Origin of the sequence: Alkaliphilus peptidifermentans DSM 18978 (assembly GCF_900101495.1) — a bacterium.
GTDB lineage: Bacteria > Bacillota > Clostridia > Peptostreptococcales > Natronincolaceae > Alkaliphilus_C > Alkaliphilus_C peptidifermentans.
This window is the reverse complement of record NZ_FMUS01000012.1, coordinates 57672-115342: the sequence shown is the minus strand read 5'-3', so window position 1 is coordinate 115342 and position 57671 is coordinate 57672. Positions and strand designations below refer to the sequence as shown.

Sequence of the window (57671 nt, the reverse complement as noted above, 5' to 3'; positions counted from 1 at the left end):
CAGTTGTACAGCCTACTATTGTAGCAATACCTCTAATATTACCATTAGCTATTTGTTCAATTAGAGGGTCGAAGCTGCCACCTAGAGCTTCTCTAATAGATTCAGTACTAAAGCCCACCATACATTCTGATGTATAGGGTGGAATGTAAACCTCTCTATTTTCAGATCTTCTCTTGCTATATGCTTCGATAGCCATATTTAAAACTTTTTCAGCCTGTTCATTCATCTTTTCAGGCACAAAATCAAGGGTTTCGGTACCTTGGAGTTTAATAACTGGGTGGGTACTAACAAGCTTAGTACCAAAACGTTTAGCATAAATAGGAAGAGTAGGCACTGTACAGTTATAATCGAACATAAATAAATCTACTACTCCAGTTGCCAATAGGTATTCCTCTGATAGCCATTCACCCTCTTGACCTCCAAAAGCCCGCATATTTTGTGTACCTGCATAGTTTAAAAGCTGTTGACCTTCGCAGACGTGACCGAAAATTTGAATTCCATTGGCACCAGCCTGCCGAGCTTTTTCCTGCCATTCATCTGAAGATGCCATTTCAATAGCTACATGAGCAAGTAGAGGCATATGACCATTGGTAATAATATTAACCATGTCTGGACTTAACAATCCCATGTTTTGTTTTTGGAAGCTAATTTTTTGAGTTCCCATTAGTATTTCCTGTAAAATATCTAATGCAAATAAACCTTGATATTCATTGGCAACCCCTAGCCGAACCGAATTTAAAAGAAAGTCAATTGGATCGGAGGTGAAATTAGTCATACATTTTGTTTGACTAAAGGCAACCTCACTATAGCCTCCGCCTGGGAATAGGCCTAGCTCTCTCCATAACTTCTTGCGTTTTGTTGGAGCGAAGGCTTCCACCAACTTTGAATCATCATGGGCAGGTCGATGGATGTCATCTATAACAAATTGACCGAAATCTATCGCTAGCTTTTCAATAGACTTGTTAGTATCAAGTCCCAGCATTTCTGCATACTGCTTTAACTTTTCAGAATCTCTTATTTTTAAACCACTTTCGGGATGTTCACCGGCTGCCTTTAAGGTTCTAGCTGCTTGATGGGCATGAAAAATATTAGCTGATGTACCAATGGTTACATGTCTATAGACAAAGTTCCGGGCCACCATTGTGTGGGCATCTACACCACAAACTCCTCTAGGAGCCTTGGGGTGGATTCTACATGGGCCGTTGGCACATAATTGACATGAAAGTCCTTCAACGCAATGGCGGCATTGGGGCTGTTGTTGAGAAAATCGATCAAATACATTTGTAAAATCTGCGTTATGTACTACCTGATACATTTCTCTCATTGCAGGGTCCACAATAACATTTAGAGGGTATCCTTCAGGCTTTTGATCATCTACCTTTATATGATCTCTTTGCCATTGATGTACCTTATCGGGAGAAGGGGATTTCTCAATATTATCATAATTAATCTTTATTTTTTCATGTAAATCATCATGATAATTTGGATCATTAGTTCCGCTAATACCTGAAGAATCTGCGGTTAAGCTAACCTTGCCAGGGCTTATGGTATTCGTACTGTTTTGTAAATTTTCCTTTGACTTATCAGACATAAAATCAACCTCCATTCTTGATATACACTTATTTTTACAAAATAAGGCGGAAGTTATGTAAAGAAAACTCGTAAACTATTAATTTTAAAATAATCATATTATATGTACCAAACAAATACATAATAAACTAAGCTTTCATTGAGTTTGTTTTTATCTTATAATAATATTATGAGGAGGATTGTCTATGGGCTTTTATGAAGAATTTAATAAATACTATGATGATATATTTCCAGCAGCTAAACCACAGTTAGATTTTTTAATGGCTAGAATTCCAATAGAAGGCAAGGTTATGGATGTAGCATGTGGTACTGGAAATTACGCTATACCCTTAAGTGTTCAGGGAAATGAGGTTTTTGCAGTTGATTTTGATGAGGGAATGATAAAGCAATTAAATATAAAGGCTAAACTTAACGATATAAAAATACATACCTATAAGGAAGATATGCGAAAAATAGGAGAAAGACTTAAAGAACACAGCTTTGAAAGCATTTTTTGTATTGGAAACTCATTGGTACATTTAACAAAGCTTGAAGAAATCTATAGGGTGTTAAATGATTTTTATAGACTACTTAGTGATAATGGAGTCTTAATGCTTCAGACAGTGAATTATGATCGTATTTTAAAATATAATATAAATGAATTGCCTACAATTGAAAACACTGATGCAGGTGTAAAATTAATCAGAAAATATAGATATGACCAAAATAATAATATTATTCATTTCGATACTCAGCTGGCGGTTAAGAAAAATCATGAAGATAAGAGCTTTAATAACACTGTTCCACTTTATCCATTAAGAAGCAACGAAATAGAAGAAATCCTTAATAATATGGGATTTAAAAATTTAAAATTTTATGGCAGCTTTGGTGAAGCCGACTTCTGCATAGATTCATTTGGTATGATTATTGAAGCAAGGAAATTTTAAGGAGGTTGATTATTGAAAACTACGAGTGAAATACTAAAAAAAATACCAGCCTTTTCCACCCTGAGCAATGAAAATCTTGAAAAAATTAAGGATATAACTTTAGAAAGAAACTTTAGAAAAGGTACCATTGTCTTTATGGAGGGAGATCCCGGTGAGGCTTTTTATTTCATAAAGTCTGGTAAAATAAAGGTTTTTAAAACAACAGCTGATGGTAGAGAGCTTATTTTTGCAATTTTAGGGGATGGTGATGTTTTTGCTGAAGTAACACTATTTAATGATATGAATTATCCAGCCTCAGCAGAAGTATTGGAGGATGCAAGTATAGGAATGATAAGCAATAAGGCTTTAGAAGATTTGGTTGTAAAAAATTCCAATATAGCATTAGGTATTATAAAAGTACTGAGTAAAAAGCTTTTTAACTCTCAGCAAAAAGTAAAGGAGTTAGCATTGGGAGATACCTATATGAGGACAGCTCAAATGATTATAAAGCTTTCTGATGAGCATGGAGTTAGTACAGAGGGTGGTATTGAATTAAAGCTTAGCATATCAAGACAGGAGCTTGCTAACATGATTGGTACTGCCCGTGAAACTGTCAGTAGGGCACTGGGGCAGTTTAAAAAGGAGGGCTCTATTGATATTAGTGGTAAGAAAATTATAGTGAAGGATATAAATAAGCTTAAGGACTGGATTCAGTAAATAGAGTATATTACAGATATAGTATTTATTATAGCGTCTACTTTCCAAAGAAGGTAGATGTTTTTAATTGGACAAATATTAGATTTTTCGTATCTCTATTTCTTATTCAGTGTTGGCATCAATGCTTTATTTTAACATATCTTGGTAGCTATAAACTCTATTAAAAAATACTTGAATGCTAAACAAAAAAATGATATGCTTGTTATATCCCATCCCAGGAGAGGGGGGGTAAAAATTATAATAACTAATAGGAGGAAGTAATATATGAAAAAATCAATTATGTCTTGGTCTTGGGTCTTTATTGTTCTATTTTTTACTTTAGGAATCATAGATATTCGATTCGGTATATTGGGATTAATCTGTATGTTGGTGCCTATATATCTAGCACTAAGAGGTGGAGGGAGAGTACATTGTGCCAAGTACTGTCCCAGAGGCGCTATGCTGGGCAAATTTTTACAAAAACTCAGTTTTAACAACAGCTTACCTAAATTCATTAATAATAAAATAGTTAAAAATCTTATGCTACTATGGATGGTTGGAATGTTTTCTATATCTTTATTCATTTCAAGGGGAGATTTTACAAAAACAGCCTATGCAATTTTTAGAATGATGGCTATGTCCACAACTGTTGGTATTTTTATGGGAGTAGTATTCAAGCCTCGAAGCTGGTGCCAAATCTGCCCCATGGGAACAGCTACTGGGCTAATAGAAAAATCACAAAAGAGAAAACCAGCAAAAGCAGCCTAACAAAATTAGTTTTTTTAATAAAATCTTTATATTTTAGAAAATATATGAGAAAATATAATTGACTTTATTCTAGATTAAGGAAGTGAAATTGTGGAAGATAAAGAAGTTAAAAAAGATATAATTAATAGACTAAAAACCATTAAGGGACATATTCAGGGTATTGAGAATATGATTGAAGAAGGTAAAGAATGCCATGAGATACTATTACAGGTAAATGCTATAAAATCTTCAGTGGAAAAGGTAGGTCTATTAATTATTGAAGATAATGCAAAGGAATGCTTAATTAAAGACAATATCTCTTCGGAAGAAGTAGAGAATATAGTAAAGAGTATTATAAAGTTTTTAAAATAGATACAAGTTATATAATAATTCTGAATATTAGTTGGAAAATTATATTAGATTTGTTATAATGTTTTTAAGAGCAAGTATCAAATTTAAAATCTCAGTACGATAACTATAAACCTTGGGGGGATATGTTTAGTTTATAGCTAGGCTATATATGATAAAAAGTTGTCGAAATAGAGGTTAATTATGATATATTGATGATTTAGACGATTTTGGCAACTATGATATGAATAGTTGTCTTTTTCTATTAAATAGTGATAAAAATGCTTATATAAAAACTATTACATAAATCAGTTTCATCTAAAGACAGGACAAGTTGTGTTATTAAAATATTAATTATGATTGTCAATAAAAGAAAATAAATTTGAGAAGATAAGGTGGTATAGTGAAAGGTTTATATAATTGTTAATAGATTTATTAAAGACTTGTTCTTTTTTACCAAGATACATCAAAAACATATGCTTTTGTTGGTAGAAAGGAACAGTTTTTTATTAGAAAATTTTGATAATTCGCAGTTGTATGCCAATGCAAGAAGTTGGCATGGTACTTGCTTATTAAAAATATAGGAGGCGGTACTGTGGTAAATCGGTTTTATGAGAGAATACAAAGAAGTCCTGTTGTGGCTGCGGTAAATGACCTAAAAAAACTCGACAATGCTATTCAATCACCTTGTGAAATTATATTTTTACTGACGGGCAGCATATTCAACTTAAAGGAAATTGTAAGTCGTGTCAAAAAAGCAGGTATGGACATTTATGTTCATATAGATTTGATGGACGGGTTTTCAAGAGATTCAGTAGCACTGAAGTACGTCCACGAAAATGTTCGGCCAGATGGAATAATTACTACTAAAAGTAGTCTTATAAAGACTGCTAAGGAGATGGATATATTTATTATACAACGTCTCTTTATTCTAGATTCACTTTCTTTAGAGACAGGTATAAAGTCTATTAGAACAACGAAGCCCGATGCTATAGAGATATTACCAGGAATAATGCCGAAAATTATTAAGGTTGTTAGTAGAGAGACAAGAATTCCACTGATAGCCGGTGGACTCATTCAAGATAAAGAAGATGTTATAGAAATATTAAAGGCTGGAGCAATAGGAGCTTCATCTAGTAAGGAAGAGGTTTGGCAACTCTAGAAAAAAGATCTGAAATGGAGGAAAGCTAATGAGTAATAAAAAAATCTTAGCTTCGGTAATTTCCTTAATGATCCTTCAAATTATTATTTTATCTTTAAGAATAAATACCATAATGCTTGTCATATTATTTGCTATAGGTTCTTATTTAATAATATACCTAGTTTGGTCTTTTAAAGTAAATTCAAGTGTAATTAGTAGAGGCAGTAATAACGACAGCTCAACTATTAAAGATGATTCTACAATAACAAGTAAAATGTTTACTCTATTAGAAAGCATTGGCTTTGATATTCAACAACTGCTTTTTCTCTCAAAGGATAATACAGGAGCGTTTAACCAGTTGGCAGAAAGCTCTTACAATGTAGCAAAGGATATGGAGCAAAATGTAGCCAGCACTCAAGAGGTAAACGCTAATGTAAATCAACTGGTGAGTAATTTTGATAAATTAAACAACAGAATTATGGAAATAGAAGCATTTTTGCAGAAGTCCCTTAGAATGCTGGATGAAAACAGAAACACTATAGAAAGCATTAATATATTTAAAGAAAGCTTAAAGGAAGAATTTACTGTAGCATCACTGAATAATAAATCTCTTGAGGAATATTCAAATGTGATTTATCAGACAGTTGACTACATAAAAAAAATGTCTAGCCAAATAAACCTGCTGGCCATTAATGCAGCTATCGAATCAGCTAGAGCAGGAGAAGCCGGTAAAACCTTTGCGGTAGTAGCAGGGGAAATTAGAAAATTAGCTATGGAATCAGGAAATGCCACAGGTGAAATTGAAGCAATTATAAATAATATATCGGAGAAGATTCAGCACTCCAGCAGTTCAATGGATAAGTGCAGTGAAAAGGTACTAGATCTTGACCAAGTACTTTCTGAATCGTATAAGGCTATTAATCAAATTAAAAATACTATTAATGATGTTAACACTGAGGTGTTGAACTTAAGGACCATGGCAGAGGATCAGGTATCTTCATTAAAAGAAATTGATGAAGCAATGGGATACGTGGCAGGTATTGTGGAAAACACCAGTGGAATAACCTTTAATTCAATACAACTAATTGACAAGCAGAAGGATAAAAATAACGAAATTCTTGACTTTTGCACAAAGCTTAGTGAAATGACAGAAGATATGCAGCTTATTGCATCGTCGCTTAAGGGAGAAAATGAAATCGTTTTCGGTGTGAACCCCTTTACTGTACCTCAGATCATAAAAGACACATATGTACCAGTATTGGAGACCATATGCAAGAGCATAGGCTATGAGGCTAGGACCATAATTGTAAAGGATTATGATGCCCTTGCAGATGGAGTGGGGAATGGAGTTATTGATATAGGTTGGTTTTCTCCATTTGCTTACGTAAATGCAAATAAAAAATATGGTGTTGAAGCATTACTCTCCCCTATGGTTAATGGGAAGGTATCATATAAGGGCTATATTATTGCAAGAAAAGACAGTGGTATAAAATCCTTAAAGGATTTAAAAAATAAGCACTTTGGATATGTAGATGTAAATAGCGCTTCTGGATATTTATATGCAAATTACCTACTGAAGGAGGAGGGATTAGATCCCAACAGACTATTTGCCAAGGCGTCTTATCTGGGAAACCATGATAATGTAATTAAAGCAGTCCTAAGCAAAGAGGTAGAGGCAGGAGCAACCTATGATGAGGCATTTGAAAGTGCACTAAGCAGAGGGGTCAACACCGATGATTTAATAATCTTAGCTAGAACCCCTGATATTCCCAAAGATGCATTGGCTGCAAAAAAGGAGCTTGATAAGGCCATTACTGAGGAATTAAAGAAGGCATTTTTAGGTGTGAAGGATTATCCCGGTATAAATACACCTATTGAGGGCTTTATTGCAGTAACAGATGAAACCTATGATATGATTCGTGCGGTGTAAGCTAGTATTTGATGTTTTGATAATCCAAGGCATTTTATGCCTGTGATTATATATTAAATTATAATATTATGAAGGGAGGAAATTATTATGAAACATGTTGGAACTATGATTGGAGCTGCAATCGCTGGTATGTTTGTTATGTCTGTGTGGGGTGCATTTTCTGCCGAATATGGTATTGGCGGTGGTTGGTTTGCAGGGTTTATTATTATAGGTACTATGTGGATGCTGAACCACTATATTGGAGTCATTAATAATGATGGCGCGTTCGTAGACATGGCAGCTGGTATTGGTGTTGCAGGCTTCATGAGAGGTGTTTTCGAAAACGGAGTTCAGGTAGGTCTTGATTCTATACCAACATTGGCATTTGTAATCCTTGGTGGTGTTCTTGGTGGAGCAGCAGCAGTTGCCTTTGAAAAGTATCAAGCGGCAGAAAAGGCAAAAGCACAAAAGGCAGAAGCCTAAATCTATTTGATAAATAAGAAGGGAGGAAAATAAAATGACTTTACCAGCAATAATTACAACTATGGCAGGTGGCTTTATATTTCCATTTTTGCTTAGACTAATATGGGGTAAAATGTGTGAAGATTGGGGATCAATAGGCGGATATATGGCTGCAGGCTTTATAGTAGGTACAACTTGGTGTCTAAACCATGGCGTAGGACTTATGGTTCAAAGTGGAGGCGCTTGGGTAGATATGGCATTTGCAGCAGGTGCAGGTTTATTTGTTGCTTCAGCACTATCTGGTGACAATGTACCTAAGGGTTTAACTAATTTATTGTTTGCCATTATAGGTGGTACACTTGGAGGATTCATTTTATCACTATTATAAGCATAAGTTTTACTAAAATGCTTAACTAAACAAGTAATAGGTATCATTTAAATGTACTGATTTTAAAAAAAAGCAAGGGGGAAGAAATATGGATGCTAAAAAGTATATCTTAGCTTTAGACCAAGGAACAACCAGCTCAAGAGCAATTATATTTGATTATGACGGTAAAATAGTAGCGGTTGCTCAAAAGGAATTTACTCAAATCTATCCAAAGGCTGGATGGGTTGAGCATGACCCTATGGAAATTTGGGGAACTCAAAGTGGTGTAGCTAGAGAAGTTTTAGAAAAAGCTGGTGTTAGTCCTCAAGAGGTAGCTGCAATTGGTATAACTAACCAACGTGAAACTACAGTAGTATGGGATAAAACTACTGGTAAGCCAGTGTACAATGCAATTGTTTGGCAATGTAGAAGAACAGCTGCCATCTGTGATGACCTAAAGCGTAGAGGTCTGGAGCAATATATTAGAGACAATACTGGTTTAGTAGTAGATGCATACTTCTCCGGTACAAAGATTAAATGGATTCTTGACAATGTTGAAGGTGCAAGAGAAAAGGCTGAAAAGGGCGACTTGTTATTCGGAAACATTGATACATGGTTAATTTGGAACTTAACTAGAGGTAAAGTTCATGTAACTGACTATTCAAATGCTTCAAGAACAATGCTTTATAATATTAAAGAGCTTAAGTGGGATGAAAAAATCCTTGCTGAAATGGGAGTTCCTGCTTCTATGCTACCTGAAGTTAAGCCTTCTAGTCATGTTTATGGCTATACTGATCATGAAACATTTGGTGGTGCTGATATTCCTATCGCTGGTGCAGCTGGTGACCAACAGGCAGCATTATTCGGTCAAGCGTGCTTCGAGCCAGGAATGGCAAAAAACACTTATGGAACAGGCTGCTTCATGCTAATGAACACTGGTGAAAAATTTGTTCCATCTAATAATGGATTGTTAACAACTCTTGCTTGGGGCGTTGATGGCAAGGTTGAGTATGCTCTAGAAGGTAGTATATTTGTTGCTGGAGCTGCTGTACAATGGTTAAGAGATGAATTGAAAATTATAAGAGATGCTCAAGAAACTGAGTATTTAGCGACTAAAGTAAATGATAGTAATGGTGTTTACTTAGTACCTGCCTTTGTTGGAATGGGCGCACCATACTGGGATATGTATGCAAGAGGTACTATTGTAGGCTTAACTAGAGGAGCAAAGGCGGAGCATATCGTTAGAGCAACTCTAGAATCAATTGCATATCAGACAAGAGATGTTTTAGAAGCTATGCAAGAGGACTCAGGCATTAATCTTCAAACATTGAAGGTTGATGGTGGAGCCGTTGCAAATAACTTCTTAATGCAGTTCCAATCTGATATTCTAGGCGTTAAGGTTGATCGTCCAGAGGTTACAGAAACAACTGCCCTTGGAGCAGCTTACCTAGCTGGTTTAGCAGTAGGATTCTGGAAGGATAAGCATGAGATTACAAAGCGCTGGAAGGTAGACCAGACATTTGAACCAGTACTTGCTGTAGAAGATAAAGAAAAACTTTACAAGGGCTGGAAAAAAGCAGTTGAGCGTTCTCTTAAATGGGAAGACGAGGAATAGGAGAAGGCAACTAAACCTTTACAATCATTTATAGAGATGATATAATGAAATAAATAAATAATGAATGGCAGAGATTGGAGAGCCACGTAAAACTACCTAAGGAATTAGGTGAGTTTTATGTGGCTTTTTTTCTTTATTATTCTATATTCAATTAAAGGGTGGAGGAGATGAATTTATGAAGGTAGATGTTGCCATTATAGGTGCCGGCGTAATTGGGACATATATAGCTAGAGAATTGTCTAGATACAGACTTAATACTGTTATTATAGAAAAGGAAAACGATATCGCAGACGGAACTACAAAGGCCAATAGTGCCATTGTTCATGCAGGCTACGATGCTAAGATAGGAAGCTTAAAGGCAAAAACTAATGTTTTAGGAAATCAACTTTATGAGGAGCTATGTAGAGAATTAGACGTGCCATTTAAACGAATAGGTTCACTGGTTGTTGCCTTTAGTAACGAGGAAATGGAAACATTGGAAGAATTATTAGAACAAGGCAATAAAAATGGTGTTCCAGATTTAAAGATTCTTCATAAAGAGGAATTAAGGGAAATGGAGCCTAATTTAAGTGAAGACGTTACTGCAGCCTTATATGCACCAACAGCTGGAGTAGTGGGACCATTTGAACTAGCAGTTGCTTTAGCAGAGAATGCTGCCGATAATGGTGTGGAAATTCTTCTAAATAGCCCAGTTACTTCCATTGATAAAAAAGACGATGGTTACAATATAATAGCCGGGACACACAACATAGATGCTAAATATGTAATAAATTGTGCAGGGCTATATGCAGATGAAATAAATAATATGGTGAACAAACCATACTTTGAAATAATACCAAATAGAGGACAGTATCATCTTTTTGATAAAAGCACCGGAAACTTCGTCAATAAAATTGTATTTCAGTGTCCTACAAAGGTTGGGAAGGGTGTTTTGGTATTACCAACAGTTCATGGGAACATATTAATTGGTCCTACTGCTGAAAATACTGAAGATAAAGAAGCCCATGAAACAACAGGAGAGGGATTTGCATTTCTAAGAGAAAAGGCAGAAAAGGTAGTAAAGGATTTTCCCTACTATAAGGTTATTACCTCTTTTTCTGGATTAAGAGCAAAGACCGCTACAGGTGATTTTATTATTGAGGAAGTAAAGGAATCTAAAGGATTTATAAATGTGGCTGCAATAGATTCACCAGGTTTAAGTGCAGCTCCTGCCATTGGTAATATGGTAGTTGATATTTTAATGGAAACAGCTGGTGGTATTGAAGAAAATAAAAACTTTAATCCGAAAAGGAAAGCCTTCAAGCCATTCAGTGAATTAGCTATGGAGGAAAAGAAGCAATTAATAGATAAGGATCCCCGGTATGGTCGTATTATATGTAGATGTGAGCAGATTACTGAAGGAGAAATTGTAGACGTAGTTAATAGAAGAGCAGGTGCATCAACCCTTGATGCTGTCAAAAGAAGAGCTAGAGCTGGAATGGGAAGATGTCAAGGTGGTTTTTGTGGACCAAGGGTTATGGAAATTATAGCCAGAGAGCTTAATATGGATATTGCTGATATCGTTAAAGATAGACCAGATGCTTATATTCTCACAGGCCCAACTAAAGCCAGTAAAACCAAAATAGATACACTAGCTGCAGCGACTAAAGAAGAGTAAAGGGGGATGAGACGGTGTTAAACTATGATATCGTTGTTATCGGCGGAGGTCCAGCTGGATTAGCAGCCGCCATTGAAGCAAAAAATAATGGAGTAAATCGAATACTTGTTATTGAAAGAGATAGAGAACTGGGTGGAATTTTACAACAGTGTATTCATAATGGCTTTGGTCTTCACATTTTTAAGGAAGAACTGACAGGACCAGAGTATGCTGAACGTTTTATTGAAGAATTACTTGAGATGGGAATCGAATACAAATTAGACACTATGGTATTAGATGTATCATCTGATAAAGTTATATATGCAATGAATACAACAGAAGGAATATTAAATATTCAAGCCAAGGCAATAGTTCTGGCTATGGGATGTCGTGAACGTACAAGGGGAGCTATAAACATACCAGGAACAAGGCCAGCAGGGATCTTTACTGCAGGGACAGCACAACGATTTGTTAATATGGAAGGATACATGGTTGGTAAAAAGGTTGTAATACTAGGTTCTGGAGACATTGGATTAATTATGGCTAGAAGGATGACTTTAGAGGGAGCAGAGGTAAAGGCAGTGGTTGAATTAATGCCTTACTCTGGTGGTCTAACTCGAAATATTGTTCAGTGTTTAGATGACTATAATATACCGTTATTTCTTAGTCATACGATTACTAATATTAAAGGGAAATCAAGAATTGAGGAAGTAACGGTGGCGAAGGTAGACGAAAACCGCAGACCAATTCCAGGAACAGAAAAAGTTTTCGATTGTGATACATTATTACTATCTGTTGGGTTAATACCTGAAAACGAGCTTTCTCAAAATGCAGGTGTGCAAATACATCCTTTAACAGGAGGACCTATTGTAAATGAGTCTATGGAAACTAGCATAGGTGGTATATTTGCATGTGGTAACGTTCTTCATGTACATGACCTAGTTGACTGGGTAACTGAAGAAAGTAGACGGGCAGGGAAAAATGCAGCTAGATATGTTAAAGATGAACTAGTGTATAATGGAGCTGCAATAAAAACTGAAACAGGATATGGTGTAAGATATATAGTTCCGCAGGAGGTCCGCGTTGAAAATATAGAAGACAATTTACAATTAATGATGAGGGTAAGTGACGTTTATCGGAGTGCAAAGATGGTAATAAAGCTTGATGATGAAGTGTACAAAAAAATAAAGAAAAACCACCTTGCACCTGCTGAAATGGAATCTGTTAATATACCAGTAAAGGATTTAATAAATAAAGATTTTAAAACCATAACAGTTGCACTTGAAGTTGAGGAGGGGTAACAATGAAAAAGCAGAATATGGTTTGTATTGCATGTCCCTTAGGCTGCCAGATTGAGGTTGAACATAAGCAAAACGGAGAAGATCAATATATAGTTACAGGAAATAAATGTCCAAGGGGTAAAGACTACGGAATAAAGGAAATGACTAATCCAACTAGGGTGTTAACTTCAACTGTAAAGATTAAAAATGCACATCTTAACCGATTACCAGTCAGAAGTATAGGCGAGGTACCCAAAGGTTTAATTTTTAAATGTATGGACGAGATAGATGATGTAGAGGTTATTTCACCTATTAAAGTAGGGGATATAATTATAAAAAATATAATGAATACTGGTATTGACATAGTTGCCTCAAGGAGTATGTAATTAGAGGGGGGAGATAGAATAATGAAAATTGCAAATGTTACTAACATAGATAAGAATAGAAATAATATTAAAAACAGTTTTATTGACCACCAATTTGAAATTTTTCAGTATGCCATGGATGGTATTTGTATAATAAATGCTACAGGAAAAATTGAATATGTCAATGAAGCCTACGGCAGGTTGTTTAACGTTAGTAACTTTGCCATGATTGGGAAAAGCATCTATCACACCCATAATGATGAACTGCTACTGAAGGGATTAAAAAACAAAACTAGGATGAGGGGCGTTATAAAAGTTGATAATAGCTGTTGTGTAGGTGCTTATATAACTCCTTTAATGGATAATAATAAATTTATTGGAATAATGGCAGCATATAGGGAAATGGAAAAAGAAGAGGTGGATGATAGACAGGTTGTTCATTTACCTTCTTCTAAAACGGAAACTCAAATAGAACTAAGTGCACCATTCAAAAAAATGATTGGTGGAAGTCGTTTAATGAAAAGAGCTCTTTGGTCTGCTGAAAAGGCTGCCAAAACCAATTCAACTGTGCTAATTAGGGGTGAAAGTGGAACTGGTAAGGAGCTAGTCGCAAAAGCTATACATCATACAAGTAATAGAGCAGATAATGGATTCATTAGGGTAAATTGCGGTGCTATCCCATCAAATCTTTTGGAATCAGAGCTTTTTGGACATGAGCAGGGTGCATTTACAGGAGCAATCAAAAGAAAAATTGGTAAATTTCAACAGGCAGATGAAGGAACAATATTTCTAGACGAGATTGGTGATATGCCTTTAGAGATGCAGGTAAAGCTGTTACGATTAATACAAGAAAAAGAGTTTGAAAGGGTCGGAGGAAATGAAACAATAAAGTGCGATGTTAGGATAATAGCTGCTACCCATCGTAATCTTGAAGAGCAGATTCTTGAGGGGACATTTAGAGAAGATTTATATTACCGACTTAATATAGTGCCTGTATTATTACCTGCCCTGAGGGAACGAAAAGAAGATATTCCACAGCTATGTGAACACTTTATAGAAAAAATAGCGAGAAAAAATTATTGCAATGCTAAAATCATTGAGGATTCAGCGATAAAAGCTTTAACTCAATACAATTGGCCAGGAAATGTAAGGGAATTAGAGAACTTAATTGAAAGGTTAATTGTATTGTCAGAGGGAGAAACAATAACAATTGACGAGCTACCCTCAAATATAACTAATTTATATAGGGCTAACTACCATGAATCAAATGATGATGGATTAATAAATTTAGGTAAGAACGGTCAAATGGCTACACTAGACCAGTATGAGATGGAAATAATAAAATATGCTCTTCAACGGTTTAAGAGCTTCAATGCAGCTGCCAAGGCTCTTGGGATTACCCATAAAACAGTTGCCTTTAAAGCAAGAAAATATAATATAGTCGACTAAAAGAGATGAATCTACATCTCTTTTTTTTTGAAAAACTATTAATATATTTAAGAATACAATTTTTGCTTTAGTATAAAAATAAGACTAGCTTTAAAGGAGGGTAGTTTAATGAATAACAAGGAAAAAAATGATATTATCAGCTTACTGCATGAGTTGGAGAAAAAAAAGGGTTTTTTTAAAAATGTAAACCAGATCGATAAATATAACATTGATGCTATTATTGAACTAATTCAATACTCAAATGTTAAAGAATATGGGGATCCATTGTTTTCACGAAGGGAAATAAGGCAAGGTATAAAGAAGTACTTCACTGATGAATCATCTTTTAATTAAGGGGAGATTTGATGAAGAAAGGTATTTTTTTTGATAGAGATGGAGTTTTAAATGACAATGTAAAAAAGCATGTAAATAAGCCAGAGGATTTAGTTTTATATGAAGGTGTGACAGAGGCACTAAAAGAAGCCAGTAGCGCAGGTTATAAAATTTTCATAGTCACTAATCAAGGAGGTATCGAACTGGGGCATTTAACCCATGAAGCACTAGGGAAAATACATGAATGTTTAAGAGATCAACTAAGTGGGTATTGTGAAATAGAGGATATAGAATACTGCCCTGATTTTAAAAAGCCCAGTAAGTATAGAAAGCCTGAGGCTGGTATGATATTAAAGCTGGCAGAAAAGCATAATATAGATTTGAGTCAAAGCTGGATGGTTGGTGATAGAGATACAGATATTACTGCTGGTATAAAGGCTGGTTGCAACACTGCTAAAATTGGGGCTATTGATGAAAGAGCCAATATAAATGAACTTATGTTAGAACGAAATAAAGAAAGGAAAGTTGATCTTGAAGCAGTTGTTAGTGCTATTATTATAGCAGAATGAAAAGTTTGGGTTTTAAAAATAATTGTGTTAGAATAAATTTAGTAAAGTATATATAATTAATAACAATATAACATTTATAAGGAGGAAGATATAATGGCTAAGGAAGTAATAGTATACACCAGTAATACGTGTCCCCATTGTCATACTGCTAAAGAGTATTTGATGGAAAAGGGTATTAAATTTACTGAAAGAAATGTATCTGAGGATACCAGCGCACGCAAAGAGCTAATGAGTAAAGGAATTATGGCTGTACCTGTAGTGCAAGTTGGAGAAGAAACAATAGTTGGATTTGATAAAGGCAAAATAGAAAGTCTATTGGCAGAATAAAGATATACTTACTATAAATAAATTTAATGAATACAAATTAAGGGGAAACATTATTGGTATGTTTCCTTCTTAATTTCTATAGTTATGGGAGTGACATTATTGGAAGAGTTAATTGGATTAATCAAAAACCATAAGGATATGAGACCCCTTATGGAAATACAAGATGTCTATAAATTACTTTTTCAAAGCATATTGGGTTTAGGACATCTTCTAGTAAATCCAGAAGGAGCAAAAAAATTTTTATTGGAAGAATTAAATACTTTATCAAAAAATAAATTTCAGGAAGCATTAATTGAAGATATTTCTATGAGAAATGACATGGTTAGAATCAATTTAAGGCCTTTTTCAGAAAGAGGTATGTCACCAGAAATGCTATTTAGAGCAATGCTCCTTACAGAAAATGCAAATACATCAACTGTGAAAGACTTTATAGAAACGTGGACTTTACTTATTGAATTAGTTGAAAATGGTATTATAAATTTAAATATAATTGATCTTAAGAGATTTAACGAAAAAATTATTGAAATGAATTATCCAGTAATACATCATTCCATCATATACAATGTAAACTATCAACCAGCCTATAGAATTATTGATAGACGAATATTTGAGGAGATTTTTAATTGAACCTTATACCAGGTGGCATCACCCACCTGGTGATGGTTATTTTCCAACAAATAGCTGTGTAATCATAAGCTTATAAGGTCCACCTTTTTCAATTCCTATACCAACATGTGTGAAATTAGGATTTAATATGTTTTGCCTATGGGCAGCAGACTTCATTAAAGCCTCATGAGCTCCTTCTACAGTAGTATTGCCAGCTAAATTTTCACCGGCGAAAATGAATGAGATATTATGCTTATTCATCATTTCGAATGGACTACCATAGGTAGGAGAATAATGGTTAAAATATTGATTCTTAATTAAATCCTGTGATTTTAATCGAGCCAATTGAGTAAGGGTTATATCAAGTACTAAAGGATTTAAGTTTATCTTTACTCTTTCATGATTTATTAAATCAAGCATTCTTTGCTCTTCCTTAGATAAAGAATGTTCAAGTTTGTCATTGATTTTGACATCTTTACTTTGTATATAGGGTATAACCTCTTCTTTATTAATGCAACCAATATAACCTTCATCGGTTACTATAATATACCAATCATTAAAGCAACCAATAACATCTATGATACTATTGTGTTTATAAACCTTAACTACCTGTAAGTCTCTGCTAATACCTGAATACACATTAGCAATAGAATTTTTAACCAAAACCTGTTCAACCTCAGCCTCTATAAAAATTGAGGAGTTCTTTATTACACCTTTTGGGGTGTTGGTGCTACATGCAGTCAAGAGAATACATATAATAATAAGTAACATAAAAATTGAATTGCTTCTACTCAAAAAAATCACCTCAGGTTTTAGTATGAACAAAAACATTTCAACTCATTGCTGTTAATTATTACTTAATATTTATCAGTATTTTTCCAATAAAACAATTAACTAAACATATGATATAATTTCTATATAATATAAATTAAGGAGGGAAATAATGTCCATATTTCAGTTAATGAATCTAATTATTATTATTTTACTAATGGGAGTTCCAGTACTTATCACAGTTTTACTTTTAAGATATTTTAGTAAAAAGTCATCCTATAGAGAAGAAGACCTTCTACTTGAAAAAATAAGGGAATTAGAAAAACGCATCGAAGAATTGGAAAATCAATAGATTTATTATTTAAAGCTCTCCATAATATTAGAAAACTCTTCTTTATTAAATTTTAAATCTAACTCTACTAATGGTTTTTGTAAATTTGAATTAGTATAACTACCTATGTCGGGAGCTTTATTATATATAATACCAGTACATAGTCCATTGGTTTCAACTAACTTATTAAGCGAGCTTTGATAATCATCATTTTTATAGTCAGTAATGTCATCAAGATTTGTTAGGCTATCTCTAAACCATTGGTATGTATTTACTTTATTATATGTGACACAAGGACTGAAAACATTAACCATGGAAAACCCTGTGTGTTTAATTGCCTTAACTATTATATCCACCAACTGATCTTGAAAAGCAGAAAAACCTTGGGCAAGAAAAGTGGCACCATTGGCTAAGGCCAAAATTCCAGGCTGTATAGGTGGTTCTGTTGATCCATAAGGAGTGCTTTTGGTTATGAAGCCCCTTCCGCTTAAGGGGGAAGTGTGTCCCTTAGTTAGCCCATATACCTGATTATTCAATACTATATAGGTAATATTTATATCTCTTCTTATTGCATGAAGAGTATGACTTAAGCCAATTGCAAATCCATCACCATCGCCTCCAGCTGCAATAACAGTTAACTTCTTATTGGCCAGTTTAATTCCCTGGGCTATAGGCAAAGACCGCCCATGTATACCGTGAAAGCCATAGGCATTAATATATCCAGAAAGCCTGCCAGAGCAGCCTATACCTGTTACTATTGTCAGCTCTTCATTTGGGATTGTCAGTTTAGCTGAAGCTATCTGTATTGCCCTTAGTACTGAAAAGTGTCCACATCCTGGGCACCAATTTGGATTTATGCTATTACTATAATCCTTCATACTTTTCATTAATTAACACCTCTATTCCATCTATAATTTCTGAAACTGTAAAGGGAGTCCCATCATATTTTGAAATGGACTTAATTTTATTGTGGTTTCCTATCTCTGCTTTTATTATTGTGGCCAGCTGTTGAGAATAATTATTTTCAACAATAACTAAAAGGTCATAATCTTTAATTATTTGGATTAATTGCTTTTTAGGTAGAGGCTTTATCATTTTTATATAACCATAATCTACAGTACTTCCGGTTACCGCAACTGCCCTTTCAAGAATACCGTATGGAGATCCGAAGGTTAAAAATAGAATGTTCTTTTTATTATTCATTCTTATGACTATTTCATCTTCCTCCAATAAAGGCTGTAGCTTTTGCATTCGCTTTTCCATCATTAATCTTCGGTTTAGTGGATTATCAGTTGGAAGACCAAACTCATTATGTTCTAAGCCTGTTATATGATGATGACCATTTAAAACCCCTGGAAGTATGCGAGGGGATATACCATCCTCCGTTAAAAGATAAGGTTTTACACCTTCTGCCTCCTGCCTTAAATCGGACTCCTCAACTAATTTACCTCTGTTCAAAACTATATCCTCATAAGAGAATTCATCGATAGTTTGCGGTGATAATGACAGAGTTAAATCCAAAAGAAGTATAACAGGGCATTGAAACTTCTCAGCTAGATTAAATGCCCTAATGGTTGAATGAAAACAATCTTCTATAGTAGAGGGAGATAAAATAATAAGTGGAAATTCTCCATGACCTCCATAATATAGGGTAAACAAATCACTTTGCTCATGCTTGGTTGGTAGACCTGTACTTGGACCAACTCTTTGAGAATTAACTACTACAAGAGGCGTTTCTGTCATGCCTGCAAGACCAATACCCTCTAGCATTAGAGACAAACCAGGGCCTGATGTTGCCGTTATGCTACGAACTCCTGCAAAGGAGGCTCCAATAGTCATATTGACAGCTGCGATTTCATCCTCAACCTGTAGCATCAAACCACCATAACTAGGTAGACATTTACCTAAGTACTCCATTATTTCTGACGCGGGAGTAATAGGATAAGAGGAGACGAATCGGCATCCAGCCATTAAAGCACCAAATGCAATACTGTCATTACCAATCATCAAAGGACGATTTAATTCTTTCATAGGTATGTTTAAATGTTTTATATATTGATCTATGGTTTCCTTATCATATGTAAACACCCTTTCTAATATCTGCAAGTTTTGATTGATGATTTTTTTGCCTTTCTTATGAAATCTTTTTATAAGTATACTTGACACATGCTTCTGATTTATATCCAGCATTCTGCATATGAATCCTAAACTACATGTGCTTTTCATTAATGCTGAGCCCTCTTCTTTTGAAATTTTTGATACAGGGAGAGGAATAGCTGTTGCTTTTTCTGGCAGAGTAGATTTTAAAGAAAGGATATTGTCATATAATATCAATCCATTATTATCTAATCTATGATAATTATCTTTAAGGGTTTCTTCATCAAGTACTAGCATCATATCAATAGTATCCGGGATAGCCATTGTTTTTTCTAAACTAACATGAATAATCATTGTGGTGTTTCCACCCTTTATTCTTGAAGAGAAGGTCCTTTGCCCATAGGTATAATATCCTAAAGATGACAATACCTTCATAAGGTTTATTCCTATGCTTATAATACCCTCACCTTGAATCCCACCAACCAAAATAGTTAATTCGTCAATCATTGGATCACTCCTTTACAATGATATCTGTTAATATAATATTTCTACCAAAGAAGTAACATGTTAATCATATTACTAAAAAAGTTACTCCTCAGTGTAAAAGTATTGAGGTATTCTGAATTATTATATGATTCTTCGAGTAAAACATTGAAAATATCAGTGAAATAAATTTGGACAATTTCTATAATAAAAGCTAAAATAAATAAAAAATGTATGTATTTAGCTCTATAAGTAAACATTAAAGACATAAATATTTCTATTTATTGACATAGTTATAAATATCAGTTATAATTCAAAATAAAAAACGATGATTAAGGTAAGTAAAAACAGATGGTATGCTTAAGCGAATCGATGATGGTGAAAGATCGATGCAAAACCTTGTTTTGAATGGGCTTATGAGTGCAGGCTGAATATTAGTAGGTCATGACGGCTATCCTCCGTTAAAGGGATTGGTTGATTTTCAACCAGTAAGTGGTGTTTTACACAAGCTAGAGTGGTACCGCGGAGAGCTTCTCTTCGTCTCTAATAACCTTAGAGATGAAGAGATTTTTTGATTTTTGATTATCGTAACAGAAAAAAGATAGTAAAAAATATAGAATGCAATTAAACAGGAGGGAAAAATATGGAAAAGGAAAAAATAATTTTTAGTGGAGCTCAACCTACGGGAAGTCTTACATTAGGAAACTATATCGGAGCAATACAGAATTGGAAGGCTCTTGAAATGGATTACCAATGCCTTTATTCAATTGTTGATCTGCATTCACTAACTATAAGGCATAATCCAGAAGAGTTTAACAATACATGTCTTTCTTTTTTAGTACAATATCTAGCTTGTGGCTTAGATCCTGAAAAAAACATTATATTTTTTCAATCCAATGTACCTCAGCATGCTGAGCTTTCTTGGATATTAAATTGTTTTACCTACTTAGGAGAACTAAATAGAATGACACAGTTTAAGGAAAAATCTGAAAAGAATAAGGACAATATTAATGCTGGTTTATTTACCTATCCAGCTTTACAAGCAGCCGATATATTATTGTATCAGACTAATATAGTACCTGTTGGAGAGGATCAAAAGCAGCACTTAGAGTTAACTAGAGATATAGCACTCAGATTTAATTCTGCATATGGAGAAACCTTCACAGTGCCAGAACATTATATTCCAAAGGTTGGAGCAAAAATAATGAGCCTACAGGAGCCGGACAAAAAAATGTCTAAATCCGATGAAAATACTAATGGAACAATATTCCTAATGGATTCAGAAGACGATATTGTTAAAAAAATAAAAAGAGCTGTTACAGATACTGAAAATAAAGTAATATACTCAGATAATCAGGCTGGTATTAAAAATCTCATTACGATATATTCTACTTTAGGAAATTACTCAATTAAAGAAGTTGAGGCGATGTTTGAAGATAAAGGCTATGGAGCCCTTAAAAAACAATTAGCTGAATTACTTGTGGAGAGCTTAAAGCCCTTTAAGATAAAATATGAAGAATATATGAATAACCTTGATTATGTTACAACTGTTTATAAAAGGGGAGCCCAGAGGGCCACTGAAATGGCAGAGGAAACAATGAAGGATGTTAGGAATAAGCTTGGTTTAATAGCAAAATAGGTGACAGAACTCTGTCACCTCAGACTGATGAAAAACCCCATCTTCATCGTTACTAAAAAAATCTAGCGCCCTTACGTATTTCTTTATACGCTACGTACGCTAGGTTTTTTTGTGCCTCGAATCTATGACTTTTTGATCAGTCTGCATATTAATACCTCAAGTTGATTATTTTCTTATTGAAAAACCCGCCGACTCAATGGCAGTCGTTATTTCTTCAAGATTTTCACATTCCAATCGTACAACTATCTTAATAACATTTGTTGAGACATTAGGATTATCTATTATTAAACTTAAAATATTACCATTTTTTTTAGCAATGATATCCGTAAGTTGAGCTAAACGTCCTTTAATATCATAAGAGGTTATGACAAGCTTATGACCTTTATTTATACCTAAAATAGAAGCATAATGCTTAAAAATAGTCTTATGGGTTATAATTCCTAAAAAAACTCCATTATCATCATTTATGGCTATAAAGGGGATATTGGTATTGGCTAATAGAAGCGCAGCCTCCTCTGAGTCATTTGCAAGACTGAGGCAGGGCATATCCTTACGGGTTACCTCTTCTACTAATATTTCAGCATCTGGTGTTTCCATCATCCTTCTAAGTATTCTCTCTTTAGATATAACTCCCCAAAATTTATTATCCTTAACTACAGGTAATGATAAGAAATTACCTGTTTCTAATAGATTTAATGCATAGTTTAAAGTCATCTGACTTTCTACCAAAGTGAGACTTTTTCTTGGTAGAATAAAGCTTAATGAAATCATGCAAATATCTCCTCCTATACAATATGGTAGATAGGATAAAATTGTAATAAAATGTAAAACTATCCTATTTCAAATAAATACCCTATCTTTGATTCATAAAACATAAAATAAAAAAAATCTCTATCAAAAATATGCTAGTAATAAATCAAGTATTCTTAGTAATAATAAATATGAGGTGATAAATTATGACTAAAAGACCAATTGTACCAGAAGCAAGACAAGCCCTAGTTTCATTTAAACAGGAAATTGCTAAAGAACTTGGTTTGCAAAATGAAACCAAGGCAGGATATGTTGGAGGAAACATGGTTAAGAAGATGGTTGAAGAAGCCGAAAAGTCACTGACACATTTAGGGAGGTCGTAAAAAGGCATTAGGAAGGTCTTACAACCTTCCTTAGACCGATGAAAAATCACCATCTTCTTCGTTGCTTCGAAAACCTAGCACCTTTACGTATTACGTATACGCTACAGTGGCTAGGTTTTCTTGCGCCTCGAGTCTGCGGTTTTTTGATCAGTCTGCATTTTGATGACTTTGTATCAATCTGAGGAAGGTCTTACAACCTTCCTAAAATTTTGCTTATAAAAATAGTTTGATTCTATGATACAATAAGAGTAATGATACTAATGGCATAAAGGAAGTGAAGTTTTGAAAAGTAAAATATTTGGATTATTTATATTATTGCTTTTTGTAATTTTTGGAACCATGGTAGGTATTCAGATGAATTCTGAGGTTTCACTAAATCAAGATGATTTTAACTATCCAATTAATAGAGATTTTGAGGTGCAAGAAATTAATAATTTAACTGATGCAAATGAAGTTATAAAACAAAGAGTAGAGGAATTATCTAAGCTAATCGAAGACTACGAAAAAGAAAGAGCAACAGAAAGTATTCCATTAAGTAAATTAAGGACAGAGGTAAATCAGTATAAATTACTAGCAGGATATACTCCCGTTACAGGACCTGGAATTATTATTACTATAGAGGGCGATGTTGAGGAGAACATAGCAGAAATAGTAGAGAGCAGAAAATATTTAATTAATCTTGTTAATGAATTAAAAGCCTTTGGGGGAGAAGTGATATCTGTAAATGATTTTCGGATAACGGCACGTAGTGAAATTATCCAAGCGGGAAATCACATTATGGTTAATGGTACTTCAATTGCTCCTCCCTATGTTGTAAAAGCCATTGGAGATGTAAATTCATTTAAAAGATATGTTGAATATAGGACACTATTATTTGAATCTATGATGTCGGATGGTATAAGAACAAAGGCTGATTTTAGTGACGAAATTGAAATACGTGGAATTATTAGAGAGAAACCAATGCAATTTTTAAAAAGTATTAGTGAATAAAAAACAACAACAGGTAAGTATTACCTGTTGTTGTTTTTTTATTTTTACTTTGTAAATCTATGATTACCTATCACAGCTTCTATAGGTCTTTGAAAGCTCCAAACTGCAGTAGCAATATCAGGGTTATAGAAGAACAAGGAACCATTAGTTGGATCTACACCCAATATAGCTTGATAAGCAGCTTCATATGCTGATTCATTGGGTTCTAAATCGAATTGCCCATCTCTAACAGAACAAAATTGATTGGGCTGAAGAATAACGCCTTCGACAGTGTTGGGGAAATTTTCATCAGCTACCCTGTTTAAAATAACAGCACCAATTGCGATCATCCCTTCAAAATCTTCTCCTCTTGCCTCAGCATTTATTATTTTAGCTAAATAATAAACTTCCTCAGCAGAATAATCTTTTGCTTTTTGATTGTTAGGATTAGTGCCTGAGATTATCTGCTGTTATAAAGGTACTTATGGTATCCTCATACACAATAGTATCTGACCCATATTCTTTATAGGCATTAATCTCCATTACACCAGGTACCACAAAGCTACAAACTAATATAAGCATGATTATCATTTTTTTCATGTTTATCCCTCCCTAAAGCCTACGAGGTTAGCTGTCGGGTTCGGCTTGGGAATAGCCTACGTTTTAACGATTCACCCCATATTTGAATGGTTCCCCCGCAGTTTATTTTATAAACTTTCGGCTTGATTATATTTTTAGTATATAAGGGACAAATTATAATTTTATATTTATGGTATATTTGGAATGATTTATAAATAATAAAACATAACTATATTTAATGTTATTTATTTATAGCCCTTCATAAATAAAGTGTAGCTTATTCGAAGAGCAAAATAAATTAAAATTGATAGAAATGCCCATCCTAAGAAGGACGGAACAGTAAATTCATGAGTTCTAATAATAAGTAGAAAGGCAGCCACCACCAAGGATGATATGTAGGTATCGTGATTTTTTAATATTTCAATTACTGTTCTTTTAATAATAAACATATCAATAAGGGTAAATATGATAAGTGTTTTAAACCATTCCCATAAAAGAAAAGATCCAGTATTTATATATTCCATTTAAGATAACCTCCTGTCGTTATTATATTTATTATTGTGAAATTAAAAAGCTTAAATACAATAAACTTTTTAAGATATTATTACATGTATATTTAGCAAAAACTATGTGGATACATATATTAATTATAAACGAAATAAGAGAGATGGTGAAGTTATAATGTTAAGCTATACTGATATTTTTCTGCGCTTAATTTTGGCAACTTTTCTTGGTGGACTAGTAGGAATTGAGAGGGAAAGCATAAAGAGAGCTGCAGGCTTTAGGACACATATATTGGTTTGTACTGCTGCAGCATTAATAATGTTACTTTCACTATTTATATTCGAAAATTACAAGCATTTTACAAATTTAGATCCAGCTAGGCTAGGGGCTCAAGTTATTAGTGGAATTGGATTTTTAGGTGCTGGTACAATTCTTAAAGATGGTAATACGATTAAAGGGCTGACTACAGCCGCCAGTCTTTGGGCTGTTGCTTCAATAGGCTTAGCCTTGGGGGCTGGCTTTTATTCCGGAGCTATTATAACAACATTAATTGTATTAATTGCCCTAAAGGTTTTTTCTAAGCTTGAGATTTATATACCAGATAGAAGAAGTATTATAGCCATTCAATTGACCATTGATAATGTGCCAGGACAGTTAGGAAGAGTTGCTGAGGCATTAGGTAAGGAGAATATCTCAATAATACATGTTTCATTGGAAATGGAAGCAGAGGACAGTAAAAAAGCTTATTTAAATTTAAGGGTAAAAATGTGTGAGAATTATAAAGATAAACAACAGTACAAGGATATATTAATGATGGTACTTAGTAATATTAAAGGTGTTAGAAAGATCAGCATATTATAAATATGACCAACTAAATATTAAACAATTTATTGGAAAAGTTTATGGTAAATGATATAGTATAATCGAAAAACAATTGGAGGTATCTAATATGCGGGTTAGAAATATACCAGGAGTGGAGGAATTATTAAAGAATTCTTCTTACTTCGTAAATGATCACTATAATAAAATAAACAAGTGGAGGAGTTTCTTCAAAAATGATAATAAAATACACATTGAAATTGGCATGGGTAAAGGGAAATTTTTAGTTACATTAGCAAAAAATAATACTGATATAAATTACATTGGAATAGAAAAATCAAAGGAACTATTATATAAAGTGGCAAAAGAAATAGAAGATAGTAATTTGAATAATCTTTGCATAATTAATATTAAAGCAGAGGATATTATAGAAGTTTTTGGCCCAGGAGAGATAGATAGAATATATTTAAATTTCAGCGATCCCTGGCCCAAAAAAAGACATGGGAAACGACGATTAACCCATGGTGATTTCTTGGAAAAATACTGGCAAATATTAAAGCAAGGTGGAGAGATACACTTTAAAACAGATAGCTTGGACTTATTTGAATTTTCACTGGAGGAGATTAGAACTAGTAGGTTTAGCGTATCGAATATATATTATGATTTACATAAAGAAGCAAATATCAGTAACGTTTTAACTGAGTACGAAGAAAAATTTGTGAATCTTGGCAAAACAATATATAAATATATTGCAGCAAAGCCTTAAGCAATTTTTACTAGATTAATCGCTTTTTCCACTTCTGTTATTAAGATTTTTATATTGTCGAAGGCAAAATTTGATTTTAGTAGTTGGTTTTTTATACTATGGAATTCTTGACAAAGAGAATTAAAGTGCTCATAGTTAAGGTGTTTGTTCTCTAAAGTTTCTTTTATCTCATTTAATCTAATGATAGCTTCAAGTGTGGTCAAAAGAATCGTCTCCTTATTACTTAAAAATATATGTATTATAGTATATTTACTATAATACATGAAAATATACTTCAATAAGTTAAATATCATAAGACAGTTGGTTAAGTTTTATTTATTTACTTATTAAGTTTTATTAATTCTTTTTAAAACATCCAACACTGCTTCATTTATCAATAAATTTAATAATTGGCAGGAATAGTTGAATAAATGGTCGAAATTTATAACAAGAGTTACAAAGCAATAAAGGGGGAGTAGTAAATGGATAAATGTCTATATCAATGGTTCGAGAGTAACCCATACAAGGAAGTCACAAAATATTATTCAATAGAGCTTAAAACACAGCAGCCCATGACTTTGTTATTAAAATCCATGATTCCACCCCTATTTTTTGATGGAATTAATCAAACCCATTTCTTAAGGATTGATTCTACAGATAGAATTTCATTGTATCTAATATGTAATGGAGAGAAAGATATGGATTGGATGCTGGAGGATATTAAATACGAAGCATCAATGAATAGTGAAGCACTTCAATTGTGGTTATATGCAGGTAAAGAAGAGGCATGCTTTAATTTTTGTATCAATGATTTTAAAGCCATTTATAGTATTATTAAAATTGCCCTCCAAAATGAGATTTGTGTTTATTATTTAATGGACCAAAAGGAGCACTATTGTTATTTAGGCTATCAACAATTACAAATAAACGATAACATAAAAAAACAGATTTTAAACGATGTATACATCCGTCTAAAATCTGTTGGAATACTATAAAACTATAAATAATATGTTTTCATCAAAACCTCAATAATACCGATAATAACGATATTTGATATACCCCATATAATATTCTCGATAGAACCCGAAGCTTTTTTGTCTTTTTCTTCCTTCAATACCTCAGTAACATTAGAATGATCAACTAGTCGAGTGGTCTTTCTAAGATTTATAGGGGTAAAGAAGGAAAACAATCCAAATACTATTATGAATGATGCAAAAATAATATTCAGATTGAAGACAACATTCCAATGATTTTGACCTCTAACTAGACTATATAGTAAACCTACTAAAGAAATTACTACTACACTGGCAAATGAAAGCTTTAGTGTTTTTTTTATTGAAGTTAAGATTCTATTAAGCATTGGCTCACACTCCGATTTATCATAATTTGCACTAAGCACATTAATAGTATAGTACAAATTTTCCAAAGAAACAATCTTTACAGGGTAGTATTAATGTATTATAAAATATGATTCGTATAATACAAATTTATGCTTTATTTAATACATAAATAAAACTCCTAAAGCTTTTGGGCCAAGATGTGCACCTACAACAGGTCCAAGTACCTGAATATCAATTCTTGACTTAGGAAATTTTTCTTCCAACAGTTTCTTTATATCTAATGCTTCATCTAGGGCATAAATATGGCAAATGTTAATAACGGTTGACTCTTCTGGAATATTTTCTATTATTTTTTCAAGTGCCTTTTTCTTTCCCCTAACCTTATCCACTGGTACCAACTTGCCTTCTTTTAATGCAATGATGGGTTTGATATTTAACAGATTTCCTATTAATGCTCCTGTATTAGATAAACGACCACCTTTTTTCAAATAATCTAAGGTACCTACAGTTAATAAGATTCCCATTTGCTTTTTTTGTTGTTCTAGTTTATTAGCGATTTCTTCTCTTGAATAACCTTCATCAATCATGTTCAATGCAACTTGAACCAACTCTTTAATATTTGCCGCAGCAGATTCAGAGTCAATTACAGATACTTTACCCTCATCAAGCATGCCAGCTGCAGTTATAGCACTACTATATGTACCGCTTAGCTTTGATGAAATAGTTATTGTAATTACCTCTTTACCTTCATCCAATGCCTTTTGAAAAACCTCTAAAAAAGCTCCAGCAGAGGGTTGTGATGTAGTAGGAAAATCATTAGAATTGGCTAGTCTTTCGAAGAACTCATCAAACTCACCAGGGAAACCCTCCTCTGATAATGTTCCCTCGAAATTTACTGATAATGGTACCATCTTAATATCATGCTTCTTTGCAAAATCCTTGCTTATATATGCAGTACTATCGATAACTAATTGTATTTTTGACATTTTAGCAGCCCCCCCAAAAAATAATTAATGTTTAGCATAAGAATATAATACCAGGTACTAATACCTATTGTAAAGTGTATTTATAAGTTTTTATTTTAATTAGTATACCCTAAATCTTCGGAGGTATATATTAACTAATAAGAACTATTAAGCAATAATTAGAAGGATATAATCTAAAACTTGAATATACAATAATCATATGATAAACTAGCTTTAAAGGATGGTATCATTCAAATGAGCTATACCTATCAAACTAAAATTTAATTTTGTTTCTGCTCAAAGCCTAGAGGTCTGAGACAGAGAAAAGACAACTATTTCTACACTACATACCTTTTTGTTACCTCAAAAAGGTATTTTACATTTATGTGCCTTTTTCTGTGTCGTGGACATTAATACATGGAAAGAGGCTTTTAATATGCCTATAAGTTGATATTCTGCAGCAGGAACATATGAGGAGGGAAGAAATGAAAATAGGTTTTATTGGCGGAGGAAGAGTTGGAAGGAGCTTTGGTAAATATTTAGTAAATAAAGGATTTGAGGTTACAGGCTACTATAGTAGAAGCTATACTTCTGCAATTACTGCGGCTAGTTATACCAATAGTACGGCTTATGACATTTTACATGAGTTAATTGAAGATTCAGATGCTATTTTTATAACGACACCCGATGATTCTATAAAAATTGTCTGCAATGAGATGGTGGAATCTGGAAAATTGAAAAAGGGACAGATACTAATTCATATGAGCGGAGCTCATAGCTCTAGCATATTACAGACTGCAACGGAGTTTGGTTGCCATATATACTCACTGCACCCCCTTCAGGCCTTTGCAAATATTGATGTGGCAGTAGAAAAGCTTAAGAACACTGTCTTTAGTTTAGAGGGTGATAATGACAACATTGAGAAGGTAATAGATATACTTAAAGCCTGTGGTAATGAATATTTTATAATTGATGGTGAAAACAAGGCTCTATATCATGGTGCCGCTTGTGTAGCTTCAAATTATCTTGTAACCCTTATGGATCTTAGCTTAAAAATGCTAGAGGCTGCTGGAATCGAGCCAATGTATGGGTTTAAGGCTATGTCCCCTTTAATATATGGTAGTCTTGAAAATATAATGACTCTTGGCGCCAGTGATGCTTTAACCGGCCCTATCCCTCGTGGAGATCTTAATACTATTGAAAGACATCTAAAAGCAATGGAAGATAAATTACCTAATGAAATTTCATTGTACAAAAAACTTGGTGATGAAACCACAAAGCTTGCTAGCCGTAAAAAATTAAAGGATACAGCTTTAATTACAAGTCTAAATAAATTATGGAAAGAGGAGATTATATGAGTAAATTTACTACTGCATCATTTATTAAAAGCAAACAAGAAGGACATATTATTTCTATGCTGACGGCTTATGATTATTCAACAGCTAAGCTATTGGATGAAGCTGGAGTAGACAGTATACTTGTGGGTGATTCGCTAGGTATGGTTGTGCTAGGGTATGAAAATACATTGCAGGTAACAGTAGATGATATTATACATCATGCAAAGGCAGTGTCTAGGGGTGCAAAGAAGGCTCTAGTAATTGCCGATATGCCATTTTTGTCGTACCACATTAGTATTGAAGATACAATTAAAAATGCAGGAAGAATGATTCAGGAGGCCAATGCACATGCAGTTAAGCTGGAAGGTGGGAAAGAAGTTATAGATAAGGTTACTGCCCTTGTTAAGGCTCAAATACCAGTTGTAGGCCATTTGGGATTAACACCTCAGTCAGTGAATATGATGGGAGGCTTTAAGGTGCAGGGCAAGGAAGAAGGGCAAGCAAGGGAAATTATTGAAGATGCTAAGCTGCTTCAGGAGGCAGGAGCATTTGCAATTGTATTAGAGTGTGTACCTGAAGAATTAGCAAAAATTATTACAGAAAACTTAGAAATTCCTACCATTGGTATAGGTGCAGGGAAATATTGTGATGGGCAGGTTCTAGTTACACAGGATATGTTGGGGATGTTTAGTGATTTTACACCTAAATTTGTAAAAAAATACTGTGATATTGGAGGAAATATAAAAGAGGCAGTTGCACTTTTCTGTGAAGAAATTCAAAAAGGTAGCTTCCCTGAGAAAAAACATACCTTTTCCATTGATGCAGAAATAATTAAAAAACTTTATTAAAGGTAGGTAATAATGATGCATATAGTTTCGACAGTGAAAGATATGAGGCAGGTTATAAGGGAAGTAAAGGTAGAAAATAATACCCTAGGCTTTGTTCCTACTATGGGATATTTACATGAAGGACACTTATCTCTTATTAAACGGGCAAAGCTAGAAAATGATATTGTGATTGTAAGTATATTTGTTAATCCAACACAATTTGGTGCAAATGAAGATTACGATATATACCCCAAGGATTTTAAAAGAGATAAACAATTGGCAGAAACTGCAGGAGCAGACTATGTTTTTTATCCCACGGTAGAGGAGATGTATCCAACGGGCTATAAAACATCGGTTGATGTATCAGAAATTACAGATAGGCTTTGTGGGGCTTCTAGACCAGGACATTTTAAAGGGGTTACGACTATAGTAAACAAATTATTCAATATAGTCGAACCAAATCGTGCGTATTTTGGATTGAAGGACGCACAGCAGGTTGCTGTTATTCAGCAAATGGTAAAAGATTTATTTATGAATGTAGAGGTTATCCCCTGTTCAATTGTAAGAGAATCTGATGGATTAGCAATGAGCTCTAGAAATGTATATTTAACTCAGCAGGATAGATCAGCTGCGCTTATATTATCGAAGAGTCTTATGAAGGCAAAGAAAATTATTAATGAAGGCGAAAGGGACCTTAAAATAATTAGAAATACAATAATAGAGTCCATTAGTAAAGAGGCCCCAGTAAGTGTCGAATATATTGAGATAATTCAATTTCCTTCATTGGAAAAGATAGATATACTTGAAGGGAAAGTCTTAATTGCCCTCGCAGCAAAAGTGGGCAGGGTTAGATTAATTGATAATGTAATTTTGGAGGTTCAAAAATGATGCTAAATTTTTTCAAGTCAAAGCTTCATAGAGCAACTGTTACTGAAGCAAATCTAAATTACGTAGGAAGTATTACAATAGATGAGGCATTATTGGAAGCTGCAAACATCTATCCCAATGAAAAGGTGCAAATAGTTAATAATAACAATGGCGCTAGATTTGAAACCTATGTAATAAAAGGGCAGAAAGATAGTGGAGTTATTTGTTTGAATGGTGCAGCAGCACGATTGGTGCAACCGGGAGATCAAGTTATAATAATTGCTTATTGCTGGTTAAGTGAAAATGATGCAAGGGAGTTTAAACCGAGCATTGTAATTTTAGGAGATAATAACAAAATAATAGATGTTATTCAGGAAGAGAAGCACGGGGAAGTAAAGTGACAGAACCGGAGGTAGAGTATTATTACTTCTACCTCCAACTCCATATTACAGTTATATAGTTATATGAAATCGCTCTATTCTGGGATAGGGTCAGGTTCTCCAAAAAAAACCCCTTTAATTAACCTTGATATATAATATTTAGCAATAATAATCAAAACTATTTCCCCCTCATGTATTATTCGTTATAAAAAACATTTTCAAAGTTAAAATACAGAAAAGTTTCTTATTCTTTCGATATAGTAATTAAATTTGAGTGTGTCTTGTGTTATATAATATAATTCTGCATAATGGGAATATAATTGCTGTAATTTACCCTTAACTATATTACTATTACAAAGAATGACTTCTTCGGCTTTCTTTAAATAGGCTTCTGCCGAAGAAGCTCCACCATTTATTCTCATATAAACTGAAGCAAAGGTAAAATAAACATCTATTATTCCCTCATTATTTGATAGCTTTTCTGATATCGATTTAGTTTCATTTAGAATAATTATTGCTGCATTATATTGTCTCAGTGAAATATGGTACTCTACTAATTGGAGATATATGTTGGGAAGTAATAATGGAGTAATATCATGTTTTAATTCAAAGGCCTTTCTTATATAATACAAAGCTTTATGATGATTTTGTAATTTCCTGTGATGAATAGATATTTTGGCATAAAGCAGTGCTAAGGTATCTAATCTAAGCTGATCCTTTCTGTTAAGTAAAACATTGTAAATTCTCTCTGCATTCTCATTGTTGCCTAATTCCCGGTATATAGTTGATTCAATTAATAATAAATCATCCCCCAGATTAGCTTCTATCACACTGGCTGATAAAGCTCTATACTTATTTATAAATTTCAGTGCTGTTTCGTATTGTTTAGTTTTATAATAGGCAAGTATAATATTGAATAATATTCGTAGCTTGGTACCCTTGCAAACCTTATGTTTATTACCTTCCAAGATTTTATATGCTTTATTATAGTAGTATACAGCGTTATCAAGATGAAATTGCATATAATTGCATTTTCCTATTTCATTATATACAAAGGCCAGCATATTGTAATTTTTTTCAAGAAGAAAATACTCAAGAGCGTTGTGATAGCTTATAGAAGCATTGTTATACTGATAAATACTATAATAAACCTTACCTTGGAGTAAGAAAAACTTTGAACGATATTCTTCTAATGACCAATAATCGATTATTTCTAACGATTTATCCATAAAATCAAATATTACTTTAGGATTGGTAAATGATGAACTATCGACCAGCAACTCAACTTCCTTTAATTGCTTATCAACAATGGCTTTAGCTTGATATACCTCCGTTTCCATTAAGTATTCAACAGTGATTGATTGACCGATTAGACTGTTATGTCTATTAAATTTTTCAACAATAATTGCTGCAGTATCCTTTGTGAGGCTTCGTTTTCCATTTTCAATCATGCTAATAAGGCTTCTTGTAATTTTATCTGAGGTTAAATCATCTTGCTTTAGCCCTATTTTTTTTCTGATTCTCCGTATTCTTTCCCCCGGTGCAACTATCTCCATATTATTTCCCCCTTATTATTACTTCTATCCAATGAAACTACATATGATAATTGGAAAAAACAGAATAAAGTTAACAATGAAATAATTAAATAATAATGAAAAATGTTACAAAAAATACATATTTTTACTAATAATAATATAGCAAATAACCTTTGATATTTCAATAAATATATACAAAAATATTTAAAAATTGACAAATAAAGATTATTTCTATAAATACTCTGCTACTTACTAGACTTGATATAATTAAAAAGCAAATTTCCAACACTAAACAGGAGTTAAAAGTTTTATAGCGAAATATTTTAGTGTAAGCTTATGCTACAATAATAATAGAGATTTATATAGTATATTAATTTGAAGGATTGAAAAAAATGGATAAAGATATAAAAATACTAAAACGATAGGATTTTATCATAAATGTAAAACTTATTTCTATATTAATAACATTGGTACATTTATTGCACGTTGATATATATATAAAGGAGGGTTAAAAATGGATAAAATCATCTCAATGGAAAATGTCACTGCACATTTAAAGGATGGAATGACCTTAATGATCGGCGGTTTTTTAGCAAATGGGACTCCAGATGAATTAATAGACTGTTTAATCAAAAATAATGTAAAGGACTTAACTATTATTTGTAATGACACTGGATTCCCTGATAGAGGAATCGGAAGGTTAGTAGTAAATAAGCAGGTGAAAAAGGTTATTACTTCTCATATTGGAACAAATCCAGAAACTGGTAGACAAATGAATGAAGGAGAGCTTGAAGTTCTGTTGGTACCACAAGGTACACTAATAGAGCGAATTAGATCGGCTGGTGCAGGATTAGGTGGGTTTTTGACTCCTACAGGAATAGGTACCGTTGTTGAGGAAGGAAAAGAGAAAATTGTTATCGATGGAAAAACATATCTTCTGGAACTACCCATTAAAGCTGACATGGCACTTATAAAGGGCAGTAGAGTAGACAAAAAGGGTAATGTTTGGTACAACAAATCTACAAGAAATTTTAATCCTATTATGGCAACTGCCGCTGATGTTGTTATTGTAGAGGCAGATGAAATTGTTGAAGTGGATGAAATTGAAGCCAGCAATGTAGTTACACCATCAATATTTGTTGATTATATTGTAGGAGGGCGAGGCTAATGGATCCTAGAGAAAGAATAGCACGTAGAGTAGCTAAGGAACTCAAAAATGGTGATGTTGTTAATTTAGGAATAGGTATGCCTACAATGGTGGCCAATTTTATTTCTGAAGATATAGAAGTGATCTTGCAATCAGAAAACGGCTTTATTGGAATGGGGCCAATAGCCGAAAAAGACCAGATTGATAAAGACCTAGTAAATGCAGGAGGGGTACACGTTACTTCGAAAAAAGGTGCTGCATTTTTCGATAGTGCCATGTCCTTTGCTATTATTAGGGGTGGACACGTGGATGTTACAGTTTTAGGAGCTTTGCAGGTGGATGAAAATGGAAATCTCGCCAATTGGATGATACCTGGTAAGCTGGTGCCTGGTATGGGCGGGGCAATGGATTTAGTTGTTGGAGCAAAAAAAGTTATTGTATCAATGGAGCATACTGCTAAAGGGAAGGCGAAAATTTTAAAAAGCTGCAATCTTCCATTGACTGCTAAGGGAGAAGTGGATTTAATTATTACTGAGATGGGGGTTATTGAAGTGACTGATGGGGGGTTACTTTTAAAGGAAATAGCTCCTAATATAAGCCTTGAAGATATAATTAATTCAACTGAGGCGAAATTGATTATTTCTCCTATTCTTAAACCAATGGAATATTAAGTCTAAATGATTAATTAGAAAAAGAAGACAAAACAAGAAATATAGAAGCTAAATGAGTTAATAATTATAATTTAATAAAAAAACAGCTGCCGGTAATAATAAAATAAAACTAAGTAATCAAATAACTAATCAAATAACTAATAGTGGAGGGATTCCATGAAGAAAAAGGTAGTTGTTGAAAATACACTTGAAGATGTAAAAAATTATTATTCAAAGCAGGGGTATGATGTAAGTTTGTTATATTTTGATGAGAATATTAATAACATTAACACAGAGGAATATGATGCAATTATTGTTAATGACATTAATAATTCAAACCTTCCGAGAAGTGTTAAAAAAACAGGGAAAGTTGTTGAGGCAATGGGACTTGTACCTCATCAGGTATTTGAAAAAATGAATGCAAATAAACCTTAAAACGTAAAATACAACTAAAATTCTTATGAAGCTAATTTTTTAAGGTAACTAAAACCCTATCAGTTATGAAATATCATAATTGATAGGGTTTTTATATTTATCTGTTAAATTTGAAAATATTAAATTTTCAAAAAAAACATTGACTTTAGAGAAAAATAAGGTACAATAATTATATAACGTTATATAACGTATTATAAAAATCTTACTTAAGGAGTGGTTATATTGAATAATGAGCACATTAAACAACTTGGTGATGCAATAAAAAGTGTAAAATCAGGGGAGGTAAAAAACTTTTATTTTGTTGCATGTGGTGGATCAATGGCATTGCTATATCCAGCACACTATATTTATGATAGAGAGATAGATATACCTGCTGCCATTTACTCCTCAAACGAGTTCATACATCGGGCACCCAAGGCATTAGGAAAAGGAAGTGTGGTAATACTATGCTCCCATTCAGGGAATACTCCAGAAACTGTGAAGGCGGCGGAATTCGCTAGAGGTAAAGGTGCAATAACGATAGCTTTTTCTAATCTTGTAGATTCTCCACTTTGGAAAGCTGCAGAATATCCTATTCATTATGATTGGGGACAAGATGCTGATGCCGCTGAAGAAAATAACGGTATGCTATATAGACTAATTTTTGGAATATTAGAGGAAGTTATATCTAATGAAAAATATGGAAGAGCATTAAAAAATGTAGACAATCTACAAAAAATATATAAGTATAATAAGGAAGCCACCGCTGAAGCAGCTGATGAGTTCGGAAAAAAATACAAGAGAGAAAAGCTTATATACACATTAGCCAGTGGGCCAAATTATGGTGTAGCATATTCTTTTACCAGCTGTCTACTGATGGAAATGCTATGGATTAATTCAAATGCCATCCATGCTGGAGAGTTTTTCCACGGACCATTTGAAATAACTGATTATGATGTGCCATTTATTGTTATAAAAGGTTTGGGAGAAACAAGACCTATAGATGATAGGGCTCATGTATTTGCAGAAAAGTTTAGTGAAAAGGTTGAAGTTATTGATGCAGCAACATTTAACATGGAAGGGATAGATGAAGATTTAAGAGGATATTTTGCTCCATTGGTTGCAGGTGTTATTTTAAGACAATATGCAGACAGAATTGCTGAACACACAGGACATCCTTTATCTGTTCGGCGATACATGTGGAAGATGGAATATTAATATAGCGAGTATTATTTTAGGTAATAAGAAATTAAAGCTGTCAAAGCTACACCTTTGAAACATCATGAGTTCACGGGGGAAGGTAAAAACTGAAAAGCAAATCCTCATAAGGTCAAAGGGATAAGTTTTGGAAATTGTACAAAAATTTAGTTTCTCCCCTTTATGAGAAGAATTATAACTTATTTAATCAGTACATCTTCCATATGGGGAGAAGCAAGATGAATTTCCAATGTTTATAGCAGTTAAAAATCAATTGGTAATAATAAAATAAAAGGAGGATAAAAGCATGAAGAGATTTTTATTAATCATCGTATCTATAGCTATGATTGTTTCTTTGACAGCATGTGGTGGTAGTACAAATCAAGGGAATTCAGGCTCTTCTGATACTGAGAATAAGGTAGTAATTAATTTTTTTCACCGTTGGCCCAATGAACCAAGAAACACGTATTTTAACGAAATAATTTCAGAGTTTGAAGAACTAAATCCCCATGTTAAAATTAATGTAGATAGAGTATTAAATGATCCCTATAAGGAAAAAATCCGTGTTCTAATAGCCTCTGAGGACCTACCACATATATTCACCTCTTGGTCCGATTCATTTGCAGAAAACATTGTATCATCTGGAAAAGTTAAAGACGTAAATTATCTATTTGAAGATGATAAAGAATGGGCAAGTAATATAATGAAATCACAATTACGGGCATTTACTTTTGATAATAAGGTTTATGGTGTTCCCTTTACAATTGATGGCAAAGCGTTTTTCTATAATAAAGATATTTTTCTTGAGCATGGGATAGAAGTGCCAAAGACCTTTGAGGATTTTATAGGAAGCCTAGAAAAATTGAAAAATGAAGGATATGAAACACCACTAATTGAAGGCCTGTCAGATGCCTGGGCAATATCCCATTATATGGGCACAATTTTCCAAAGAGTATTAGATCCAGAGATATTAGATAAAGACTATAATCCCCAGACTGGAGAGTTCACACACCCAGATTACATCACTGCTTTAAATGCCTTTAAAACATTGACAGACTATATGGGAGATGTTGCAACAGCCATAGACCATGAAACAGCGAGAAATATGTTTGCCAATGGAGAGGTGCCAGTAATGTATATGCAGTTTGCAGAAATAAAAATGGTTGAAGATATTGGAAATGTAAGTTTAGGATTCTTTGATTTTCCTCCCTTTGAAGAGGGTAAAGGAAACCCCACTGCACTCACCGGCGCGCCAGAAGGCTTTATGCTAGGTAAAAATGCACCAAAGGAAGCGGAAGAGTTTTTGAAGTTTATTGTCTCAAAAGAAAACGCATACAAATTTACTAAAGTGACGGGTCAGCTTACTGCAGTTGAAGGAGCAGTTACCCCTAGTAGTGCTTCAAACCACTCTTTAGAAGCATATGATATTATATTGAAGGCCTCACAAACTGTACCATGGTTTGATAATGCAGTTAATATAAGCATTGCAGATGCCTTTATGAGAGGTGGACAGTCCATGGCTATTGGAGAAATGACAGCAGAGGATGTATTAAAAAGAGTACAGGAGGAAGCCGCAACACTAAGAAAATAACAAGCTATTTTCACTAAAGGGGACTTTTCTCCTCACCCTTTTCTTGATAGTAAAAGTGGTTATTTTACTAACCACTTTTACTATAATATAAAACACTACTTAATCATTGAATTTACAAAGAAAGTATATCTTCAATAAAAATCCTGATAAACAAACCTGCCTTTGAAGGAGGGGTAATAGACATGAAAAAAGTCACAAAAACCATGGAGCCCTATCTATTTATGCTACCTTGTTTCCTAATGCTTTTCATATTTATATTTTTACCATTAATACAGAATTTTATTAACAGCTTTTATGATTTCAATGCTTTTTCTCCAACCAGAACCTTTGTAGGCTTTGATAACTTTAGAATTTTATTAAGGGATAAGGTAATAGTAACTGCATTAACCAATAACATACGTTATGCTATTATATCAGTAATATTTCAAGTTTTTGTTGGATTAATTTTAGCGGCAATATTGGAGGATAATATTTTTAGAAAGGTAGCTCCATTTTTTAGAGTAGTATATTTCATGCCAGTGGTTATATCTATCTCGGTAATTTGCTTATTGTTTAGCTTTATATATCATCCACAAATAGGTCTTTTAAATAACTTTTTAAAGCTTATTGGCTTAGGAAGCCTTGCAAAACCCTGGCTAGGGCTATCATCATCTGCCCCCTATGCTGTAATAGCAGTTTCGCAGTGGCAAAGCATAGGCTACATAATGATATTATTTATAGTGGCTATGCAGAAAATTCCTAAAGAATTATATGAAGCTGCAGAAATAGATGGTGCTTCAAAGCTGAGACAATTTTTCAGCGTAACAATCCCACAGGTAAGAGAAATGATTTTTGTAACAACCCTAATAACAATAACTGGTTCCATGCTAGTATTCAATGAGCCTTATATTCTAACCAAGGGTGGAGGACCCGGAACAAGCTCTATTACAATGGCAGTTCATATGTATCAGTCAGGCTTCTTTAGAGACAGAATGGGATATGCATCTGCATTAGCAATAATAATATTTGCAATAACAGCAATATTAGCAGTAATTCAATTACAACTATTTAAAAGTGGAAAGGAGGATTAGTAATGCTTAAAATCAAAAATAAAAGATCCTATAAAAATAAATTAGGAGCAGGCGGCAGCATACTTTTTATCATACTGGTGATTTATGCTATCATTATACTATATCCTCTTTTCTGGATGGTAATGTCTTCTATGAAGAGCTATGGTGAAATTTATAATAGTGTTTGGAACTTGCCAGAAAAATGGCTATTCACCAACTACCTAGAGGCATGGGATAAAGGCATATCTAATTACTTTATAAATAGTGTAATTGTAACTGTCTCAACAATAACTGGGGTGCTGATTATAGGTTCATTATGTGCCTATGCACTTAGCAGATATAAGTCTCGAGGAATAAATATAGCCCTTATTGCATGTATGACAGGGATGATGGTTAATCCACAGGTTGCTCTGATACCTTTATATCTTCTTTTGCAAAAACTGGGAATCCATAACACCAGATTAGCTTTAATACTGCCCTATATAGCCCTAAGGCTACCTTTATCGGTATTACTAATAAGATCGTACTTCTTAGGAATTCCTAAAGAAATAGAAGAATCAGCAAGAATGGATGGCTGTTCATCATTTGGAATCTATTCTAGGATATTTATGCCAATGTCAAAGCCAATTCTTTTCACTACAGTTGTCTTAACTGCATTTTATGCTTGGAATGAGTTTTTGTTTGCTATAATATTTATAGATTCCGACAGACTAAAAACCATTCCATCAGGGCTTATGAATTTTAGAGATGCCCTTCAAACGGAATGGGGAGTTTTGCTTGCCGGTATGGTTATTTCTGCACTACCAATGATTATTCTATTGATGGTGCTGCAAAAACATCTTGTAAGAGGTATGTCGGAAGGCTCAATTAAAGGCTAGGAGGTTTTTAAATGAAAATAATTACTGTTGGAGACAATGTTGCAGACTGTTATTTAGATCAAGGATTATATTATCCAGGTGGAAACTGTGTTAACGTTGCCATAAATTCCATAAGGAATGGATGTGAAAGGAGTGCCTATATTGGAATTTTTGGTAATGATAAAAAAGGAGACCATATAAAATGGGCTTTAGATCAAGAAGGTGTAGAATTTAACTATTCTCGAACAATGATAGGCATCAGCGGTCAACCAATGGTGGATATTACAGGTGAAGGAGATAGAGTGTTTGTAGGAGGGCCGAAAAATACTGTTCAACATACAGTAGCATTAAAGCTGACTTTAGAAGACCTTGAATATATATCTTTATTTGATGTAGTGCATACCAGTTGTTATTCAAACTTAGAATATGAGCTTCCTAAAATAAAGAAGTATTGTGATATAGCCTTTGATTTTTCTGATTATAGACATGAGGAATACTTAGATATGGTTTGCCCTCATATTAAATACGGCTTTATGTCAGGAGCTGATCTTACCTCTGAGGAAATTAATCAATTAATTGATTCCTGTCACCGCCTTGGTACTGAAGTAATTGGAATAACCTTAGGTTCTAAGGGGGCTATATTTTCTCATAATGGACAAATCTTTAAGCAAGAAATAATACCAACCAATGTGGTTGATACAATGGGAGCAGGTGATAGCTTCATTGCTGGCTTCCTAACATCCTATATAGATCATAAGGATATGATTATGGCTTTAAACTATGCAGCTAAACGTGCAGCAAACTCTTGTACTATATCTGGAGCATTTGGGTATCCTAAGCCCCTTTAAAAAAAACTTTATATAGGTTATAATTTATGTTGTATTAATACATTATAACTTAAAAGGGGTTGGGATTATGCTGGAACAACAAAGCTCAGTAGCTTTATATGAGCAGCTTAAAGCAATTATAAAAGGTAATATCGTAAATGGAACATATAAGGTAGGAGATAAGCTACCCAATGAGACAGAATTGTGTGAAGCCTATGATGTAAGTCGAATAACTGTAAGAAGAGCATTGAAGGAGCTATCTAATGAAGGCTTAATAGAAATAAAACAGGGGAAGGGCACCTTTGTAGCTAAGCAAAAGCTAAGTATTCAGATTATAGATTTAGGAGGATATACTAACAGGCTATCAAATGATCATAATAAAATTGTAAGTAAAGTTCTTGAAAAAAAGATAATTTCCGCCGATAATGAAGTTGCAAAAGCTTTCCAAATGGATAATGGATTTAAAGTGTTAAGATTAAAACGTTTGATATTAGATGATGAAGCACCATTGAGTATAGACATTTCGTACTTTCCTATCGATGTCTATCCTAACATAATAGATAAAATTACCGATGGAGTATCAACATTTAATATTATTAGAAACGATTACGGAATTGTTATGGCAAAGGCGTATAAAGAATTTAATGTGTTAACTGATCAATATGATTTTAAAAAGCTTTTGAAATGCTCACCTACAGAGCCTCTATTTGGAATAAAAAAAATAATATATGATAATAAAAATAGACCTATTCACTATTCGACCTATTATATAATTGCAAACAATGTTAAATATTTTATTAATGTTGATATTCCTCAGGATAAAAGCTAGTACCGCATCGCAATTAAATTCATAGGCTCTCCTCAGGCAATAACACAAATTTTAATTGCGATGAGGTACTAGTTAAGAAAAAAATTAATAATATATTATTTAGCCATGCAAAAAATATTTAGGTGATCTCAAAGCAACTGGAATACTTAAAATCTATTGATATAATATGATAAATATTATAGTGGTGATATAACTTATCACCACTATAGTTATTTAGAGGAGGATATTTAGATGGATAAAATAGAACTTGTAATATTTGATATGGATGGGCTCATGTTTGATACCGAAACATTATCAAAGGGATCATGGAAAATAGTAGGTGAAAAACATGGATTTATTTTTAGTGATGAGCTTTTCAATGAGGTAATAGGCCTTAATATAAAGGCAACTGAAAATGTGTTTAAGCAGGCTTATGGTGATGATTTTCCTTATGTCCAACTTAAAGAAGAAAAAAACAAAATCATGATGGAAGAAATTAAAAAAAGTGGTATAGGTATAAAAAAAGGCTTAAAGGAATGCATTAAATATTTAAAGGGAAATAATATTTTAATAGCTATTGCTTCCTCCAGTAGAAGAGCAACGATAGATTTTTATTTGGAATCAGCAAATTTACTTAATGAATTTGATTTCATAATAAGTGGGCAGGAGGTAGCAAACGGGAAACCCAGTCCAGAAATATTTTTGGCATGCTGCGAAAAATTAAATGTAAAGAAAGAAAACACACTGGTACTGGAAGATTCAATAAATGGAATAAAAGCTGCATATGATGGTAATATCAAGGTTATTTATATACCTGATTTAGTTAAAATACCTGAGGAAATTGAAAAATTAACCCACCAGAACCTGACAGATTTATTATTAGTTCCTGAATTTATAGAAAATATTAATAAAGTTAACTGTAAAAATCAAGGCTAATTTCTAAAGTTGATTTTTATCCCTCAAGCTTGGAAAAATCCAAGCTTTTTTTCATTATAATCCATCAAATATTGTTAATATTATATAAAGGATTTATGATGGATAAAATGGAAGTAAGCATTAAAATACGAAATATATTAATTGGTTAATTTCAAAAATAGATTCTAAACATAACTATTGTACTTTAAATTATACAAGGACTCTTGTGGTATAATTACATCAAGTCTTATTTAATAGAGATGATACTTAAAAACAAAGAACAGGAGGGTTTATATGAAGATTATACCCACCACAGAAGCTATTGGGAAGGTTATTGGACATGACCTTACAGAGATTACACCAGGTGAATTTAAAGGAGTCGCATTTAAAAAAGGTCATATAATAACCAAAGAGGATATTGATCATTTGTTAAGAATAGGCAAAGAAAATATTTATGTAATCGAATTGAAGGAAAATGAGGTCCATGAAGATGATGCCGCTATTATCTTAGGAAACCTTATTTGCGGCAATGGAACTTATTATACAGAGCCAAGCGAAGGAAAAATAAATATTAAGGCTAAGTATAGAGGCCTTTTAAAAATAGAAAACCACCTATTGGATGATGTTAATGATCTTGGCGATATTTGTCTTGCCACACTCCATGGAAATAGAATTGTCGAGAAAAATGGGCTAATAGGCGGATGTAGAGTAATACCGCTTATTATATCAAAGGAGAAAATTAACGAGGTTCAAAAAATACTGTCGACATATCCCAATTTTATGCTTCAGGTTAAGCCCTTTAAGCCACTTAAAACTGCCATAATAGTAACTGGAAGCGAAGTTTATAAGGGCATTATTAATGATAAATTTGGACCAGTTGTGCATGAGAAAGTGAATAATTTTAATTCTGAAATAATAATGAAGAAAATAGTGCCTGATGATATAATAACAATAAAGGACGCTATTATAGAAGCAAAGACAGTGGGTGCCGAATTAATTATAGTAACAGGAGGCATGTCTGTGGACCCTGATGATAAAACACCAGGTGCAATTAAGTCCACTGGAGCTGAGATAATTGCATATGGAACACCTGTACTACCTGGATCAATGCTTTTAGTAGCCTATTTAGATGACATTCCAATAATGGGATTACCGGGCTGTGTTATGTTTTCCCATACAACTGCCTTTGATATACTATTACCACGGGTTTTTGCAGGTGAGAAAATCAAGAGAAGAGATATAACGAAACTTGGATACGGTGGACTATGCTTAAAATGTGAAACCTGTAGCTTTCCAGATTGTCATTTCGGAAAGATATAGATAAATATGTTTTTATATGTAATTTACTATGCTATTTCTTTCATAAAATTTGAATCTATGGTATTATGAAACCAATAGAAAAAAAAGGGGAGAATGATATTGATTACGAATATTTTATTTGATCTTGATGGAACATTACTTCCTCTTGATATGGATGAATTCTTAAAGAAATACTTCTATGAATTAGGCTTGAAATTTAAGGACCATTTTAGCGCTGATGAATTAACTGCTTATATTTGGAAGGCAACAGCATATATGATAAAGAATACTGAAGCAACTAAAACCAATTCAGTGGCTTTCTTTGAGGAGTTTTATCGACAGGTTGGAATTGATGAGGAAATTGTAACACCAATATTTGAAGAGTTTTATCAACTGGATTTTGACAAGATAAAATCTACATCTAGGCAAAGTAAACTGATGATTGATGCTGTAAATATTTTGAAAACAAAAGGATATAATCTAATTGTTGCAACAAATCCACTGTTTCCTCAGGTTGCTATACATAAAAGAATACAGTGGGCAGGGTTAGACCCAGCAGATTTTAGCTTTATTACTTCCTTTGAAGAGATGCATTATTGTAAGCCACAACTTCAATTTTACAGAGAGATTTTAGAAAACATTAAGCAGCCGCCTGAAAAATGTATGATGGTAGGCAATGATATAGAAGAAGATATGATTGCAAAAAAAATAGGCATTACAACATACCTGATTGAAGACTGTTTAGTAGATAAAGATAAGCCCTATGACAATATTGATTATAAAGGTAGATACGAAGATTTTTATTTGTTTGCTTTATCAATGCCAGAATTAAATTAGATTATTAATACATGGAATGGAGACTAAGTTTGTGGTGTAAATAGTAGTCATTCATGTAATTTGTAAAACTGGTTAAGGGAGGCTTTATCAATGATGGAGTTACAATTGGCAAAAAATAAGCTTGTTGCTGATAATTACACATGTGTAGTGGTATCCAAAGGAGTAGTTTGTTACACGTCGGTTGAGAAGGGAATAAAGCCTTTGATGCTACCCTTAATGCAGGATAAAAATATATTCAGTAATATGGTTTTAGCGGACAAAATCATTGGAAAGGCTGCAGCATTATTGGTGATTTATAGTGGTATTACAAAAGTATATGCTGATACTATGAGTAGTGAAGCAAAAAAAATCTTTGAAAAGAATAACGTCCATTATGAGTATCAAGTTGAGGTGCCATATATACTTAATAGAGATAAAACAAGTATATGTCCTATTGAAAAGCTCGTTGAAAAAATAGATAGTCCAGATGATGCGTATAATGAGATAAAAGAATTCTTAATTAAATAAAGTAGATATCTACATATATATGAGTCGGGATAACTTCTGACTCATTTCTAATTCATAAGAAAACGAAAAGATGGAGAAAATAAGTACTTAACAAAATTAAGGTGGAATTATCATAAAGCTTAAGCAAGGAGGTTTAGTTATGGGTTGTTGTAATAATAAACATAATGTTAATAAAGTAAAATGCCCTTTGTGTAAAATAGAAGGGGAAGCTATACATTTTTTAGTAGTAGAGTCGGTTGTTAAAAAGGAATTAGCTTCTATTGTTATTGATGAACAATACTATACATGTAGAAATAGTGATTGTGAAGTGATTTTTTATAATGAGAGTTACGAAAAAATTTTTTTGATTCAAGATATTGATTTATCTTCAGACTTCAAAAATGTTACTAAATCTTCAAAAAGTACCTGTGGTTCAGGCTGTGGTAAAAAATGCAATCATTAAATTTCTTAAAGTATAATTATGGATACTAACTGCTACCATATGATATAATAAATAGCAACCTAACATGATATTAAACTCTGAATATTATCGGGTTATACTTAGACTAATTATAATAATTATCAATAAATGAATTATTTAGGAGGAGTGATGATTATGCCAAAGAATTCAATGGAGCTACAAGGTCAACAGGGGAAAATTAAAATAGCAGGGGATGTAATTATGGTGATTACTCAAAAAGCAGTTGAGGAAGTCAAAGGAATTGTATCCTACAGCGGTGGTATATCAAAAGGAGTATCCGATTACATAGGAAAGAATAACCCTAGAAAAGGAGTCAATGTTGCGACGGAAGAGAAGCAGGTTGTAATAAACCTTTCTGTAGTAATTCAATACGGAGTTGTTATTCCTGAAGTAATTAAGGAAGTACAAGAAAAGGTAAAAACAGCAATTGAAGCTATGACAGAAATTTATGTGGAAACAGTCAATGTTTATGTTCAAGATATTAAAATACCTTAAAACAAAACAACTTCAACGATATCCAGACTGTTCAAAGTTCTTCAGATTCAAGGCGCAAGAAGACCCAGCGACTGCAGCGTATACTTAATACGTAAGGGTGCTGGGTTTTTGCAGCAACAAAGAAGATGAAGTATTTTCAACAGTCTAAACTAAAACAGGTCTAAAGAAGACCTGTTTTAGTTTGTTTGTTAACAATCATGATGGGGTGTATGATGATGATCATGGTGCATCATCTTGTGCTTATAGGCTTCAGCTTTATGCATTGAGGCTAAGTACATGTGCATATAATACATTTTTTTCATATCGTGCTCACCTATACCCATAGGTGGTGGATAAGGCATATGACCCATATCGGGCATCATACCTGGGTGCATACCTGGGTGCATGCCTGGGTGCATGCCTGGGTGCATGCCTGGGTGCATACCTGGGTGCATGCCTGGGTGCATACCTGGGTGCATGCCTGGGTGCATACCTGGCATCATACCTGGATGCATACCTGGCATCATTCCATAATCGGCCATAGGCGGCATACCAGGGAATGGATGACACATACCGTCATCAATTGGTGGATATCTCATATCATTTCCATTTTGTTTTTCTGCTTCCACGAGAAAACCTCCTTTTAAAATTTCAGAAAAAATAAAGTCTCATATATAAGGTATGTAAAATTTTCTCGTTGGTAACATGTCTAAAAAATAAAAGTGCTGTTCTTTTAAAATGGTCCTTAAAAGGGTTGCATTTTATAAACAGCACTTTCTTTATCTATTTGTTTCTTTCAATGTAATCGACGATATCGCCAATGTTTTTGAAAGACTCAGCTTCTTCATCAGGAATTTCTACACCAAACTCATCTTCTATTGCCATAATAATTTCAACAGCATCTAATGAGTCGGCATCTAAATCATTAATCAGAGACGATGTTCTTTCAATAGATTCAATATCGTCAATTCCCAGTTGCTCAGCAATTATACTTCTAATTCTCTCAAACATTTTATGTACTCCTCCTTGATATATTATATTAGGTAAAATTTCAATTTTAGAATAACATAAAATTCAATAAATGTATATCCCTATTTTGTTACTGTTAATGCAGAGATGATGATAAATATGAAATTGAAAAAAATCAGCAGCAAGAATATATTACTAGAGACTTAAGGAGGGGTGTGAAAAAATAAAAAATGATAAATTCATGAAAATGAGTAAACATTATACTTAAATATATACTAGAATAGTTAACATGGATTTAACAATTATATAACATTCTTTTAATGTTAAAGAGAACCCAAAATAGTAATGTAAGAGTGAATGTGTATTCAGTTAGTCTAGTCAATGAGTGGGAGGATTATAATGGAAATTATTTTTGGCTTAATTGGTGGGTTAGGTTTATTCCTATATGGAATGAATGTTATGAGTACAGGCTTACAAAAGGCAGCAGGTGACAAGCTAAAATCAATTATTGGCATGTTAACAAGTAATCGTTTTATGGCAGTCTTAGTAGGTGCTGGTGTTACAGCAATAGTTCAAAGCAGCAGTGCTACAACGGTCATGGTAATAGGGTTTGTTAATGCAGGTATGATGAAGCTTACACAGGCTGTAGGTGTGATTATGGGCGCCAACATTGGGACAACCATAACAGCACAAATCATTACATTTAAAATTGAAAAATATGCCCCTATTATTGTTGGTATAGCTGTTGGTGTTTGGTTATTTACTGAAAATAGGAAGCTTAAACAAATAGCAGAGGCCTTCATAGGCTTTGGTATCCTTTTTATAGGTATGAAATTTATGGGTGATTCCTTAAGGCCCCTAAGAGAAGCACAAGCCTTTAGAGATTTACTTGTAGGCTTTGGTACAAACCCTGCATTAGGAATACTTGCGGGCTTTGCCATAACGGTGGCGGTTCAAAGTAGTACTGCTTCTACAGGTATTTTATTAGCATTAGCCATGGAAGGACTTATTCCTATAGAATCTGGACTACCTATTTTGTTTGGTATTAATATTGGTACAACTGTAACCGCAATGCTATCCAGTATTGGTGCTAATAAAACCGCTAAGCGAGCAGCGGCCTTTCACTTTGTATTTAACTTTATAGGAACCCTCATATTTATTTTTGTCCTACAGGGACCTGTATATAGGATTATCACAACCTTAGACCCAGGTGATATTCCAAGACAAATCGCAAATGCCCATACAATTTTCAATATTGCCAATACTTTAATCCTTCTTCCTTTTGCCGGTATTTTAGTCTCGCTAGTAAATAAAATGTTCCCTGGAGATGAAGATTCAACTGAAGGAATTAAATACATTGATGATCGTATTCTGGAAACACCATCTATTGCTTTGGCAAGTGCAATTAAGGAGACCCTTCATATGGGGAACATAGCCAGAGACTCCCTTGAGAATTCTATAGAAGGCTTTCTTGAAGCGAATCAGAAAAAGATTGACGAATCATTTAGAGTAGAAAAAATTGTTAATGAGCTTGAACGTGAAATGTCAACATATTTAGTCAAGCTTTCAAACACAAATATTTCTATACGTAACCGAGAAACCGTCGATGGTTTGTTTAACACAATTAATGATATAGAAAGGGTAGGGGATCATGCTGAAAACATTGCTGAACTTGCTCAATATAAAATAGATAACCACCTGGAATTCTCTGAAATTGCAGTTAGTGAATTAAAAGAGATGGCAGAGCTGGTTGTAAAGGCATATAAGGATTCATTAACAGCAATGAAAAATTTAGATGGTAGTTTAGCAATGAAGGTTATAGAAATTGAAGGAAATGTAGATTCAATGGAAAAATCCCTTAGAGTTAACCATATTCAAAGGCTAAACAATCACCTGTGTAACCCAAGCTCTGGAGTCATATTCCTAGATTTTATCAGCAATATGGAAAGAATTTCAGACCATGCTTCAAATATTGCAATGGCAGTACTAGATGAATTAAAGACAAATAAATAAATTAGAATAAACACAAAACCATTATAATTACGGTTTTGTGTTATTTTTTGACGACTAATTAGTCGTCTTTTTTTATTATTCAATTACTTCTACCATTATAAACTATTTTCTCGACGAAAAATTTGAATATTTCAATAGGTTAAGGAAAAAATATAAATAGTTTTATTTGGAAGGAGCTAACTATGGATAGTAAAAAGGATACTAGACTTATTATAATTGGTGGAGGAGAAGATAAAAAAGCTAATAAAGATATATTAAAAGAGGTGGTGCATCTCTCAGGAGGTAGAAAATCAAAGATAGCTATAATTACAACTGCCACTAATTATCCATTAGAGGTGGGTGAAGAATATAAAAGAATTTTTTATGATTTAGGAGCAGAAAGGGTAGAAACAATAAACATAATAAATAGAAGAGAAGCAAATAGAAAACAGTTATCCGATGAACTTGATAGAATTTCCTGTATTTTTTTTGTAGGTGGTGATCAACTGAGAATCTCAAGTATATTAGGTGGAACCGCCTTTCATTGTCATGTCTTAAAAGCCGTTGAAGCTGGAATAATTATTGCAGGAACCAGTGCTGGAGCTTCGATGATGAGTGAAGTGATGGTGGTTGAAGGAGAGGAAGAGGATGCACCTAGAAAATGTACAATAAAAATGGCTCCAGGCATGGGCTTCCTAGATGAAATCATTATAGATCAACATTTTAATCAGCGGGGCAGAATTGGAAGATTATTGGGGGCTGTGGCTCAAAATCCTGTAAGCCTTGGAATTGGTATAGATGAAGATACAGCTATAGTTGTAAATCATCAGAATGAAATGAGGGTAATAGGTTCTGGTGTTGTGACAATTGTAGATGGCAGGGAAATTGATTATACAAATATATCTGAACAGTATCCCGATGACCCATTAGTAATAACAAATGTAAAGGTACACATACTACCAACAGGCTATGGATTCAATTTGAAATCTAGAAATGCAATTCTCCAAAGAGATAATAATGATAAGGAGGATCAACAATGAAGTTAATTAATATCAGGGTATATAATGGTAGAAACATCTATAGTCATTGGCCAGTTATTAGAATAGATGTTGATATTGAGAAGTATGTTAATATACCCTCCTGCGATATAGATGGCTTCAATGATAAGCTGATAAGTCTATTGCCAGGTTTAAAAAAACATAAATGTAGTAGAAACTATGAAGGTGGATTTGTTGAGCGGCTCAACAGAGGCACATATATGGCGCATATATTAGAACATGTTGCACTAGAAATTCAGAAAACCCTAGGGTATGATGTAAATTTTGGTAAAACTAGATACTTAGAAAATGAATCGGTATATTCAATAGTATTTTCATTTATCGATGAAACTGCTGGTTATGAATCTGGCTTACTTGCATTTGATATTTTGCAAGACATTTTGCAGTTTAAAGAAGTGAATTTACCCTACGAACTTGAAAAAGTTAAGAGCATAGTCCAAGAAAAATCATTAGGTATTAGTACTAGAGCTATAATTGATGAAGCAACTAAAAGGGGTATTCCAAGCTTAAGAATAGGTGAGAATAGTCTAATTCAGCTGGGCTATGGTAAATACGCCCGCAAGATACAAGCTACAATTACTGATGCTACCAATTGCATTGCTGTTGATACTGCCAGTGATAAGGAGTTAACAAAGGAAATACTAAGCTTTCTTAATATTCCAGTACCAATTGGCAGAGCAGTGGAAACGTGGGAAGAGGCAATTACTGTAGCTGATGAGATAGGCTATCCTGTTGTAGTAAAGCCCTTTAATGGCAATCAAGGTAAAGGGGTCTCTATAGAGCTACGAACACCTGAAGAAGTGGAACGGGCCTTTAAGATAGCTAAGATGCATAGCAATAGAATATTGGTAGAGAAATTTATTCATGGTAAACATTATAGAGTTGTTGTGGTAGACAATAAGGTGGTAGCGGTGGCTCAACGGATATCAACTCATGTTATTGGGAATGGAGTAAATACAATAGAAGAGTTAATTGACTTAGAAAACAAGAGCTTAAAGAGAGGGTATGGACATGAAAAGCCCTTAACAAAAATAGTTAAAGATGATGTTATGATGATGGTTCTAGAGAAGAAAAACAGGCATTTGAATGATGTACCTACTGAAGGGGAGGTTGTATTTTTAAGAGAAAATGCAAACCTAAGTACCGGAGGAATAGCTGTTGATGTCACAGATGACATCCATGAAGAAAACAAGAGACTTATAATTAATGCAGTAAGAGCAATTGGGCTAGATATAGCTGGAGTAGATGTTACAACTGCGGACATATCAAGGCCCATAGTAAGTAGTGGTGGTACTATTATTGAAATTAATGCATGTCCAGGAATCCGCATGCATCATTATCCTTCCATAGGAAAGAACAGAAATGTTGCAAGCACAATCGTTGATATGCTATTTCCAAAAGGTGCTAAGCATTCAGTTCCAATAATATCAATAACCGGTACTAATGGAAAAACCACAACCACTAGGATGCTTTCCAATATTATCAAAAAAAGTGGTTTAATTGTTGGAATGACAAATACAGGTGGAGTATATATCGATGATGAATTAGTCGTGAAAGGAGACACAACAGGACCCCAAAGTGCTAGAATAGTGTTAATGGATAAAAGAGTAGAAGTGGCAGTATTAGAAACAGCTAGAGGGGGAATTGTAAACAAAGGGTTAGGCTATAATGTGGCAGATGTTGGTATAATAACCAATATTGGTGATGACCACTTAGGCTTAGATGGAATAAATACACTGGAAGAAATGGCCAATGTAAAGTCCTTAGTTGTTGAAGCTGTAAATAAAAATGGTTATGCTGTTTTAAATGCCGATGACCCCTACACTGAAGTAATATTAAATAATGTTAAATGTAATATAGTTCTTTTTTCGCAGTCACAAAATAATAAACTGATTGAAAAACATATAAGTTTAGGAAGAAAAGCGGTATATATATCAGATGAAAATATATGGGTATTTGATGGAGAGGAAAGTCATAAGGTAATAGAGATAAGTAGAATACCTGCTACTTTCGGAGGTGTTCTAAAGCATAATATTGAAAACAGCATGGCAGCCGTAGCAGGAGCATATTCCCTTGGAGTGAGTATAGCAACAATAGCTGAAGCTTTATCAGAATTTAATACTGATATAAAGTATAATCCAGGTAGATTTAATGTTTTCGATGTTAGAAACTTTAAGGTTATTATTGATTATGGACATAACATAGATGGATATAGTAAGGTTCTAGAGGGCTTGAAGAGAATGAAACAAGGGAATCTTATAGGAATAATTGGTGTTCCAGGAGACAGAACCGATATAAACATATTAAAAATAGGGGAGATTTCCGGTAAATACTTCGATTATGTCCATATTAAAGAGGATATGGATTTGAGGGGCAGAAAGCCAGAAGAAGTAGCTAAAATTCTCAAAAAAGGTTGTTCTTTAGGTGGACTTACCGAGGATAGGATGGAAATAGAATGTAATGAGGTTAATGCCTTAAGAAAGGCAATTGAGAATGGAAAAGAAGGAGATCTGATTGTTGTCTTCTATGAAAATTATCAGCCCCTGGTTGATTTGATTAATTCCATGGCAATAGAAAAAACAACACTTGAACAAGAGGTGGTTGATGATGAATCAAAAATAATTGCAGCAAAAGCATAATGATTGAAACTGATAAGAATTTTTCTTATCAGTTTTTAGTTTACGTTAAATGAGCCTATTTTTAAATGTGAAGGATATTATTCTTTCATAACTTTGAAGACTATTATGTATAATAATATATGTTTATAGTTTTAAATTTAGTGTATAATTATATAAATATGAAAGACCATGGGAGTGATTAATATGAGTAATGTGGGAGTTTTTATAGACATAGATGGAACCCTGTATAGAAATTCTTTAATGTTGGAGCATTTTCAAAAATTGATTAGATATGAAATCATTGACCCTGCAATATGGCATAAAGAAGCAAAAAAAGCATTCCATAGCTGGGATCAACGACGTGGAGATTATGAGGATTATTTGATTGAAGTGGCAGCCATCTATTTAGCTTCAATGAAGGGTTTAAATCGACAGGAGATGGATTTTATTTCAAATCAAGTAATTGAGATGAAGGGAGATAGAGTATATCGGTATACTAGAGACCAAATTATTTGGCATAAGGAACAGGGTCATAATATCTTTTTTATCTCTGGTAGCCCTGACTATTTAGTGGAAAAAATGGCAGAAAAATATGGAGTAACAGATTTCAAGGGAACTCAATATTTAATTGATGAAAACGGTATGTTTACAGGGGAAATTGCCCAGATGTGGGATTCTAGTAATAAGCACAGTGCAATAATTGAGTTTGTTCAACAGTATAATTTAAGCTTAGCAGATAGCTATTCATATGGTGATACAAATGGAGATCTTGCTATGCTAGAGCTGGTGGGTAATCCAGTGGCAATTAATCCTGCAAAGGAGTTACTATTAAAAATAAAAGAAGATAAAGATTTATGTAAAAGAACTACTATAATAATTGAGAGAAAAGATGTAATATATAAACTAAACTCTGACGTAGAAATTCTTGATTAATTATAAACAAGCGAAAAAGGAGCTGAAAATCAGCTCCTTTTAGCTTGTAGACAAAGTCATCAAAATGCAGACTGATGAAAAAGCCACAGATTCGAGGCGCAAGAAAACCTAGCGACTGCAGCGTATACGTAATACGTAAGGGTGCTGGGTTTTAGAAGCAACGAAGAAGATGAGGGTTTTTCATCAGTCTGAAAGGAGCTGAAAATCAGCTCCTTTAGTATTCTTAATTAGCTATAGTAAATAAATCATCAAGTATTTCCAGTTTGTCTTTAATACCCGATGTAGTATAGACTATTCGGTCTCTGGTAATAAATACTGCTTCAATATTTTCTAAAGATTCTATGAAGGATAATCCATCTTCAAGACCCATAACAAATGCAGCAGTAGATAGTACATCACCATCGGTGGCGGTTTCTGATACTATTGTCACGCTAACTAATTCATTTGTACTGGGATAGCCTGTTTCTGGGTCAATGATGTGATGATAGTGCTGGTCATCCTCAATAAAATAACGTTCATAGTCGCCAGAGCTTACTATAGATTGATCCGCTAAAGCTATTCGGGCAATGGCATTGGTTTTTCCTATAATTGGATTTTGAATACCGACGTTCCATGGAGTTCCGTCGGGTTTATTTCCAAGTGCATATATATCTCCACCCAAATTAATAAAGCCACTTTCAACTCCGTCATTCTTTAAAACTCTTACAGCTTCATCCACTGCATATCCTTTAGCTATGCCACCTAAATCCATCAACATTTTAGAATCTCTAATGAATACCGAGCTATCTATTATTTCTAAATCATTAATATTAATATGTCTTTTTGCTTCTTCTATTTCCTGTTGTGGTGGTACCTTCTGCCAATCCTTTCCTATTCCCCACAAATCTATCAGAGAGCCAAGAACAATGTTGAATACTCCACCTGTAATTTCTTCATATTCAATACCCATTTTTATTAGCTTTAAAGTTTCTGGGTCAACCTGTACCGGGGATTTTCCTGCATTTTTATTTATTCTATAAACATCACTGCCTTCTATTGAAGTACTCATTGTATTTTCTATTTCTCTTATGCGGGTAAAGGCTTTACCTATGGTGGCATTTCCTCTTCTTTGCGAAGTACTAAAAACCCTAATTTGACCTCTAGTACCAAGAACAAATTCATCTTTTTGAAAGGATTGAAGCTCCTTTGTACCGCATCCGGTTAAAAAAATAGCAACTACAATTATTAGCGCAATAGCCTTCGATACAGGCTTTAACATGACATACACACTCCTTAACATTGGTTTCAAAAACACCTCATTATAATAATAGTAATAGTATTATTTATTACCCATAATAGCTAAATCTAAATCAAGTATTAATAATATTTTCATATCTTATACATTTAAAACATACCTAAATTCAATTAATTATATCAATTTGGATATAAAAAGTAAAGAAACTTAGATAATAAGGACTTGCTATAATACAAAAATATTATATAATAAATATTATTAAGAAATTATTTGTTGTAAATCTAATAATTTCCAGAAGGAGAATTGCTTTTAATGTATAATTATACTTATCAAGTAAAACTTATCTAATTGTTGTTATATTAACGACATTACCCAAAATAATGTTGTTGGTTATAAAACATAAATTAAGGAGGAGAAAAAATGAAGAAAAAAGTATTAGCTGGTTTATTAATTACGGCATTGGCAATTCCACTATTTGTTATTGGTGCTTTTGCCAATACTCCAGTTGCAGTACCTGGAGATCGCCCTGCAATTGTAATTATTAATGGAGAAAATCAAACACTAGATACACCAACACTATGGAAGAATGGGAAAACCTTGCTTCCTGTTAGAGATGTAGTAGAAAAAATGGGTCTACATATTCATTATGTAGCTGCAACTCGTAGTATATATGTTGTAGATAGCGAAGGCTTCACTCCTAATGCTACTGCTGAATTAGCAGAGGAAAGCTTTAATTTTTTCAGAAACAATGTAAAGCATGACGTGAACTTCGAAATCGTTGAAAATAAGGCCTTAGTAGCTGCAGATCAATTGGCAGAAGTTCTTGGACAATACTATTACGAAGATGTTAAAACCAACAGTGTTTATTATTTTGATGGAAATGCTGAAATGAAGGATGGAGTTTATACTACTGTAGGACTATATAGTACAAACAGAAATAGACTTCCTAAGCTAGAGCTAACTGTTAAAAATGGTAAAATTGATGCCGTTGTATATGATGAGTATGACATGGAAAGTGGCTTAGGAAAATCAAATCCAGAATATGGTTATAACTGGGAAATACTATTGGAAGCAATACCTGGATTCTCAGCAGAATTAGTTGAAAAGCAAGACCCAGGCTTAGTAGATCTAGTAACCTCAGCTACATCAACCCATCATAAATTTGTTGAATTATCAAAGAAAGCTATGGCTAAAGCAATGTATTCAAATGTAGCTGAAGCTAGAATGGTAGAACTTGGTGGAGAAGTGGTTAATGGCTATAGAGATGGTACCTATAGAATAGTTGGTCTAGCTTCAGGTGATTGGACCTCTATAGTTGACATGAAGGTTGAAGATGGAAAGATTGTATATGTAAATTATGATTCATATATGGAAAATGGAGAAAGTAAAAAAGAGCATGGTGGTAAAAATGATGCAGGTGTTAGTTATGTTGAAAGATGGTCTAATGCTCGTAATGTAGACCCAGTAGCTATTATCGCTGAAAGAGAAAGACAATTAATTGATACTCAAGATCCTAACCTAGTGGATGTAGCAACGGGAGCTACCAGCTGGGGACATGATTTGAAGAGATATGCTTCAGGAGCGCTATATCACGCTATGAGAGCAGATGTTGAAGTAAATGATGATTCTGTAATTTATGTATTCATTGGTGATACTACTGCAAATAGTGCTTACTATGTACAGCTTTTAGCAGTAGCTGAAAACAATGAAGTTAAAGAAATTGACTATATTGAATTCCAAAGAGGTAATCCTTTAGCAAAGCAACATAATCCTACTTATTCAGGACCAGAAGGAAGATGGTATACTAATTTTGCAGAAACAACTTTAGCAGGTAGAGCTCAATTAGATATTCTTGCTGACATGATAGAATATTCTATGGAAAATCAATCATATGAGCTTGATGTAATTACTGGTGCAACCAACTGGGGTAAAGGGTTACAACAATTAGTTCCAAGAGCCTTTGATATAATAGAAAGTAAATAGTGTAATATAGGTTCAAGCATTAAAGCCCCCAATTTGGGGGCTTTAATATTAAAAATAATCCTTGGCATATATCAGTTCCTTTTCATTTTTTATTATATGATCCTTCAACTCAGCTATAATTTTAAATCCACTTTTTTTATAAATATTTCTGGCCGCTAAATTACCCTCATTAATACCTATGAAAATTCTACGTAGATTGTAGCCTTT

The 57671-nt window shown here is 33.5% G+C and carries 64 protein-coding genes, 1 riboswitch and 1 other annotated feature (2 of these 66 cut by a window edge); of the genes, 48 read left to right on the top strand and 16 right to left on the bottom strand.

Going from position 1 to position 57671, the window contains the following annotated elements; translation table 11 throughout:
• Positions 1-1591: the 5' portion of an anaerobic carbon-monoxide dehydrogenase catalytic subunit gene (gene cooS / locus BLP68_RS10385; protein WP_091543180.1), read on the bottom strand. Its footprint begins 536 nt before the window's first position; only the first 1591 of its 2127 coding nucleotides appear in the window; its start codon is at positions 1589-1591; its stop codon lies beyond the left edge, outside the window.
• 184 nt (positions 1592-1775) lie between these two features.
• Here cooS and BLP68_RS10380 point away from each other — a divergent pair, with 184 nt between their 5' ends.
• The 17 genes from BLP68_RS10380 to BLP68_RS10300 all read left to right on the top strand — a co-directional run bounded on the left by BLP68_RS10380 (position 1776) and on the right by BLP68_RS10300 (position 16345).
• On the top strand, positions 1776-2516 hold the full coding sequence (locus BLP68_RS10380; RefSeq protein ID WP_091543178.1) for a class I SAM-dependent methyltransferase: 741 nt from the start codon (positions 1776-1778) through the stop codon (positions 2514-2516).
• Between the two features lie 12 nt (positions 2517-2528).
• Positions 2529-3212: a Crp/Fnr family transcriptional regulator gene (locus BLP68_RS10375; RefSeq protein WP_091543176.1), complete on the top strand. Its 684-nt coding sequence runs from the start codon at positions 2529-2531 to the stop codon at positions 3210-3212.
• A gap of 264 nt (positions 3213-3476) precedes the next feature.
• Complete coding sequence (locus BLP68_RS10370; RefSeq protein ID WP_091543174.1) at positions 3477-3959, top strand: 4Fe-4S binding protein; 483 nt, start codon at positions 3477-3479, stop codon at positions 3957-3959.
• Positions 3960-4049: 90 nt separating this feature from the next.
• Complete coding sequence (locus tag BLP68_RS10365; protein ID WP_091543172.1) at positions 4050-4310, top strand: metal-sensitive transcriptional regulator; 261 nt, start codon at positions 4050-4052, stop codon at positions 4308-4310.
• 571 nt (positions 4311-4881) lie between these two features.
• Positions 4882-5448, top strand: a complete 567-nt coding sequence (locus BLP68_RS10360; RefSeq protein WP_091543170.1) for a glycerol-3-phosphate responsive antiterminator — start codon at positions 4882-4884, stop codon at positions 5446-5448.
• Between the two features lie 28 nt (positions 5449-5476).
• Positions 5477-7357, top strand: a complete 1881-nt coding sequence (gene phnD / locus BLP68_RS10355; protein WP_091543169.1) for a phosphate/phosphite/phosphonate ABC transporter substrate-binding protein — start codon at positions 5477-5479, stop codon at positions 7355-7357.
• An 87-nt stretch (positions 7358-7444) separates the two neighbouring features.
• Complete coding sequence (locus BLP68_RS10350; RefSeq protein WP_091543167.1) at positions 7445-7819, top strand: Lin0368 family putative glycerol transporter subunit; 375 nt, start codon at positions 7445-7447, stop codon at positions 7817-7819.
• Between the two features lie 34 nt (positions 7820-7853).
• On the top strand, positions 7854-8186 hold the full coding sequence (locus tag BLP68_RS10345) for a Lin0368 family putative glycerol transporter subunit (protein ID WP_091543166.1): 333 nt from the start codon (positions 7854-7856) through the stop codon (positions 8184-8186).
• Between the two features lie 88 nt (positions 8187-8274).
• A complete protein-coding gene (gene glpK, locus BLP68_RS10340; protein ID WP_091543164.1) occupies positions 8275-9780 on the top strand; it encodes a glycerol kinase GlpK in 1506 nt (501 codons plus the stop codon).
• A gap of 175 nt (positions 9781-9955) precedes the next feature.
• A complete protein-coding gene (locus tag BLP68_RS10335) occupies positions 9956-11437 on the top strand; it encodes an NAD(P)/FAD-dependent oxidoreductase (protein ID WP_091543163.1) in 1482 nt (493 codons plus the stop codon).
• Between the two features lie 14 nt (positions 11438-11451).
• Positions 11452-12717, top strand: coding sequence for an NAD(P)/FAD-dependent oxidoreductase (locus BLP68_RS10330; protein ID WP_091543161.1), 1266 nt, complete (start codon positions 11452-11454; stop codon positions 12715-12717).
• Between the two features lie 2 nt (positions 12718-12719).
• A complete protein-coding gene (locus BLP68_RS10325) occupies positions 12720-13082 on the top strand; it encodes a DUF1667 domain-containing protein (RefSeq protein WP_091543159.1) in 363 nt (120 codons plus the stop codon).
• Positions 13083-13103: 21 nt separating this feature from the next.
• On the top strand, positions 13104-14510 hold the full coding sequence (locus BLP68_RS10320; RefSeq protein WP_091543157.1) for a sigma-54 interaction domain-containing protein: 1407 nt from the start codon (positions 13104-13106) through the stop codon (positions 14508-14510).
• A gap of 108 nt (positions 14511-14618) precedes the next feature.
• On the top strand, positions 14619-14843 hold the full coding sequence (locus BLP68_RS10315; protein WP_091543156.1) for a hypothetical protein: 225 nt from the start codon (positions 14619-14621) through the stop codon (positions 14841-14843).
• Between the two features lie 11 nt (positions 14844-14854).
• Positions 14855-15391, top strand: a complete 537-nt coding sequence (locus BLP68_RS10310) for a D-glycero-alpha-D-manno-heptose-1,7-bisphosphate 7-phosphatase (protein WP_091543154.1) — start codon at positions 14855-14857, stop codon at positions 15389-15391.
• Between the two features lie 93 nt (positions 15392-15484).
• A complete protein-coding gene (locus BLP68_RS10305) occupies positions 15485-15718 on the top strand; it encodes a glutaredoxin family protein (protein WP_091543152.1) in 234 nt (77 codons plus the stop codon).
• Positions 15719-15817: 99 nt separating this feature from the next.
• Entirely contained in the window at positions 15818-16345 is a 528-nt protein-coding gene (locus BLP68_RS10300) for a hypothetical protein (RefSeq protein ID WP_091543151.1), read from the top strand.
• A 36-nt stretch (positions 16346-16381) separates the two neighbouring features.
• On the opposite strand, the gene BLP68_RS10295 is transcribed toward BLP68_RS10300, so the two are convergent.
• A complete protein-coding gene (locus BLP68_RS10295) occupies positions 16382-17119 on the bottom strand; it encodes a CAP domain-containing protein (protein ID WP_176758966.1) in 738 nt (245 codons plus the stop codon).
• A gap of 148 nt (positions 17120-17267) precedes the next feature.
• Between BLP68_RS10295 and BLP68_RS10290 the strand changes: the two genes are divergently transcribed.
• Positions 17268-17447 carry a hypothetical protein gene (locus BLP68_RS10290; protein ID WP_091543147.1) on the top strand — a complete coding sequence of 60 codons (180 nt, stop codon included), beginning with the start codon at positions 17268-17270 and terminating at the stop codon, positions 17445-17447.
• 5 nt (positions 17448-17452) lie between these two features.
• Here BLP68_RS10290 and BLP68_RS10285 read toward each other — a convergent pair whose 3' ends face one another.
• Positions 17453-18313 carry a 2-oxoacid:ferredoxin oxidoreductase subunit beta gene (locus BLP68_RS10285; protein ID WP_091543146.1) on the bottom strand — a complete coding sequence of 287 codons (861 nt, stop codon included), beginning with the start codon at positions 18311-18313 and terminating at the stop codon, positions 17453-17455.
• On the bottom strand, positions 18291-20030 hold the full coding sequence (locus BLP68_RS10280; RefSeq protein ID WP_091543144.1) for a 2-oxoacid:acceptor oxidoreductase subunit alpha: 1740 nt from the start codon (positions 20028-20030) through the stop codon (positions 18291-18293). The genes BLP68_RS10285 and BLP68_RS10280 overlap by 23 nt, the downstream gene beginning before the upstream one ends.
• A 295-nt stretch (positions 20031-20325) precedes the next feature.
• Positions 20326-20554, top strand: a binding site (T-box leader).
• A gap of 95 nt (positions 20555-20649) precedes the next feature.
• Between BLP68_RS10280 and trpS the strand changes: the two genes are divergently transcribed.
• Positions 20650-21645: a tryptophan--tRNA ligase gene (trpS, locus tag BLP68_RS10275; protein ID WP_091543142.1), complete on the top strand. Its 996-nt coding sequence runs from the start codon at positions 20650-20652 to the stop codon at positions 21643-21645.
• Positions 21646-21810: 165 nt separating this feature from the next.
• Here trpS and BLP68_RS10270 read toward each other — a convergent pair whose 3' ends face one another.
• Positions 21811-22416 (bottom strand): CBS domain-containing protein, encoded by a 606-nt coding sequence (locus tag BLP68_RS10270; RefSeq protein WP_091543140.1) that lies wholly within the window; start codon positions 22414-22416, stop codon positions 21811-21813.
• Positions 22417-22601: 185 nt separating this feature from the next.
• Here BLP68_RS10270 and BLP68_RS10265 point away from each other — a divergent pair, with 185 nt between their 5' ends.
• Together BLP68_RS10265 and BLP68_RS10260 are read left to right on the top strand one after the other, a co-directional pair.
• Positions 22602-22778 (top strand): alpha/beta-type small acid-soluble spore protein, encoded by a 177-nt coding sequence (locus BLP68_RS10265; RefSeq protein ID WP_091543139.1) that lies wholly within the window; start codon positions 22602-22604, stop codon positions 22776-22778.
• 282 nt (positions 22779-23060) lie between these two features.
• Complete coding sequence (locus tag BLP68_RS10260) at positions 23061-23768, top strand: DUF881 domain-containing protein (protein ID WP_091543137.1); 708 nt, start codon at positions 23061-23063, stop codon at positions 23766-23768.
• Between the two features lie 44 nt (positions 23769-23812).
• Here the strand turns inward: BLP68_RS10260 and BLP68_RS10255 are convergent, their stop codons facing one another.
• The 3 genes from BLP68_RS10255 to BLP68_RS10250 form a co-directional block, all read right to left on the bottom strand.
• On the bottom strand, positions 23813-24133 hold the full coding sequence (locus BLP68_RS10255; protein ID WP_278278216.1) for a cell wall hydrolase: 321 nt from the start codon (positions 24131-24133) through the stop codon (positions 23813-23815).
• A gap of 61 nt (positions 24134-24194) precedes the next feature.
• Positions 24195-24347: a hypothetical protein gene (locus BLP68_RS21750; RefSeq protein ID WP_176758965.1), complete on the bottom strand. Its 153-nt coding sequence runs from the start codon at positions 24345-24347 to the stop codon at positions 24195-24197.
• A 1-nt stretch (position 24348) separates the two neighbouring features.
• Positions 24349-24480, bottom strand: a riboswitch (cyclic di-AMP (ydaO/yuaA leader).
• A 91-nt stretch (positions 24481-24571) separates the two neighbouring features.
• A complete protein-coding gene (locus BLP68_RS10250; protein ID WP_091543133.1) occupies positions 24572-24850 on the bottom strand; it encodes a hypothetical protein in 279 nt (92 codons plus the stop codon).
• 157 nt (positions 24851-25007) lie between these two features.
• Here BLP68_RS10250 and BLP68_RS10245 point away from each other — a divergent pair, with 157 nt between their 5' ends.
• Together BLP68_RS10245 and trmB are read left to right on the top strand one after the other, a co-directional pair.
• Positions 25008-25691, top strand: a complete 684-nt coding sequence (locus tag BLP68_RS10245; RefSeq protein WP_091543132.1) for an MgtC/SapB family protein — start codon at positions 25008-25010, stop codon at positions 25689-25691.
• An 88-nt stretch (positions 25692-25779) separates the two neighbouring features.
• Complete coding sequence (gene trmB / locus BLP68_RS10240; RefSeq protein WP_091543130.1) at positions 25780-26415, top strand: tRNA (guanosine(46)-N7)-methyltransferase TrmB; 636 nt, start codon at positions 25780-25782, stop codon at positions 26413-26415.
• Here trmB and BLP68_RS10235 read toward each other — a convergent pair.
• Positions 26412-26618: a hypothetical protein gene (locus BLP68_RS10235; protein ID WP_091543128.1), complete on the bottom strand. Its 207-nt coding sequence runs from the start codon at positions 26616-26618 to the stop codon at positions 26412-26414. The genes trmB and BLP68_RS10235 overlap by 4 nt on opposite strands.
• Positions 26619-26876: 258 nt before the next feature.
• On the opposite strand from BLP68_RS10235, the gene BLP68_RS10230 reads away from it, so the two are divergent.
• On the top strand, positions 26877-27389 hold the full coding sequence (locus BLP68_RS10230) for a hypothetical protein (RefSeq protein WP_091543126.1): 513 nt from the start codon (positions 26877-26879) through the stop codon (positions 27387-27389).
• A gap of 2 nt (positions 27390-27391) precedes the next feature.
• Here BLP68_RS10230 and BLP68_RS10225 read toward each other — a convergent pair whose 3' ends face one another.
• Positions 27392-27754: a hypothetical protein gene (locus BLP68_RS10225; protein ID WP_091543125.1), complete on the bottom strand. Its 363-nt coding sequence runs from the start codon at positions 27752-27754 to the stop codon at positions 27392-27394.
• 138 nt (positions 27755-27892) lie between these two features.
• Entirely contained in the window at positions 27893-28720 is an 828-nt protein-coding gene (locus BLP68_RS10220; protein ID WP_091543124.1) for a DegV family protein, read from the bottom strand.
• Between the two features lie 449 nt (positions 28721-29169).
• On the opposite strand from BLP68_RS10220, the gene BLP68_RS10215 reads away from it, so the two are divergent.
• From BLP68_RS10215 to panD, 4 genes are read left to right on the top strand one after another with little or no spacing between them, the layout of a single operon-like run.
• The gene (locus tag BLP68_RS10215) at positions 29170-30057 is read left to right on the top strand and encodes a Rossmann-like and DUF2520 domain-containing protein (RefSeq protein WP_091543122.1); all 888 of its coding nucleotides are present in this window, start codon (positions 29170-29172) and stop codon (positions 30055-30057) included.
• A complete protein-coding gene (gene panB / locus BLP68_RS10210; protein ID WP_091543121.1) occupies positions 30054-30884 on the top strand; it encodes a 3-methyl-2-oxobutanoate hydroxymethyltransferase in 831 nt (276 codons plus the stop codon). Before BLP68_RS10215 ends, panB begins: the two co-directional genes overlap by 4 nt.
• Before the next feature lie 12 nt (positions 30885-30896).
• Complete coding sequence (panC, locus tag BLP68_RS10205; protein ID WP_330389136.1) at positions 30897-31751, top strand: pantoate--beta-alanine ligase; 855 nt, start codon at positions 30897-30899, stop codon at positions 31749-31751.
• Entirely contained in the window at positions 31748-32131 is a 384-nt protein-coding gene (panD, locus tag BLP68_RS10200; protein ID WP_091543119.1) for an aspartate 1-decarboxylase, read from the top strand. Before panC ends, panD begins: the two co-directional genes overlap by 4 nt.
• Positions 32132-32334: 203 nt before the next feature.
• Here panD and BLP68_RS10195 read toward each other — a convergent pair whose 3' ends face one another.
• Entirely contained in the window at positions 32335-33666 is a 1332-nt protein-coding gene (locus BLP68_RS10195) for a helix-turn-helix domain-containing protein (RefSeq protein WP_091543118.1), read from the bottom strand.
• 493 nt (positions 33667-34159) lie between these two features.
• Here BLP68_RS10195 and atoD point away from each other — a divergent pair, with 493 nt between their 5' ends.
• The 15 genes from atoD (at position 34160) to BLP68_RS10120 (ending at position 46698) form a co-directional block, all read left to right on the top strand.
• Positions 34160-34813, top strand: coding sequence for an acetate CoA-transferase subunit alpha (atoD, locus tag BLP68_RS10190; protein ID WP_091543116.1), 654 nt, complete (start codon positions 34160-34162; stop codon positions 34811-34813).
• Positions 34813-35463: a 3-oxoacid CoA-transferase subunit B gene (locus BLP68_RS10185; RefSeq protein ID WP_091543115.1), complete on the top strand. Its 651-nt coding sequence runs from the start codon at positions 34813-34815 to the stop codon at positions 35461-35463. The genes atoD and BLP68_RS10185 overlap by 1 nt, the downstream gene beginning before the upstream one ends.
• 156 nt (positions 35464-35619) lie before the next feature.
• On the top strand, positions 35620-35877 hold the full coding sequence (locus BLP68_RS10180; protein WP_091543113.1) for a YkuS family protein: 258 nt from the start codon (positions 35620-35622) through the stop codon (positions 35875-35877).
• Between the two features lie 222 nt (positions 35878-36099).
• Positions 36100-37074, top strand: coding sequence for an SIS domain-containing protein (locus tag BLP68_RS10175; protein WP_091543112.1), 975 nt, complete (start codon positions 36100-36102; stop codon positions 37072-37074).
• Positions 37075-37360: 286 nt separating this feature from the next.
• The gene (locus tag BLP68_RS10170) at positions 37361-38644 is read left to right on the top strand and encodes an ABC transporter substrate-binding protein (protein ID WP_091543110.1); all 1284 of its coding nucleotides are present in this window, start codon (positions 37361-37363) and stop codon (positions 38642-38644) included.
• Positions 38645-38826: 182 nt separating this feature from the next.
• Positions 38827-39714, top strand: a complete 888-nt coding sequence (locus BLP68_RS10165) for a carbohydrate ABC transporter permease (RefSeq protein WP_091543109.1) — start codon at positions 38827-38829, stop codon at positions 39712-39714.
• A 2-nt stretch (positions 39715-39716) separates the two neighbouring features.
• A complete protein-coding gene (locus tag BLP68_RS10160) occupies positions 39717-40571 on the top strand; it encodes a carbohydrate ABC transporter permease (RefSeq protein ID WP_091543107.1) in 855 nt (284 codons plus the stop codon).
• A gap of 11 nt (positions 40572-40582) precedes the next feature.
• Complete coding sequence (locus tag BLP68_RS10155; RefSeq protein WP_091543105.1) at positions 40583-41398, top strand: PfkB family carbohydrate kinase; 816 nt, start codon at positions 40583-40585, stop codon at positions 41396-41398.
• Positions 41399-41465: 67 nt separating this feature from the next.
• The gene (locus BLP68_RS10150) at positions 41466-42206 is read left to right on the top strand and encodes a GntR family transcriptional regulator (RefSeq protein ID WP_091543104.1); all 741 of its coding nucleotides are present in this window, start codon (positions 41466-41468) and stop codon (positions 42204-42206) included.
• Between the two features lie 231 nt (positions 42207-42437).
• The gene (locus BLP68_RS10145) at positions 42438-43121 is read left to right on the top strand and encodes an HAD family hydrolase (protein WP_091543102.1); all 684 of its coding nucleotides are present in this window, start codon (positions 42438-42440) and stop codon (positions 43119-43121) included.
• 273 nt (positions 43122-43394) lie between these two features.
• Positions 43395-44420 carry a molybdopterin-binding protein gene (locus BLP68_RS10140; protein WP_091543101.1) on the top strand — a complete coding sequence of 342 codons (1026 nt, stop codon included), beginning with the start codon at positions 43395-43397 and terminating at the stop codon, positions 44418-44420.
• A 93-nt stretch (positions 44421-44513) separates the two neighbouring features.
• Positions 44514-45236: an HAD family hydrolase gene (locus tag BLP68_RS10135; RefSeq protein WP_242876957.1), complete on the top strand. Its 723-nt coding sequence runs from the start codon at positions 44514-44516 to the stop codon at positions 45234-45236.
• A 90-nt stretch (positions 45237-45326) separates the two neighbouring features.
• Complete coding sequence (locus tag BLP68_RS10130) at positions 45327-45743, top strand: DUF1893 domain-containing protein (RefSeq protein ID WP_091543098.1); 417 nt, start codon at positions 45327-45329, stop codon at positions 45741-45743.
• A gap of 139 nt (positions 45744-45882) precedes the next feature.
• The gene (locus BLP68_RS10125; RefSeq protein WP_091543097.1) at positions 45883-46185 is read left to right on the top strand and encodes a hypothetical protein; all 303 of its coding nucleotides are present in this window, start codon (positions 45883-45885) and stop codon (positions 46183-46185) included.
• A 153-nt stretch (positions 46186-46338) separates the two neighbouring features.
• The gene (locus BLP68_RS10120; RefSeq protein ID WP_242876956.1) at positions 46339-46698 is read left to right on the top strand and encodes an Asp23/Gls24 family envelope stress response protein; all 360 of its coding nucleotides are present in this window, start codon (positions 46339-46341) and stop codon (positions 46696-46698) included.
• Positions 46699-46886: 188 nt separating this feature from the next.
• On the opposite strand, the gene BLP68_RS22545 is transcribed toward BLP68_RS10120, so the two are convergent.
• A complete protein-coding gene (locus BLP68_RS22545; protein WP_091543095.1) occupies positions 46887-47306 on the bottom strand; it encodes a hypothetical protein in 420 nt (139 codons plus the stop codon).
• A gap of 154 nt (positions 47307-47460) precedes the next feature.
• On the bottom strand, positions 47461-47688 hold the full coding sequence (acpP, locus tag BLP68_RS10110; protein WP_091543094.1) for an acyl carrier protein: 228 nt from the start codon (positions 47686-47688) through the stop codon (positions 47461-47463).
• Between the two features lie 357 nt (positions 47689-48045).
• Here acpP and BLP68_RS10105 point away from each other — a divergent pair, with 357 nt between their 5' ends.
• From BLP68_RS10105 to BLP68_RS10090, 4 genes are all read left to right on the top strand, one after another.
• Positions 48046-49659: a Na/Pi cotransporter family protein gene (locus tag BLP68_RS10105; protein ID WP_091543093.1), complete on the top strand. Its 1614-nt coding sequence runs from the start codon at positions 48046-48048 to the stop codon at positions 49657-49659.
• Between the two features lie 182 nt (positions 49660-49841).
• Positions 49842-50678, top strand: coding sequence for a cyanophycinase (locus BLP68_RS10100; protein ID WP_091543091.1), 837 nt, complete (start codon positions 49842-49844; stop codon positions 50676-50678).
• Positions 50675-53335 (top strand): cyanophycin synthetase, encoded by a 2661-nt coding sequence (gene cphA, locus BLP68_RS10095; protein ID WP_091543088.1) that lies wholly within the window; start codon positions 50675-50677, stop codon positions 53333-53335. The genes BLP68_RS10100 and cphA overlap by 4 nt, the downstream gene beginning before the upstream one ends.
• A gap of 183 nt (positions 53336-53518) precedes the next feature.
• Positions 53519-54247 carry an HAD family hydrolase gene (locus BLP68_RS10090; protein ID WP_091543086.1) on the top strand — a complete coding sequence of 243 codons (729 nt, stop codon included), beginning with the start codon at positions 53519-53521 and terminating at the stop codon, positions 54245-54247.
• 223 nt (positions 54248-54470) lie between these two features.
• On the opposite strand, the gene BLP68_RS10085 is transcribed toward BLP68_RS10090, so the two are convergent.
• Positions 54471-55505, bottom strand: coding sequence for an FAD:protein FMN transferase (locus BLP68_RS10085; protein WP_091543084.1), 1035 nt, complete (start codon positions 55503-55505; stop codon positions 54471-54473).
• Positions 55506-55901: 396 nt separating this feature from the next.
• Here BLP68_RS10085 and BLP68_RS10080 point away from each other — a divergent pair, with 396 nt between their 5' ends.
• On the top strand, positions 55902-57464 hold the full coding sequence (locus tag BLP68_RS10080; protein ID WP_091543082.1) for a stalk domain-containing protein: 1563 nt from the start codon (positions 55902-55904) through the stop codon (positions 57462-57464).
• A 48-nt stretch (positions 57465-57512) separates the two neighbouring features.
• Here BLP68_RS10080 and BLP68_RS10075 read toward each other — a convergent pair whose 3' ends face one another.
• Positions 57513-57671, bottom strand: partial view of a GNAT family N-acetyltransferase gene (locus BLP68_RS10075; protein ID WP_176758963.1) — the 3' portion only. 312 nt of this gene lie beyond the right edge of the window; 159 of the gene's 471 nt are visible here — the last part of the coding sequence; its start codon lies off the right edge, out of view; its stop codon occupies positions 57513-57515.

Coding starts and splice junctions, on each gene's coding strand:
- BLP68_RS10380 (WP_091543178.1), top strand. CDS start 1,776: ATGGGCTTTTATGAAGAATTTAATAAATACTATGATGATATATTTCCA.
- BLP68_RS10370 (WP_091543174.1), top strand. CDS start 3,477: ATGAAAAAATCAATTATGTCTTGGTCTTGGGTCTTTATTGTTCTATTT.
- phnD (WP_091543169.1), top strand. CDS start 5,477: ATGAGTAATAAAAAAATCTTAGCTTCGGTAATTTCCTTAATGATCCTT.
- BLP68_RS10350 (WP_091543167.1), top strand. CDS start 7,445: ATGAAACATGTTGGAACTATGATTGGAGCTGCAATCGCTGGTATGTTT.
- BLP68_RS10345 (WP_091543166.1), top strand. CDS start 7,854: ATGACTTTACCAGCAATAATTACAACTATGGCAGGTGGCTTTATATTT.
- glpK (WP_091543164.1), top strand. CDS start 8,275: ATGGATGCTAAAAAGTATATCTTAGCTTTAGACCAAGGAACAACCAGC.
- BLP68_RS10335 (WP_091543163.1), top strand. CDS start 9,956: ATGAAGGTAGATGTTGCCATTATAGGTGCCGGCGTAATTGGGACATAT.
- BLP68_RS10325 (WP_091543159.1), top strand. CDS start 12,720: ATGAAAAAGCAGAATATGGTTTGTATTGCATGTCCCTTAGGCTGCCAG.
- BLP68_RS10320 (WP_091543157.1), top strand. CDS start 13,104: ATGAAAATTGCAAATGTTACTAACATAGATAAGAATAGAAATAATATT.
- BLP68_RS10315 (WP_091543156.1), top strand. CDS start 14,619: ATGAATAACAAGGAAAAAAATGATATTATCAGCTTACTGCATGAGTTG.
- BLP68_RS10310 (WP_091543154.1), top strand. CDS start 14,855: ATGAAGAAAGGTATTTTTTTTGATAGAGATGGAGTTTTAAATGACAAT.
- BLP68_RS10305 (WP_091543152.1), top strand. CDS start 15,485: ATGGCTAAGGAAGTAATAGTATACACCAGTAATACGTGTCCCCATTGT.
- BLP68_RS10290 (WP_091543147.1), top strand. CDS start 17,268: ATGTCCATATTTCAGTTAATGAATCTAATTATTATTATTTTACTAATG.
- BLP68_RS10285 (WP_091543146.1), bottom strand. CDS start 18,313: ATGAAAAGTATGAAGGATTATAGTAATAGCATAAATCCAAATTGGTGC.
- BLP68_RS10280 (WP_091543144.1), bottom strand. CDS start 20,030: ATGATTGACGAATTAACTATTTTGGTTGGTGGGATTCAAGGTGAGGGT.
- trpS (WP_091543142.1), top strand. CDS start 20,650: ATGGAAAAGGAAAAAATAATTTTTAGTGGAGCTCAACCTACGGGAAGT.
- BLP68_RS10270 (WP_091543140.1), bottom strand. CDS start 22,416: ATGATTTCATTAAGCTTTATTCTACCAAGAAAAAGTCTCACTTTGGTA.
- BLP68_RS10265 (WP_091543139.1), top strand. CDS start 22,602: ATGACTAAAAGACCAATTGTACCAGAAGCAAGACAAGCCCTAGTTTCA.
- BLP68_RS21750 (WP_176758965.1), bottom strand. CDS start 24,347: ATGAAAAAAATGATAATCATGCTTATATTAGTTTGTAGCTTTGTGGTA.
- BLP68_RS10250 (WP_091543133.1), bottom strand. CDS start 24,850: ATGGAATATATAAATACTGGATCTTTTCTTTTATGGGAATGGTTTAAA.
- BLP68_RS10245 (WP_091543132.1), top strand. CDS start 25,008: ATGTTAAGCTATACTGATATTTTTCTGCGCTTAATTTTGGCAACTTTT.
- trmB (WP_091543130.1), top strand. CDS start 25,780: ATGCGGGTTAGAAATATACCAGGAGTGGAGGAATTATTAAAGAATTCT.
- BLP68_RS10230 (WP_091543126.1), top strand. CDS start 26,877: ATGGATAAATGTCTATATCAATGGTTCGAGAGTAACCCATACAAGGAA.
- BLP68_RS10225 (WP_091543125.1), bottom strand. CDS start 27,754: ATGCTTAATAGAATCTTAACTTCAATAAAAAAAACACTAAAGCTTTCA.
- BLP68_RS10220 (WP_091543124.1), bottom strand. CDS start 28,720: ATGTCAAAAATACAATTAGTTATCGATAGTACTGCATATATAAGCAAG.
- BLP68_RS10215 (WP_091543122.1), top strand. CDS start 29,170: ATGAGGAGGGAAGAAATGAAAATAGGTTTTATTGGCGGAGGAAGAGTT.
- panB (WP_091543121.1), top strand. CDS start 30,054: ATGAGTAAATTTACTACTGCATCATTTATTAAAAGCAAACAAGAAGGA.
- panC (WP_330389136.1), top strand. CDS start 30,897: ATGATGCATATAGTTTCGACAGTGAAAGATATGAGGCAGGTTATAAGG.
- panD (WP_091543119.1), top strand. CDS start 31,748: ATGATGCTAAATTTTTTCAAGTCAAAGCTTCATAGAGCAACTGTTACT.
- BLP68_RS10195 (WP_091543118.1), bottom strand. CDS start 33,666: ATGGAGATAGTTGCACCGGGGGAAAGAATACGGAGAATCAGAAAAAAA.
- atoD (WP_091543116.1), top strand. CDS start 34,160: ATGGATAAAATCATCTCAATGGAAAATGTCACTGCACATTTAAAGGAT.
- BLP68_RS10185 (WP_091543115.1), top strand. CDS start 34,813: ATGGATCCTAGAGAAAGAATAGCACGTAGAGTAGCTAAGGAACTCAAA.
- BLP68_RS10180 (WP_091543113.1), top strand. CDS start 35,620: ATGAAGAAAAAGGTAGTTGTTGAAAATACACTTGAAGATGTAAAAAAT.
- BLP68_RS10170 (WP_091543110.1), top strand. CDS start 37,361: ATGAAGAGATTTTTATTAATCATCGTATCTATAGCTATGATTGTTTCT.
- BLP68_RS10165 (WP_091543109.1), top strand. CDS start 38,827: ATGAAAAAAGTCACAAAAACCATGGAGCCCTATCTATTTATGCTACCT.
- BLP68_RS10160 (WP_091543107.1), top strand. CDS start 39,717: ATGCTTAAAATCAAAAATAAAAGATCCTATAAAAATAAATTAGGAGCA.
- BLP68_RS10155 (WP_091543105.1), top strand. CDS start 40,583: ATGAAAATAATTACTGTTGGAGACAATGTTGCAGACTGTTATTTAGAT.
- BLP68_RS10150 (WP_091543104.1), top strand. CDS start 41,466: ATGCTGGAACAACAAAGCTCAGTAGCTTTATATGAGCAGCTTAAAGCA.
- BLP68_RS10145 (WP_091543102.1), top strand. CDS start 42,438: ATGGATAAAATAGAACTTGTAATATTTGATATGGATGGGCTCATGTTT.
- BLP68_RS10140 (WP_091543101.1), top strand. CDS start 43,395: ATGAAGATTATACCCACCACAGAAGCTATTGGGAAGGTTATTGGACAT.
- BLP68_RS10135 (WP_242876957.1), top strand. CDS start 44,514: ATGATATTGATTACGAATATTTTATTTGATCTTGATGGAACATTACTT.
- BLP68_RS10130 (WP_091543098.1), top strand. CDS start 45,327: ATGATGGAGTTACAATTGGCAAAAAATAAGCTTGTTGCTGATAATTAC.
- BLP68_RS10125 (WP_091543097.1), top strand. CDS start 45,883: ATGGGTTGTTGTAATAATAAACATAATGTTAATAAAGTAAAATGCCCT.
- BLP68_RS10120 (WP_242876956.1), top strand. CDS start 46,339: ATGCCAAAGAATTCAATGGAGCTACAAGGTCAACAGGGGAAAATTAAA.
- acpP (WP_091543094.1), bottom strand. CDS start 47,688: ATGTTTGAGAGAATTAGAAGTATAATTGCTGAGCAACTGGGAATTGAC.
- BLP68_RS10105 (WP_091543093.1), top strand. CDS start 48,046: ATGGAAATTATTTTTGGCTTAATTGGTGGGTTAGGTTTATTCCTATAT.
- BLP68_RS10100 (WP_091543091.1), top strand. CDS start 49,842: ATGGATAGTAAAAAGGATACTAGACTTATTATAATTGGTGGAGGAGAA.
- cphA (WP_091543088.1), top strand. CDS start 50,675: ATGAAGTTAATTAATATCAGGGTATATAATGGTAGAAACATCTATAGT.
- BLP68_RS10090 (WP_091543086.1), top strand. CDS start 53,519: ATGAGTAATGTGGGAGTTTTTATAGACATAGATGGAACCCTGTATAGA.
- BLP68_RS10085 (WP_091543084.1), bottom strand. CDS start 55,505: ATGTTAAAGCCTGTATCGAAGGCTATTGCGCTAATAATTGTAGTTGCT.
- BLP68_RS10080 (WP_091543082.1), top strand. CDS start 55,902: ATGAAGAAAAAAGTATTAGCTGGTTTATTAATTACGGCATTGGCAATT.